This is a genomic window from Sphingopyxis sp. MG, assembly GCF_002953155.1.
Taxonomy (GTDB): domain Bacteria; phylum Pseudomonadota; class Alphaproteobacteria; order Sphingomonadales; family Sphingomonadaceae; genus Sphingopyxis; species Sphingopyxis granuli.
The window spans coordinates 1,472,952-1,530,622 of sequence record NZ_CP026381.1 but is presented as its reverse complement, the minus strand read 5'-3'; the positions used below and the strand labels follow the sequence as shown (position 1 = coordinate 1,530,622).

The following is a 57,671-nucleotide window of genomic DNA, read 5'->3' as shown; positions in this document are numbered from 1 at the left end:
ACAAGCAAAAAAAGATTCCGCCGGAAGAAATAGAGTGCGACATAGAAGAATGGCGTAATCAGAATCTCGAAATAGCGAATGATCTTTTCGAACACTGTTTCGTCGATTTCGAAGCGGGCGTTGAACCAGTTCGTGATATCCGGCGCCGGCGGTCGGACGAATTGGTCGAGCTTGAATTCGGGATAGACCAGATTGATAAGCTTGATCACGATGATCGCGGCAATGAAGCTGTACGCAAAGACCCTCGTGCCGATGCGATCGAACAGGCTGACGCTCTTGGTACCGACGATCTCACCCATCCGAGCGAAAACTGTCTTTCCGAGTGCGAATCCCGCCATCATCGCGAGCGAGCCGACGAAATAGGAAACCATCAGATAGGGCGGAACATCGGTATAGGTCGTACCGATACCACTATAGACCAGAAAACCACCGAGCAGTCCGAGTAGGATCAGACGCTGTTCGGTACCAACAGCAATACGAAAAGCAAAAATCGCCAGCAGGATTGTCGCGAAAGCGAGTTCGACCGCCCGGACCAGGTCGATTTCCATATCAGGCCTTCACTCGGCAAAAGGGGGCTGCGATATGGTCCATGCGGGGGGAAGCCATCCTGTCCTTATCCATGTCCAACAAACCGGGTCTGCTGCAGATAACGGCTTTTCGCGTCGTCGTGCAATCGCCGGGCAAGCGCGCTGGAAGCGGTCCAATAGCCGCCGGTTCGCCGTTTTTCTAGTTCAGCCATTGCCCCAGCGAGTTCGCTGCTGTCGCGCAGCACGACCGCCGCCCCCGAAACTGGCGCGAGCACGTCGGCCATTTCCTCGAAATTTTCGGATAGAATCAACGAAACGCTATAGCCGAGGCTCTGAAATAGCTTGTTTGGAAGGGAGTAGCGGAAATTGAGCCTCCGATCCGAAGGTCTAAAGAGCAGCAGATATGGATAACCGCAGACGAAATCGAGATCGTCTGGCGAATATTCGCCAAAGACCTGCACATGACCGGGGAGCAAACGACCGAGTTGCGCCTCGACGCCTTCGCGTCCCTGAAACCGGCCATAGAGGTGAAGTTCCAGCCCGGCAGCACCGATCGCGTCGATCAGGTCCACCGGCAACCGCTCGGGCGTGCCGAAAAAGAGCAGCGCGTTCGCACGTCGGGGTATAGCCTGTAACTCGGCTGCGTTGCGGCGCGGATACATTGCGCTGTGTACAACCGTAGGCGCCGGACAACCATACCAGTCGACGATCGTGCGGCTGAGTCCCGCCGACACGGTCAGCGTCCGAATCCCGCGTATACCGAGAATAATTCGCTCGAGGAGCGCGAGGAAATAATGACGAACTAGACCGTATCGAACCTTCTCAATGGTAGTGAGATAGGGCTCGCCTCCCTCGTGGAGATCGTGGATGTCATACACGAAGATCGCATCACGTCCGCCGAAGAAACGGCGCAGCAAATAGGCGAGGAGCAGCAACGGCAGCGACGATTGGGCGTGAAAGACAAAACAGGCTGGATCATCCGGCCTCGTGGCCTTCATCGCACTCAGGATGCTGCCAAGTGCAAAGGGCATTTCTGGCACGGCGGTTGGGCTGCTGCGGCCGGCTTTGGCCCGGTGAATGAACACCGATTGCCCGTTTTCCCATCCAGACTGAAGCATAACGCGCGACGCACCGGTGCAATCCGTGTTGTAAACATGATAGGTGATCATCGTTCGTCGCTTCACACCGCCGTCAACGCGCTTACGATCTGCCGTCCCGCATCGCCGCCGCCGAACAAGCTGTCGTCGCGGACGATTGGTTCGCCAGTCCGCGCGATCGCTGCAGCGATGCGCTGCGCATCGGCACCGACCAGTTCGTTGACTCCAAGGTCAACGAGTTCGATCCATTCGGTTTCATCGCGCATCGTCACGCAGCGCTTGCCGTGAAAATAGGCTTCCTTCTGCACCCCACCCGAGTCGGTGATGATCGCCGCGCAATGCTCTTCGAGCCAAAGCATTTCGAGATAGCCGACAGGATCGATGATCCGCAGCTTTCCGGGAAGCAGGATACCCAGCGTTTCAAGCTTGCTCCGGGTGCGCGGATGCAGCGGCACGACGATCGGCCGGTCGACGAGCGCCAGCCCTTCAAGTATGCCGCGCATCCGCGCCGGATCGTCGGTATTTTCGGCGCGGTGGATCGTTGCGAGCAAGAAATCTCCCGGCTCCGCCAGCCCTGCTTCCAGTTCCGGCGGGCGTTTAGCGCGCGGCTTGTAGAACAATGTCGCGTCAAACATCACATCGCCGACATTGATGATCCTGTCCGCAGGTATCCCTTCGTTGGCGAGGTTCCGGTCCGATGCCGCCGAGGGAGTCAGAAGCAGCGAGGCGACATGATCGGTCAGAATGCGATTGATTTCTTCCGGCATCCGGCGGTTGAACGAGCGCAGGCCCGCTTCGACATGCGCGACCGGAATATGCAGCTTGGCAGCGGCGAGCGCGCCGGCAAGCGTCGAATTGGTGTCGCCATAGACCAACACCCAGTCGGGCTTTTCATCGATGAGCACCGCCTCGATCGCTTCGAGTTGGCGCCCCGTCATCGCGCCGTGCGGGCCGCTGCCGATGCCCAGATGGTGCTGCGGGCTCGGGATGCTCAATTCCTCGAAGAAGATTGCGGACATGTTGGGATCATAATGCTGGCCAGTGTGGACGATGACCTCGTTGATCCCTCCGGCGTCCGCCAGCGCACGCGACACCACCGCGGCCTTCACGAACTGTGGGCGAGCGCCAACGACCGTTACAATCTTCATCTCGTTCAATTCCTCTGAATTTCGATCTGGACAAAGAGCGTTCAACCCATCGGCGAAACGCGGATCAGGCGCTTCATCCAGCGAAGCGACGCCAACAAAGGGTTCCATGAGGGATAATCCAAATGGACGTCCGGCTTACGCGCGACAACATCCTCGAACTCCGCCTGGTCGACGCCGATCTTCTTGCAGAAATATTCAATGTCGCGATGGACGCTGTCCTCGTCATAATTGGGCTGCTGCAACTGCGCGAGCGCCTGATCGCGGGTGATGGCACCCGACAGTACGATGCTTGACAGATGGGTGCGTCGCTTGTCGATGCCGAATTTGACCGGAAGATAATAGTCTTGGAAGAACTTCGTGAATTCGGATTCGCCATGTTTGCGCGCGTACCGTTTCCAGCCGACCGTCTCGAGCGCAGCGATTGCCTCGTCCTTGTTATAGGGGATGAGATTCAAGGGGCGATAGAATTTGATCCGGTGCAGCAGGGGAATGAGTAGATAAAAATCGAGGAATGATACCGTGCGATATCCCTTCAGCGGGCGATGCCCATAGGCTCTGTGGATAGCGCGCAGGTTGATCCGGTCCATAGCATTATGCTGCCATGGTATCGGTACCGATTCCGTTGCGAAATTATGTCCACTGATAATCGACTTGATCCCGAATTTCTTTGCATAATGGAACAGCGTCGCCATGAAGACATGATCCTGCGGTACGTCTTGATTGGTGACCCCGCTGCGGAAATAAGCGGCCTGCAAATCCTTCATCATCTTCCAGTCGACGACTTCGGTGCAGAGATCGAAGCCGGTATAGTCGAGCACCGCTTGGATGTTCTGCACCGCAAGTTCGGTATTCCATCCCGCATCGACATGGACGACGAGCGGGTTGAGCGCCCACTCTTTTAGCTTCAGTGCTAGATAAGAACTGTCAACTCCACCCGACAGGCCGAAGATACAGTCATATTCATGGCCCTTGCCGCGCGTCTTAATCGTCTCCACCATCTGAGCAAGTCGGCGTCCACCCTCAGCGTTCGGAAACCAAGTGACCGGCGCCTGTTCGTCAAAGGTATGACAATTACTGCAAATACCTTCGTCGTCGAAGATTGTACCAGGCATCGACGAATCCATTACGCATCGGCGACAAATCTGATAGGAAACCACTCAAACTTCTCCGAAAACATGGTCGGCGCTGGTATATTGGATCAGCACCGCACGATGCTTGCCGCGAAAGACGAACATCGCGCCCGCCGCCATCGCCTGCGCGCCGGCAACGCGTGCCGCCCGAAAATCCTCGACGGATCGTGCCCCGCCGCAGGCGATGACCGGGATCGACACGCTGGCGCAAACCCGTTCAATCAGGTCGATATCATAGCCGCAAAGCTCGCCGTCGCGGTCGATCGCGTTGACCATGATCTCGCCGACACCCATATCTTCCATGCGGCGGCACCATTCGATCGGATCGGCGTCAATGCGCCGCTGTCCCCCTGCAACGAAAACGGCGCGCTCGCCCCGGTGCAGGCCGATATCGACCGACCCGATCACCGATGACGCGCCATATTCACGCGTCAACCCTGCAACGAACTCGGGATTATCGTGCGCGCCGGTATTGATGATCACGCGCTCGATGCCCGTCGATAACAGCTTGCCTGCAGTCCCGGCATCGCGAATGCCGCCCCCGTAACTCAGCGGCATGAAGCATTCCGACGCGATCTCGCCCAGATATCCCAAGTCGATGGCCTTAGGCTGTCGCGCGGCGCCGATGTCGAGCAGGATCAGCTCGTCGACTTCCTTTTGGTTGAAGATACGGATCGTGTTCACCGGATCGCCGACATAAGTGCCGTCGCGAAACTTGCGCGTCTTGTAGAGTCCCTCGTCCCGCATCAGCAGCGTCGGGATGATCCGTGGCTGCGCCTCAAACATTGGCGAATCTCCGCATCAGGTGAAGGCCGAATTTGTGGCTCTTTTCGGGGTGGAACTGCGCGCTGTAGATATTGTCGCGCTGCAGCCCGGCAACGAATTCGTGGCCGTAGCTCGAGGTAAAGGCGATGTCCGTTCGGCTGGTCTGGCGCATGTGATAGGAATGGACGAAATAGAATTTCGCCGGGCCATCCCATCCCTGCATCAGGTTCGCCTCGCCGTGCGGAACGACGTGACGCCAGCCGATGTTCGGCACTGGCAGTTTCTGCTCGGTCTCGTCGAAGCGGAAGCGCACGGTTTCGGCATCGAACCAGCCGAGCCCCGGCCGGTCGCCTTCCTCGCTGCCACGCGTCATCAATTGTGCCCCGAGACAGATGCCGAGTATCGGAACCTTGTCTTCGATCGCACGGCGATGCAGCACGTCGGTGAGGCCGCGTCGTTCGAGTTCGCGCACTGCGCTGTCGAAAGCGCCGACGCCGGGCAGGATCAACTTTCCGGCGACCTGCACATCGTCCGGGTTCGACGTGATATGCGAATCATAGCCAAGGAAATGCAGCATGTTGCGGATCGAGCCGAGATTGCCCTGTCCATAATCCACGATGTAGATGGCACTCTTCATGATCTTCTCATTATACCATTGATTTCTTTTGCTTCACGCCGAGGCTGCAACGATAGGATAGATAGAGGTAAGCAAGGTAAAGCAGACTGTAGCCATAGGCGTAGGTCTTGAGGGCCATATCGGCGCTTGCCGCCATGTTCAGCGTGGCGACCGTCATCGCCAGCAAGACGATTTGCCATATCAGGTCGAAATGCTGTTTCCCGACGATATAGAAGGTATAGCTGAGCGGACTGGCGACGAAACGCAGGCTGAACAGCGGCAGCAGCCAGATTGCCATCTCGCCGGCCATCGCCCATTTCGAGCCGAGCAGCAGTACGAAGGCGGTCTTTCCGAACAACAACATCCCGATGCAAAAGGCGAGCGCGCCGAGCGCCAGCGTCCGCAGCGTCTGCAGATATTCCTCGCGGCAATGTCCCTTTTCGCGGAAGCTGACCGAGGCATAGCGCTTGAACACGTCGAGTACCGACCGCCCAAGCAGCGTCACCGGCGCACCGAGCAGCCGGATCGTCATCGCCAGATAGCCCGCATAATCTGCGCCGAACCGGCTCGCGACGATGAGTACGGGCAGCTGCGCCGAGAAGGTGTTGATCGTATCGGCGGGCAGCGCGAACATCGGAAAGCTGCGCTGTTCGCGCCAGAAGGCTCGCAGCTCTGCCCAGCGCGTACCAGCAGGTGGCAACCTCGCTGGAAAAACCCGGCTCGATACCAGCAGCGTCAGCCCTACGCCGAGGGTGAAAGCGCACGCCAAAGCCTCTGCAGACGGGTGAGCGATCCCGGTCCCCACCTGGATTGCAAGGACCAGCGCCGCCTGTACGATCCGCAAGATCGACAGCCAGCGGTATGATCCCTCAGCCGCCGCATAGGATTCCCAGCTTTGCGACAGGGCATAGGCAATCGCTGCCGGGACCAGCGTCGCCATGAGCAGCGGGGGCATCCCGAGGAGCGCCGGTGCCGCCGCAGCCAGCACCGCGACGATCAGCATCGCGGCCATGCCGAAGAGGCCGACCGTCGCAAGCGTCACGAAGAAGGCGGTTTCGCGCGCTTCCCCGTCGTCGACGACGGCAAGGCTCGACTCGAAACGCCCCGTCAGCGCGACCGCGAGCACGGTCACGATCGCGAGCCAGGCCGCGAAGGTTCCGAAATGCGCCGGCGCATAAAGCCGCGCCATGATCAGCGTCCCGACAAGCGGGATCGCCTGCGCAACGACGGTGCCGCTCAGGACCGAGGCGGTATTTCTCCAGAAAGTCGCGGCATCGCTGCGCATGGGGTGATCCGACGAGGTTCGCGTCAGACGACGGCGTTTTCGGCGGCGTGCATTGCACCCGCGAGCACTTCGACCACACGCGCCTGCTGCCCGGCTTCGAGATAGGGGTGCATGGGCAGGCTGAGCACTTCCTCGGCCGCACGATCGCCCACGGGCAGGACCGCTTCCGGATCGGCGACCGCCGGTTGGCGGTTGAGCGGGGCGGGATAGTGGACGACGCTCGGAATCCCCGCGTCGGCGAACGCCTTCTGCACCGCTGCGCGGTTGGGCAGGCGCACCGTATATTGCGCCCACGCGCTGCGGTTGCCCTGCACGACCATCGGACCGCAATCGAGCCCTGCTTCGGCAAGCAGCGCGTCATAACGATCGGCAACCGCCTGGCGCAGTTCCAGTTCCTCGGGAAAGATCGTCATCTTGGCGAGCAACACCGCCGCCTGAATGCTGTCGAGCCGGCTGTTCATGCCGATGCAGACGTGGTTGTAGCGTCCTTCCTGTCCGTGGCGCGCGATCCGGCGGAGACTCTTTGCGAGTTCATCATCGGTCGTGAACATCGCGCCGCCGTCCCCATAGCAACCGAGCGGCTTCGACGGAAAAAAGCTCGTGCAGGCGATCGTCGTCAGACTGGCCGACTTGCGCCCTTTGTAGGTGCCGCCATAGCTTTGCGCGGCATCCTCGATCACCGTGATACCGTGCCGGGCGGCCACGGCGTTGATCGCGTCGAAATCGGCGCATTGGCCATAGAGCGACACCGCGATGATCGCCCGCGTGCGCGGCGTGATCGCCGCTTCGATCAGTGCGGGATCAAGGTTGTAGGTGACTGGATCGATATCGACATAGACGGGCCGCGCTCCGAGTACTGCTGCGGCCTCGGCGGTCGCAATATATGTGAAGCCCGGCGTGATGACCTCGTCACCGGGACCGGCGCCGAGCGCCATCAGCGCGATCTGCAGCGCATCGGTGCCGTTCGCGCACGAAATGCAATGCGGCGCGCCCGCGAATTCGGCAAGTTGCGCCTCGAGTTCCTCGACCTCGGGGCCAAGGATATATTTGCCATGCTCGAGAACGCGGGCGATCCCCGAATCCACCAGCGGACGAATGCGCGCCAGTTGCGCGCCCAGATCGACAAACTGCATCGTCATTCCTCTCCGCGGCGCACGGCGCCGTCCTTCAAGCGATAGGTTGCTCCGCTGCGCGGACAAACGGCTTTGCCCTCGCCCGTCAACGGCAGCGGTAAACGCTCGCCATATTCGCTCATCCACCCGATCTGCCGCGCCGGCACGCCGACCATCAGCGCATAGTCGGGGACATCGTGATTGATCACCGCGCCCGCGCCGACGAAGGCATAGGCACCGATGGTGGCGCCGCAAACGATCGTACAATTGGCGCCCAGCGTCGCCCCCCGGCGGACGAGCGTATCGCGATATTCGCTCTTGCGCTCGACCTCCGCGCGCGGGTTGTAGACATTGGTGAAGACCATGCTCGGCCCGCAGAAGACGCCATCCTCGATCGTGACATTGTCATAGACCGACACATTATTCTGTATCTTGCAGTCGTCCCCGATCGTCACCCTGTTGCCGACGAAGACATTCTGTCCCAGCGACACGCGCGCACCGATGCGGGCGCCGCCGCAGACATGAACGAAATGCCAGACACGGCTGCCGTCGCCGATGACGGCGCCCTCGTCGACGATAGCGCTCGGATGGATCTGCACACTCATGACCGGAGTACTTCAGCGGCGGTCGAGAAACGGGTGGCGTTCGCCGATCGAGGGAGTCGGCTGCGCGCTGCGGATCGTCGCGACCGATTCCATCGCGACGCGGTTTTCCTCGACGCCGAAACCGTTGCCCGCGAGAATTTCCTCATAGCTGCGGGTGTGCAGGTCCGTGAAGCCGCCCGAAAACTCGATTTCCTCGCCGTCGATCGTGATCGAACGATAGGTGCGCTGCCCGTTGGTACGGAGCTCGGCGGGCACGTCGTCGATGTCGATCGACAGGAACCAGCGCACGCGGGCATGCTCATATTCCAGATAGCCCGCCTGCTTCGTCGGCTCCGAATGGTGCACGACATTCTGCTGCAACTCGCCGAACAGGAAGTGCAGCATGTCGAAGAAATGGACGCCGATATTCGTCGCGACGCCGCCCGAACGCTGCTCATCGCCTTTCCAGCTCTGCAAATACCAGTGGCCGCGCGACGTGATGTAGGTCAGGTCGACCTCATGCTTGCGGTCCGAATTTTCGGCGGCGATCTTGTTTTTCAGCGCGATGATCGACGGGTGAAGGCGAAGCTGAAGGATCGTGCTGATCCGGCATCCCGTGTCCTTTTCGATTTCGAGCAGCCCGTCGATATTCCACGGATTCAGCACCACCGGCTTCTCGCAGATCGCATGGCTGCCCGAGCGTAGCGCGAAGCGGATGTGCGAATCATGAAGATAGTTAGGCGAACAGATCGAGGTATAATGAACGACATCGTCAGACTTACGGCGCCGCAGTTTGTCGATGTGCCGGTCGAAGCGTTCGAACTCGGTGAAGAAGTGCGCCTCGGGAAAATAGCTATCGATAATCCCCACCGAGTCATTGACGTCGAGCGCGGCGACCAAGCGGTTGCCCGTGTCGCGAATGGCCTGCATGTGGCGGGGGGCGATATATCCGCCGACACCGATGATCGCAAAATTTTTCATGTTATCTCGTCCATTTGAGTAAATTACAGCCGCATGTCGGACTGATCCGACCGAAATACAGATTTGAGGTCATAGAAGATATGATTGGGCTTGCCGAAAGTGCGCGCCCAGCCACTACCGCGCTCGCGGAAATGCTCGTGCGCGACAGCGAGAATAATTCCGTCATAATTGCCCGCTTCGGGCTCTTCAATCGGGTGGCACCCAAGCTCAGTCATCGCCTCGCCTGCATGGACCCAAGGATCATACACATCGACGACCGCACCGAACTCGCGCAGTTCGTCGATCACGTCAATAACCCGCGTATTGCGAAGATCGGGGCAATTTTCTTTAAAGGTCAACCCGAGCACCAGGATGCGCGCACCGTTCACATGGATGCGTCGCTTTAGCAGCGCCTTCACCATTTGTTCGGCAACATATTTGCCCATCGCGTCGTTAAGGCGCCTACCCGCGAGAATGATCTCGGGCAGATGGCCGACCATCTCCGCCTTGTGCGTCAAATAATAAGGATCGACGCCGATGCAATGGCCTCCGACAAGACCGGGGCGAAATGGCAGAAAGTTCCATTTGGTTCCCGCCGCAGCGAGCACATCCTCGGTATCGATCCCCATGCGGTTGAAGATGATCGCCAGTTCGTTGACTAGCCCGATATTCAAATCGCGCTGTGTATTCTCAATCACCTTCGCAGCTTCGGCCACACGGATCGATGCGGCCCTATGCGTCCCGGCACGGATGATCCGCCGATAAACTGCATCGACCAATTCGGACGCCTCCAGCGTCGATCCCGAGGTGATCTTGTGGATGTCGGGAAGCCGATGAACCTTGTCACCCGGATTGATCCGCTCCGGGCTGTAGCCGACGAAGAAATCATGATTGAATATCAGGCCCGACGTCCTTTCAAGCACCGGAACGCAATCCTCCTCGGTCGCACCCGGATAGACAGTCGATTCATAAACGACGATATCGCCGACCTTCAGCACTTTGCCCACCGTTTCGGACGCACGGACAAGCGCAGTCAGATCAGGGCGCTTCGACCTGTCGATCGGTGTCGGGACCGTGATGATATAGAAATTTGCGGCGCGCAGCACTTCCAGATCGTCGGTAAAGCTCAGTGCGGTCGCGGCGGCAAGTTCCCCGGGCTCGACCTCCAGCGTCTCGTCCCGGCCTTCGCGCAGCGCGGCGATACGCGTGGCGCTTATGTCAAAGCCAGTTACCTCGCCTAGCTTGGCAAATTCCACCGCCAGCGGCAGACCGACATAGCCCAGCCCAATCACAGCGATCCGCGCTTCGGAAGCGTCGTACATCATGCCGCACCCATTTGATTTTCCCATATGCCTCGCATGCAAATAGTGATTTTTGCTGGCTTCTGCCGCGACAGGAATTCGCAGTGATCGACCAGCAGGATATGAATGTCCGTGTCAGCGACTGCATCGAACTGCTGCAATTCGCCCTGCCCCATAGCGGAGGGCAGCTTCGTGAAATTGGACTCGACGATCCGCACCAGCCCTGGATGGCTCGCGACAAGGTCGCGCGTGGTTTCGAGCGCGGGACTTTCGCGCAGATCGTCGACGTCGGACTTGAACGCCAAGCCACATATGTAGAGCGCACATACCACGGACGCCATCTCGATGGCTTCAGGCCGCGTTCCGAAGGCGGTTAGAACCCGCAATCGCCTAGCCACGCACCGAGCCGCTCTGCTCATTTGCAGACCGGCTATCCCGAAACTGGCAATGGCCTCGCTCATTGCCCAAGGCCATCTGATCCTTGGGCAATATCCCAAAATTCGCTCTGCAATTGGTCAAGTTCGTCCTTGATCGCATTATACTCGGCGAGCTTTCGCTCGATGAAGCGGACCGCCAAGCTGGCGCGATGCGAGATTCCCTCCGGCGTCAGCACATACACATAACCTAACTTGTTCTTTGACGCGCGAAAATTGGCGACCTTGATATGCCCTTTGTCGATCAGCGCACGCATGCAGAAGTTGACCGCACCGACGCTGACCCCGAGCGCATCGGCGATTTCCCGCTGCGATGCCTCGGGGCGCCTTTCGATAAGGCGAAGCACACGGAAACGGACATCCTCCCTGCGTATCGCAATCCTGTAATCAGTCATCATTAGGGTATCCGCCAACGCCATCCACATCGGGCCGACAGAGTCGGTCGCCGTGTCACAGCCTCGTTCACGCGTGAACGCGTAATCGATCCTCGCCTGTTTGCAAGAACTTATCAGGGCAGAAAACAACGCGGGGATCGATTTGCGATCGATCGCAACCACCGCCAGCACAATGGACGATCTTAGCCCACCCCGGTCGGGATCCTATTTTGCGCCCGAACCGCGAATGACCACGACCCCCGTTTTGAAGAGGATCAGAAGATCGAGCCACATCGAGAAATTCTTGATATAATAGAAGTCGAAGCGCAACTTGTCATGAACCTCGCTAATCCCCGAGACATGCCCTTGGTTCACCTGAGCCCAGCCGGTAATTCCGGGCCGCACAATGTGGCGATAGAGGTAGAAAGGAATTTCGCGCTCATACCATTCGGACAGCGGCTGCGCTTCCGGCCGTGGGCCGATCCAGCTCATCTCGCCGCGCAGAATGTTGAATATCTGCGGCAACTCGTCGATGCGCGTCTTCCGCAGGAAGCGCCCCACCTTGGTGATGCGGACGTCGTCGTCCTGGGTAATCGCTGCGTGGAGTTGGTCCGCCGCGCCATGCATCGGCGTCGCGACGCACATCGTGCGGAATTTCAGTACGCTGAACACTTTGCCGCGATACCCGATGCGGTCCTGGCGAAAGAAAACAGGCCCGGGAGAATCGAGGCGGATGATCATCGCCGTGATGACAAACGGCACGATTAGTACCGGAATCATGATCAGGCTGAACAGGATATCGACTGCCCGTTTTGCCTTTGCATAGGAATTGCTAGGTAGCAGCGAGCCGAGACTGTTTTCCGCAAGATGCTCGATGCGAACCTTGCCCGTCTGCGCTTCCCACACCTGTTTGTAATGATACACACCGAGCCCGTTCAGCGCCGCCGTCGCAAAGACGCGTTCCCACTCGGGCGCATGATCATAATGCAGGTCGGCAACGATGACCGCGTCGGGCTCAATCGGTAGCGCCGGGACATGAAGCGTCATTGATGCCAGCCCGACGTCGGACCGCAGCCGGTCGATATCGCCACCCGGCACCAGATAGTATCGACTGGGATCACTACGCTCGAGCGCGCTGATTGCAAAACGGACGCCAAGCGCGGTCAGGAAAGTGAGCGTCAGCAACGTACCGCTATAGGGCTCTCGCGCGAGTAGGATCGCGGCGGCAGCAATACTGTAACAGGCAGCAAAAGCCGGAAAAACATAGCTGGCGGCAATCGTGCCGGGGAATGCCCCGAACTTGCGGACCGCCACCACACCACTGAGCGTCGCGACGGCCGCAACCATAATAGAGTTGAGCGCAGAAGGATTTCTGAAAACGAAATCGACGTTACCCTGAAAATAGGTGAAGATCGGAATCGCTACCCCGAACAAAAGGCAAAGGACCGCCTGGACGCGAAGCGAGCCGAAGAACAGCGGTACTCGACTGGTACGGTTAGCTTTCTCTAATTGCGTCATCTGCATCGTACAACCCGTTTCGGCTGGGAAGCGCTTCCGATCAGGCTGAAGTCCCGTCATTCCAAGGCCTTCGCGACATTTCACTAACGTAGCAAAAGATACCGAGCCACATATGTCATACCCTGCGATAATCCTTATACCAAGCGACAAAGCTTGCGACGCCATCGCGCACATCTGTCCTGGGACGATAGCCAGTAAGCCGATGCAGCAGATCGGCATTCGCCCAAGTAGCGACGACATCCCCTTTCTGCATCGACATCAGGTTACGCCGCGCCGGCATTCCGGTTGCCGCCTCTATCGCTGCAACAAAATCGAGCAACCGCACTCTGCCGTTGTTGCCGATGTTGACGACGCGAAATGGCGCGACGTTCGACAGACTGTCTCCGGGCTCAATGTCAGCAGCACTTGCCGGCCGCTCGGGCACCGCGTCGATCAGGAGTCTGATCGCCTCGACCAGGTCGTCGATGTAAGTGAAATCGCGGTAGAGGTGGCCGTTGTTATAGAGATCGATCGGTCGGCCATCGAGAACGGCGTCGACAAATTTGTAGATCGCCATATCAGGGCGTCCCCATGGACCATAAACCGTGAAGAAGCGGAACATGGTCGTGGGCAAATCCCATAGATGAGCATAGGCGTGGCCCATCGCCTCGGTTGCCTTCTTAGTCGCAGCATAAATGGTGAGCGGAGTATCAGCTTTGTCGGTTTCGGCAAAGGGCATCTCTTCATTGCCGCCATAGACTGACGAGGTCGATGCCATCAACAGATGCTGGACTGCATGCCGCTTCGCCGCCTCCATGACGTGAAATGTTCCGACGACATTGGCTTCCAGATAGGCCTTGGGTTGCTCGAGCGAATAACGCACCCCCGCCTGAGCCGCAAGGTGGACGATTACGTCGGGCTCGAAAGCATCTACCACCGCGTCGAGCGCCCGCTGGTCCTCCAGCATCGCCTCAACCGCGCGAAAATGCGAATTCTGCAATAACATCTGATGCCGCTGCCGTTTCAGCACGACATCATAATAATCGGTTATGCCGTCATAGCCGAGCACCGCGAAACCCTCCTCAAGTAGTCGCCGTGCGAGATGAAAACCGATAAAACCCGCGGTTCCGGTCACGAAAATCTTGCGTTGCACTGGAAAGCTCCTGGACTGCTTGCCGAACGCCATCAAGGCCTCCGAGACGAATCCTGCACGGCGCCCCCCCCCGCCGACACTAGCGACAGGTTACGCAGAATGGCGTCGATACCGGCAGAATCATCGGCCACGGCCACCTGAATCGATATCCAGCGCCACATACAGTCATCGGCCGGAATCTGAACCTGGGCGACGCGCTTGCCAGCCACGAGCGGAATCGTCGTTCCGGTAAGCGGGGCGCTCTTAGGCTCGGCGCACTGTATCCGCGTGATCAACGCGCCGGGCGCAAACGGCGCGGTGCTCGACTGGGTCCAGCCAAAACTATAATGTCCGCTCGGCAGGCGAATGAGTTGCCGCGCTGCTATGCCCCGCGCACCACCGATCGCTGATATCGCAAGTGTCTTTTCCTTGGGAGAGATCGACGCACCAAGATTTCCAAGCGCCGTGAGTTCCCAGTCGAGCGGCGGAAGCTGCGGAAGGCGAGAGAAATTTCCGTTGATGAGAAGGCTACCGCCCGCGCGCCCCTCTGCGACACTCTGCCCCAGCGCAACACCGAGCCGACGCGCTGTATCGAACTCACCGATCTCGGCAAGCTTCAACGCCAAATCGCGATCCGTCGTCTTAATCGCAGTCTGCTCCCAAGGTTTCCCTGCGATTCCGATCCGCACCCGAGCCGCATTGACGAGGCTCGCGGGACGCCGAACCACCTGCAACCAATACGTTTCTTCCCAGGGCGGCGTCTGACCGATGACAGGCACCAATGCTTCGACCGAGTCCTCACGGGCTGTGGCATCGGCCATGGCACCGACATAGAGCGTGCGCCGCTCGTCGTTGGTCGTTATCAACCGTGACAGCCAGGTAAAGAATTTGCGGCTGTCGTCGTTGAGCGACGCGACTTCAAGTATCTGCATTGCGACCAGCGAGTTGCGGCGCGATAGGCGACCTGCAAGGTCGAGGAGGGCTTCGCGCTGCCTCGCTTCAGCCGGTCGCCGCATCGAGGCGGCGATGATTCCGACGGCCGTCGGCGACAACGGCTCATTGCGATAAGCATCGCGTGCCATCCCCCGCTCCGCGGCCGTAACCGCCGCCTTCGGATTCCTGGTAACGCGAGCCGAATAAGCGGCGACTGCCAGATTGGCCTTCGCACTGCCCTGCGGTCCGAAACCCAACGCGATCGAGATCGCTGGATTTTTCGACTGATTGGCGATGACCAGACTGGATAGCCCGACGGCTACTGCCAGAACCGTCGTCGCCAGCCAGCCCGTTATGCGAACAATATTCATCTGCGCTTCCCGAACTCACGCTCTCCGAAAGCTATCAATTCTTGTCTTTGCCGGTATCGCCATAACTGAAGCCATAGCCATAGCCATAGCCATAACCGTAGGCTTGGTTCTTCGCGCCAACCTTGGTAACGATCGCTCCGAACAGCTTGGCGCCCGACATGCGAAGCCGCGCCAGCGAGGTCGCGATCGTACGCTTCTTGGTCGAATTCGCCTCTATAGTGAACAGAACGCCCTCCACCCTGCGTGCGATCAGCGGCGCGTCTGCGAGACCAAGGAGCGGCGGTGAGTCGATAAGGACATGGTCGAACCTGCCCAGCAAAGTTTCAAGAAGCAGATCGAACCGATCGCCGCCCAGGAGTTCCGCCGCGTTCGGCGGCGTCTTTCCCGCGGTGAGGATCGAGAAGCCATAGGTCGGAAGTTTTGAGATCATGCTGTCGATATCATCATCGCCTGACAGATAATGACTAAGGCCACGGTCGTTAGGGATGTCCAGATAGCGGTTCAACGACGGGTTGCGAACGTCGGCATCCACCATGACAACCGACTTGCCGGTCGCAGCGAGCACGGTTGCCAAACACAGCGAGGAGTTGCTCTTGCCTTCCTTCGGCCGCGACGAGGTCAGCATGATCGTCCGCGGCGCCCCGTGGGTCGTCAAAAACGTCAGATTCGTCATAAGCGAGAGATAAGCTTCATAAATCATCGACTTCTTGTCTGTGATCGCTTCGGCCAACGGCTGATCGAAGATTTCCGGAATGGTTCCGAGCAGTGGCAGGCCGAACTGTGTCGTGACGTCCTGTGGATCGCGGATCGAACTATCCAGCTTCTCGAGAATGAAGACGGTCGCCGCAGCGAGACCAAACCCTGCAAGGAGGGCCAGCGCGACGTTGAAGATCAGGCTGGGACTCGATGGCTTGTCGGGCACCTTGGCACGATCAACAACCGATATGTTATTGGTGCCGACACCTGCAACGCCGATTTCCTTATAGCGTTGCAACAGTCCTTCATAGAGCTGGCGGTTCGAATCGACCTCGCGCTGCAGAATTGCCATCTGGATCGATTCCCGCTGCTGCGCATTATATTTGTCGGTTAGGGTCTGAAGTGCCGCCTGTAGGTCACGCTCGCGCTTGACTGCGGCATTATATGCTTGACGATTACCCTGCGACGAACGTGACGTCTCCGCTGCGATGCTCCGATCGAGCGTGGCGACAAGCGCACGAGCGGAAACCACAGCAGGATAGTCATTTTCAAAGGTCGTGCGAAGACGCGCCAATTCGGCCTCGGCTTCGGCGCGCTTTTGACGAAGATTGCCGATAGTCAGGGCATTGAGCTGCGCGGCGCCGGTCAGCGTATTCGAGAGGTCGGCTTCGGCCGCGATCCGCAGCTGCCGCGCCTCGGTCAGGGCTTTTCCGATCTGCGCAATGTCCGACGCAATCAACGTCTGCGATTGTGTCTTGCCGTTAACGTCGGTCTGCGACGTGATTGTCACAATGCCCTTTTCGGTGGCGTAGCTGATCAACGCGCGTTCCGACGCTTCCAAATTTTGACGCAGAGTATCAAGACGCGTCTCAAGATACCGGCGCGCGTCCGAAGTCGCAGCAAAGCGGCGATCGATCGTAGCCTGCAGAAACTGTGATACCCACAGGTCGGCGATTTTAGCCGAGAGCTTTGGGGAAGGAGTCGAAATGCTGATATCGACCAAGCTGGACGTACGCAACGGCGTCACCGTCAACTGATCGAGCAAAGCCTCTACGGCCTCGTTGGTCAGATTGCCTCGCTCGGCGCTCGACATCCCCACTTCGGGATTGTCAAGATTGAAGGCCGCGATAAAGTCCTTGTCAGCAGTCAGATTGCCGGCACGAACGACGCGTTCGGCCAGCGAACGCGATTTCAGCAACGAATATTGCGTATTATAAAACGAAAGCTCATTGATTAGCGCCCTGTCGCGCTGTCCTTCAACCGAGGTGGCGACTGGTGAATCCGGGAGGATTTCGATGCGTGCGGTCGATGTATATTTTGGTGTGGCAAGAAAAGTCACAAGCAGACCGAGCAAAAGACAGCCGGCAATCGCTCCGATCACCCAGTTGCGGTGATTCAGGATGGCGGTCAGGACTTGCTCGACCATGGGCAGTGACGACCGCTTGCCTTCGTCGTCGATATAATAGCCCGGAGGGGGATCGACGGGAACCAGCATCGTACCGCTGTTGGAAATATCGCTCATCGGAAGGTCGGTCTCATTTACAATTGATAGAACAGCGGAGCAAGGAGCGTCGGGACGACCTGCATCACATCCTTGATCCGGCGCCGCGCCACCGAATCGCCAACGATAATTATATCGCCCGGATAGACTTCGGGGTCGCCATAGTTGCCGCGACGGATCGCCTCCAGATTATAGAGGCCGACATATCGCTTACCCTCGACTTCACGAAAAATGACCACATCCTGCAGCTTGGCGAATTCGTCAGCGCCGCCGGCCATCGCCACGGCCCTCATTAACGTGACGTGACCAACGATCGGATAGGAGCCCGAGCGCTTGACCTCGCCGTCGACGAAGGCCGACATTGCCTGCTGCACCAGCGGGTTTAACGACGATTTGAAATTCACCGTCACTTTGGGGTCGCGCACGAACCGACCGACCAACCGCCCACGGATTTCCTCGGCCACTTCGCTCGGCGCCTTGCCGGCCGCCTCAACGGTTCCGATCAGTGGAAAGGCGAAATTGCCCTTGCCGTCGGTTAGGATGTCCTGCTGCATCTCTGGAACGTTGAAAACCTCAACCCGCAGCTCGCTAAAGGGGCCGATGAGCGCTGTCCGCGTTGAATTGACGACATCGGCCGCGACGGGCACAGGCAGTTCGTCGATTTTAGTCACGGGGGCGTTAGGCACACTGGCGACCGGCGCAGGAGCTCCGCCGCATCCGGCGAGCGCGATCGCCACCAGGGCGAGGGGAAGGATACGAGATGGAACGGTCATGATTTGATTACTTAAAAATCCACGGCTGGAAGAGTTGACACGCTATAGACGTCACATGATCCCCCGCAAGCCTAATCGGGTCTGGATCGGGCTGGTGCCGCGGCGCAAAGAAAGGCTATCAGCATGATAGCCACCGCCTGCAGCGAAGGAATACGGAGCGGATAGTCGACAGCACTTGCGATCGCGAGGATGATCACGATCGTGATCACTGGCAGACGAATGTCACCGCGATATCCTTTAACGAGATTGCGCGTGCCAAGCGCCATGACCCTGCGGCCGAACCATATTAGCGCAGCGGCCACAACCAACGCGAATGGCAGCCCGCCTGTGACGAGCAATTCAGCCCAGTCATTATGTGCATGGTTGAAATAGCTCGGATTGAGGAGATTGTCGGGCTCAAACATCTTGAAGACATCAGGGAAGGATCCAAAGCCGGCGCCGAACAGCCCGTGGGTTTCAATCATCTGTTGCACCGTTGGCCAAGCTCGAACCCTGAGGTCGCCGGCGACATCCTCCCCAACGAAACGCCTCAGGCCGGTCGCGCGGTCGGAGGTCAGATAGGCCGTGGCAAGTAGCGCCGTCAGCAACAACGGTGCCAGATAGACAAACCAGTTTCCGTATAGCGAAGGAGTCGTCGCGCGCGGTCGACGGCGGGCATCCCGGACGCCGATCTCACGTGCGCGCCACGCGGGGACGACAATCGCGTAGCCGACAATGAAAGCGACGGCACCCGCCGCAAGGCCAGCGCGCGAGCCAATCAGTGCAGTAAAGGCGGTAAGCGTCACAGCAGCGAAAGCCAGCCCCCCGCGCACGAGGCCCCGCTGCTGCCGGCGCATCAATTCGTCACGCAGCAACATCGCGGCAACAATAACGGCGCACGCAAGGAAAACCGCGTGATGATTGCGGTTGGCGAACAGCCCCACCATCGAATCGGAGTTGGTGATACGATAGAAGTAGGCGGCGCTGCCAACGCCTGATGCAACCTGCCAAAAACCAAGAACACCGCTCAAGCAGGCGATGACCACGATCGCCATCAATAGCCGCGGATAATCTTCCGCCGCCGTTCGTGCCGCGACAAGCAATGCTGCGAACGGCACAGTCATCGCTAATAGGGCATTCCAAGTCTGCGACGGAGTAAGCGATATCGGTCGGGCAATATCCGCCTGACCGAGCAGTTGGTCGATCGACGCGATCGTATCGCGGCCGGCAAGACCGTGCCAGACATCGGCGGGAAGCGGGATCAGTTGTGTCGCGATCCACGCCGTCAGCAGCGACAACAGCACAAGCGGAACACGGATGCGGCGCCAACCCTCAGCTTTAATGCCCGAAGCCGCCCAAAAAGCGAATAACAGGACTCCTCCGCGTAGCAGCGGAAGCGAGGCGATATCGCTTCGCGAGCTACCGCCCAAGAGAAAGACGAACAACAGGAAAAAAACGGGAATCCAAGCAGGAAGCTCTTGCCTGAGGTTATGTCGGGACACGGAGGCTGTTTTTGGAGATGCGCTCATGAAAGCTTGGATAATATCCCGGCCGACGGAATGCCGGCCCCTTTTGTCGGCACGCGGCTTAGACGGTCGCATGGAGCCTGACAAGCGATAGAAACAGCTATTCGCGCAGACACGGGATCAGGTCGCATCCAGCATGAACATCCGCTCCGCTACCGCGATCAAGCGATGCGTTCGGACAGTTCTTCCCGCGCGAAGATAAACCAGCGATCACGCGCCTCGAGTCCGATCGCCGCCAGAACCCCGCTACGAAATGCGCCGATATCGATGCCTATGCGGTTCATTTGTTCATCCGGCGCGGCTGTGATGCTGTGGCCGTGGACGATCATCTTTCCATGATCGCCGACATCATCGAGAAAATCGTCGCGAATCCACCGGAGGTCGGACATCGCCTGCTTTTCGAGCGGAACGCCGGGACGCACACCGGCATGGACGAAAGCATAATCACCAACCTCGACCATGTCCTCACCGCCACCAAGGAAATCGACATGACTCAGCGGCACTAGGGTAGGCAGCCGCTCGGCAACCTCCTCGAAACTCACCTTCGCGAAATCCTGATCGTCGCGCCAATAGCTGCGGATCGTGGCGTCGCCGCCAATCCGCATGAAATAGCGAAGGCGCCGCACGTCGCCCGTCAGCGCCGCTAGAAAACATTCCTCGTGATTGCCAATCAGCAGTCGGACGTCGGGAAACTCGTCATGAAGCCGCATCGCACGTTCGACGACCTCAGCCGACGCTGGGCCGCGGTCCACCAGATCGCCCAGCAGGATCAAGGTCATCTCAGCCGGCCCGCGCGCGGCGTGATCGGCGCGGATCAGGTCGATCATCTCGGCGAACAGATCGTCGCGTCCGTGGATGTCGCCGATGGCGTAGACACGTCTGCCCGCCGGTATTTCATGTCCCCGGGGCGCGGACGGGGCCGGGCTTTTGCTGCGCTTCCAGAACATGACTAGCGAACCAATCCAACCTCAAAATCTCGAATAACGGGGCTCAGGCGGCGCGATCGCCGCACTATTTCCCCCTAGCCCTCTGCCCCGTGGATGACAACATACACCGCCAGGCGCGAAAAGTTGCGCCCCATCTCTCAATTTTTCGAGCAGGCGGATTTCGTGCTTAAGAGAGCCGAAAGCATTTGCAAGCTAAACCAAAGCTAAATCGATGAAGAATCATGATATCCTGGCGCGAAACATCGAGCCGCGCGATTCAGGGAACGACAAATGAAGATAGTAGCAGTTTTCGGCACGCGGCCGGAAGCGATCAAGATGTTTCCCGTCGTGCACGCTCTTCGCGGCCAGCCGGGGATCGAAGCGCGCGTCTGCGTCACCGCGCAGCATCGCGACTTGCTCGATCAGGTTCTGCATATTGCGCGGATCAACCCCGACATCGACCTCGACGTCATGCAGGCGAACCAGACGCTCGACGGGCTGCTCGCGCGGCTGGTCACCGGTCTCGGCGAAGCGTTCGACGCTGAAAAGCCCGACCGCATCCTCGTCCACGGCGACACGCTGACGACGATGGCCGCGACGCTTGCCGCTTATTTCCGCAAGATTCCGGTGGGTCATGTCGAGGCGGGGCTGCGCAGCGGCAATATCTATCATCCCTGGCCCGAAGAGGTGAACCGCAAGGTCGCAGGCGCTGTCGCCGACCTGCATTTCGCACCGACCGAAGCCGCCGCCGCCGCGCTCCGCGCCGAGAATGTGCCCGCCGGCCGCATTCACATAACCGGCAATACGGTGATCGATGCCTTGCTCGCAACCCAGGCGCGGCTCGGTGAGGAGCCTTCGCTGGCCGCCGGTCTCGACCCGCTCGCCGCGCGCTTCGCGGGCAAGCGCATCATCGCCGTTACCTCGCACCGCCGCGAGAATTTTGGCGACGGCATGAAGGCGATCGCCGAGGCCATCGCCGGCATCACGGCGCGCGAGGACGTCGCGGTGATTTTCCCGGTCCATCCGAACCCGCATGTGCGCAGCGCGATGGAACCGATCCTCGGCAATCTCGCCAACGTCGCGCTGATCAATCCGCTCGACTATCCGCACTTCGTCCGCCTGCTCGGCCTCAGCCATCTCGTCCTCACCGACAGCGGCGGGGTGCAGGAGGAAGCGCCCTCTCTCGGCAAGCCGGTGCTCGTGATGCGCGAGACGACCGAACGCCCCGAGGGGATCGAAGCGGGCACCGCGCGGCTCGTCGGCACCGACAAAAATCGCATCGTTTCGGAAATTTTCAGCCTTTTGGACGATGAAGGCGCCTATAATGCCATGGCGCGCGCACATAACCCTTTCGGGGACGGCCGCGCCGCCACACGAATAGCGGAGATTATTGCGCGTGCCCATCGATAACGACCAGCAGGTTACCGTCCTCGGCCTCGGCTATATCGGCTTGCCGACCGCTGCGCTGATCGCGCGCTCGGGCAGCAAGGTCACCGGCGTCGATGTCAACCGGCACGTCGTCGACACCATCAACAACGGCAAGGTGCACATCGAGGAAGTCGATCTCGATGGCCTCGTCAAGGGCGTCGTGTCGCGCGGCGCGCTCGTTGCTTCAACCGAAGTCGCGCCCGCCGGTGTTTTCGTCGTCGCGGTTTCGATGCCGCACGACGAGGAGGATCGCCCCGACATCCACCATGTCCCCTCGGCCGCACGCGCGATCGCGCCGAAGCTGGAGGCCGGCAACCTCGTCATTCTCTAATCGACCTCACCGGTCGGCACCACCGAGAGAATCGCCGCGCTGCTCGCTGAGCTTCGCCCCGATCTCAAGGTGCCGGGCGCCTGCGCCGGCGCCGCCGATATCTTCGTCGCTTATTGTCCCGAACGCGTGCTGCCGGGGCGCATCCTTGTCGAGCTCGTCGATAACGATCGTTGCATCGGCGGCATCGCGCCGCGCGATGACTTTCTACCGCCAGTTCGTGCGCGGCGCCTGCGTCACCACTTCGGCGCGCGCCGCCGAAATGGTGAAGCTGGTCGAGAACAGCTACCGCGACGTCAACATCACCGCCGGACCAATGTCCCCACTGCGGATGTAGCCTGACCGGACAATCGAATGAGATTCTGCCAAAGTAGTGCTAAGTAAATGGTCGGAAATGACCCGGACAAAATCGACCGTTCTCGCGCGACGGCACAGACCCCAAGGCCCCTGCCTTGATACGACTGCGGAGTGCGGCTACGCCGCAAGCGCGGGCGCCGTAAGACAGGTGCGTGCCAGCGACCGGGGGCAATCGGTGACCGGCACGGACCGAAGTAGCGGGCCTTTGCATAAAGGTTCCAACGCCCGCCCCTTCGCTCTCAGCAGAGTCTAAGCATTTCGCGCTCGTCGCCGGTAGCTGCTAGCCCTTGCGTCGTCGGAGGCCGCGCACGCTCAGCGAACCAAGGCTGATCGAAGCCCCTTTCCGTCCATCGAACCAGTGACGCAGGAAAGCCTCATTGTCGTCGAGCTTAGTACCCAGTTCCTTGAACACGCGCTCGAAGCCGCCGATGATATTGGGCGGATCGAGATAGGCGATGTCCACCCCACGGTCCTCATGGAAGCCTTGCAGATGCATCATCATGATGAGCGCCAGCTTGGTATCGGCACAAGCGACCGCGAATTCGGGAGATTCGAATGGCACCGACAATATAATCGCGAACGGATCGCTGTCGGTTGCTTCGGCGAAGGCAAAGAGCCGCTGCATGTCGAATCGCCCACCCCCAGCCTCAAAGAGTTCGTAGCTGCGCAACGGCATCCCCATTCGCTCCGCTACGACGTTCGCGCGTAGATCGCGTAGCCGTCGGATGTCACGGACGGCGCGGGCTAGAATCTGTCGTCCCTCGGAAAACTGGACGGAGGATACGTCCATGCCTGCAAGCCTCCGCTATTGATCGGCTTGCATTCCGTTATTCGGTTCGCCCGCCAGTGATAGAGCCTATGGTATTCCTTTTCATCGCGAAACGGGTTTTTTGGGGCAGATCTGGATCTATTCTGGACGCCCACAAAATGCTCGGCGTGCCGCTGACCAGCATCGCATCAAACTTGCGGATCATCCGCAATGTTGCAGCGGGCCGCACCACCGACGGTTCCCATCGTCCGCATATTCTGTCCCGTAGAGGCCGCATGGAATGGCGGACACTCGACCCTCGGACCGATCGCATCCTAATTATTCGGGATGATGACGACGGTGAGATGGTGAGCGGCAAGCGTCGCCTGGCTGGCCCGAAGATCATTCGGGCAGTCATGAGACGGATCGAAGGAGGCAAGCTCGATCCCGGCGAGCGGATCATGCCGCGCGAAATCGCCAACAGTCTTGGCACAAGCGATATTCCGGTGCGCGAGGCCTTCTACCAGCTTGTCGGCCAAGGCGTCTTGACCGAGCGGCCGGGCGAAGGATTCTATGCCGCGACGGTCAGCAGCACCGCACTCCGTACTTATTATGCGGCCCACGACCGCATCGCCGATGCCTTGCTGTGCCTTTGGAATGGTGCCGAAATGCTCAGCGGCCGCCCCGCAAGCGCGTGGAAGTTGTTCGACATGCTCGCGGACCGATCGAGCGACGATGCGCTCGCGGCCATGCAGCATCATATATCGGGCCGCCTCGCCCTTGCGCGCAGTCACGAGGTGGTCCTCGCTGGATATGTCGGAATAACCGGGACTCTGAAGCTCGCGCTGACCCGCGGAGACGTCGCCGCTGCGCGAAAGGCCTCGCGCGATTTCCATCATGCCTGCACGAATCAGGCTGCTGAAATCTGGAAATCCATGACCGACAAATAGGAACAACCATTCTATATTAGAAATATATTCCAAATATGATTTGAATTGATTTCAAAAAAATATCCTAATTGATCACGGCTTGTGAATGCAGGCCGGTTCTCAAAACAGGAAGAGGAAGAGATCATGAAGAAGACTGTGAATCACTCAACGGCCAAAGGCACGATCAAACTCGGGAAGGCGAAACGCCTCACCCGGTCGAGCTTCGATGGCGACAAGAACGAAATCGGCGACGACAGGCTCTATTTCATCGGGGGCTGAATAAAAATGCGGGGTTTCGTCCGCCGAGTGCGTATGGAACCCCGTACGCCCGCGCCGATCACCGATGATGAGATCGCTCCCACCATCTTCGACACTCGAACGGGCGATGGCGTTGTCTTTCTCGATCTTTACGAAGACGAATATGCCTGCCGCTACGAGCGCGAGCATCCAATCGAAGCCTATCGCACACTGAGCGCATCGGCATGCGCAGTCGATATCGGTTCGAAGCAGTCACTTCGCAGTGCGGTTTGGCACAAGCCGAATATATCAGCCCATCGGCGTCCTGCCGTGTGCGACTGGATACAGTTTGGCCGCGCTCTGGCCGGCGCGACCTTTCATTATAGAGGACGTACGCTGCGTCAACTCGCCACTGTGGCACGATCACTCCCGATAAGGCCACGTTGCGACGACCTTACGCCCGGCGAGATCGCGGATTTGTTCGAGCATATGCTGATCTGCACTCCACTGAAGCTTGAATGCCTGTTTTCCTCCTTTTGCCTTCTTCACTTTCTATCGCTCTATGGCTTTCGCGCCGATTGGATTTTTGCCGTCCAACTGTTTCCGTTCCGCGCGCACTGCTGGCTGGCTATCGACGATGAACTCCTCAATGAAGCACCACATCGGATCGAGGATTACCGCGTCATCTGGACCGTAAGCGCTGCCGCGACATGACCGCATTTGTCGCTCTTTCTGGTCCTCAAAATAGCGATCGATCCGCAAGGATTGCGGACAACGTCCAAGCATATCTTAACGCGTCGAACGGCCGATGGCGAACACTTCTCGCCGACCCAGGCAGGTTGATCGCTGTTGCAAAGGACGGCCGCGTCAAAATGGGGATGACAGAGGGCTGCTCGATCTTTGTTATCGGCGACATTTTCCCGCGCACCGGGCAAAATCTCGAGCGGCTCATTTCGGAGGCGACCGGTTTCGGTATGTTCTGCGCCAAGTTGGCGGCAGATTTCTGGGGCTCCTACACCGCCATCCAGCTTGCCCCTGATGGAATATCGGTCTTTCGCGATCCGATCGGAATGCGCGATGTCATCAGTTGGGCGCAGACCTCCGTTCGCGTGGTTGCCTCCGATCCGATGCCTTGGCTTCCCCTATCAGCGCCAAATGACCTCGCAATCGATTGGCAGCGGATCGGCGAACTGCTTCGTTCCTCGTCAACGGTTGCTGAAGCGCCCCCTCTAGTCGGCGTCGAAACGGTCGCGCCTGGTGTCATGACGGAATATCGTGGCGCCATCCGCGAAACCCATCGCCTCTGGTTGCCGCGTCAATTCTATCTTGGTTCCGGCGCCAAAACGACCTCCGCCGAATTGAACCGAACCGTTAGGGAGTGCATCAATGCCTGGAATACTGCCTATCCGGTCAGCATGCTCGAAATCTCAGGCGGCTTCGATTCCGCCGTCGTCGCAGCGGTCATCGGGAATGGCGGGCACAGGATAGAATTCGGGATCAACTTCTTCGCCGACGATATCGCAGGAGACGAACGCCGCTATGCCCGCGATGTCGCAGCCCACACCGGGGTCACGCTTCGTGAAATGCTCATGCCGGTGGGGAGACTTGATGACGCCGATCTCGAGGATATGCCCATCGGCGTGCGCCCAGGCCTCGGTAGCACCACGCTTTTTCACGATCGACTGTCGGCAGAGCTGGCGACATCGGCGAGGGTCGGCGCGTTGTTCACCGGGAATGGAGGAGACGCCGTCTTCTTCCAGCACCCGACCGCGGCGATTGCAGCCGATCCCTCCTTTCCTCGAACGCATTTCGGCGCCTATGTCGATCTTGCCCGATGGAGCAAAACATCCATCTGGACGGTGGCCCGTCATGCCTTCCTGCAGCGCGCTCCCGCGTGTAAATCATCCGACACCGCAATGTCGAGGCTGCCGATCAATGCACGCTTTCGCGAACCACCTTCTAGTTGGGCAGGCAATGTCGATGGCATCCCGCCAGCGAAGAAGGCGCAAATCCTAGCCATCGCCGGCGACCGTGGCGCCTTTGGCCCATCGTGGCGGCGTCGATCGCTGACTGTCATCCATCCGCTTCTCTCGCAGCCCCTCGTCGAACTTGCGATTGCGACCGACACCTTTCACCTGACGCAAGGTCGGCGCGATCGGGCGCTCGCACGCGAAGCCTTCGCTGACGACGTGCCGATATCGACCATCCAACGCCGAGGCAAAGGTTCGCTGAGCTCCTTCTTCGGCCGGTCGCTCGCCGCAAGCGTTCCCTTCCTACGCTCCTATTTGCTCGACGGCCTGCTCGTCAGACACGGCATTCTCGACCCAGTTCGGCTAGGGGCCATGCTCGATCGCGATTTCCTGATGCGCTTCGATTGTTACGCGAAGATCCTATCGGCCTTGATCATGGAGTATTGGGTGCGGGCGTGGACCGAAAGGCTAGAGGCAATGGCGTAGAATCACAATGGGCTGTCCGCCGAGGCATATGTTCGAGCCAACTGAACACACGGTGATAGAGGTCCCTTACATTTGCCGGGCTTCCGACCACATGTCCCTCCCCCCAATAGGTAACGAGCTCGGTATCCTTGCCTTGCCGGAACAGCGCCGAGAAGAGTTGCTCCGCGCCCTGCAAGGGAGCGGGATCGCGATCTGCCGCAACGATGAGCAACGGCAAGCGAATTCGGTCGGCGAGATAGACCGGACTCGCAGCGGCATAGAGGGCCGGGTCGTTCCAGGGAGGCACACCAAGCCCACCCTGCCCGCTTTCGGCCCATGCGAAATTATAGCCGATAGCGAGATTCCGTTCAGGCGCCAATCGGGTCGTGGGGCCGAAGGTCCCGGGAATGGCCCCGAGATCATAGACGCCCGCCGATGCAATCGCAGCGGTATAGCGGCAGCCCCCCGCGGCCATCATCGCCACCGCATATCCCCCGAAACTGTGCCCCCAGAGCGCGATCCGCGTGGGATCGACCAATCCCGTCGCAATAGCGGCGTCAACCGCACGATCGACATCGCCAACGAAACCGGGAGGCCCTCCCTTGACCAGCGGACGCGAAGGCAGGCTTGGCAGCAAGACGGCATATCCGTGCCCGGCGAGAAGCTGCGCGCTCGTATGGAAGCGACCGAAGCCCGGCCCTTGTCCGGCGGGCGCGTCGTTGCCATAGGTTGCACCCGGATATGGAATGACGACGAGCGGCCAGGTCCCGGTTTCCTTCTCGAATGGTGGAAGGTAAAGCCATCCCGTCGCCTCGCGCCCATCGGGCAGCCTATAGGTCAAATGCTTCGGGCGCGCCGGCTGAACGTCGCGCAAATGGAGATTGGCGGTCGCGATCATCGCGGTATCACTCTTTGTCATCAGGGTCAGCGCTTTGACACCTCGGATGGTCTGTCGGCGTACGAGGAGCGCGCTCCCAGTCGAGGATGCGTCAACAGCTTCTATATGCTCGCCAGCGTCAATCGTGATCTGGCGACCTGACCATCGGCCTCCGATGAGCGAAATCCCGTCCGAATCCTTCCGCCAACCGGGCCCCCCTCCCTTCGCACGCTGAATCCCGGCCTCGAACAGGCTCCTCGGGGGCCATTCGTCGAGGCACCAGACGCCATCGGATGCCGTCATCGCAGCGACGCATCCTTCCATCGACATTATATCGGGACTGACGTGCGCAAGCGTCGACGTCAGCGAGACCGCATGACGATCGTCCACGTGATACCAGTCGCCGCGCTGACTCGATGAGGAAGCGAACCGACCGAAGAGCAACAAGGCATTTCCCTGCCATTGGAATGCCGCCCGCGCGGTGCCGTCGGCAAATTCGGTAATGACGGGCCTTACCGCCGAGGCCACCGCTTGCGGCTCTCCGTGCGAGTCGACGGCGAGTTTCCACAGATTCGCGGACAGCCAATCTTGCCGTCCACGCCGCGCGACGAACGCGATACGTTTCCCATCAGGCGACCAGTTCGGCACGCCGAGCAGGTCGCAGTCGGCACAGGGCCGAGCGATTTTTCGGCGATGAAGATCATAAAGCAAAGGGACCTGACGGAATGGTCCGTCCATCTGACTAACGGGCCGATCCTGTGGCAATGCTGCGGGTTCCCCCCGTTCGATCAGCAGCAGATTCCTGTGATCGGGCGCAATGTCCATCGAAAGGAAAGGCCCCGCGAAGAGCGTTTCCAGATGCCCCGACGCGGCATTCACCAGTACCAGCGACATCTGGGGCGGCGGCGATCCGCTCTTTCGGAAATGACCGCTTCCAACCACGGTCACTGCCGGTTCTTGCCCCCGGCGCGTCGCCTCCCAGCGCTTCGGAAAGATCTCCGCCGGATAGCCCTCGGAACGCAGCCACCATGGCTGTTCGCGGCCGGGGACGGCGAGCACCACCAATTCGTCGGCAGACACCCATTGCAGCGTCGTGTTGAACGGGGTGTAATCGGGCGAAATATCAAACCAGCGAACCGCACCGTCCGCCATGGCAACCACACCGAGTCGCCACTGATCGCCGGATAATCTCCCTATCGCCAGCCGGCTGCCGTCGGTTGAGAAGCCATAGGCAATGGTACCGGGTTCCGTATCGGGAAGTAGCGGCACTGCTCGCCCGGGCGACCGAAGATCGACGCGGTAGAGAAGTGACCGCAAAACGCTGGCCCGCGATAATTTGTCGAAGCGGTTCATTTCGGAGAACGGCGCGAACCGCTGAAAGACCAGCCATCGATCCTGTGGATCGAACAGCGCGTCGCCGAATCCTTCGGTTCGCAAAAGATCGTCGACCGTATAGCTTCGCGCTGCCGACGCTTCGCTCGGCCCGAGAAGAAGCGCGGCGACGGCGATCGGAATCACCCGCCAAAACACGACGCCTACCAGCGCTTGGTGATCTGGAGCGAGACGAGGCGACCGATCGCATCGCTGTTCGTGGCATCATATCCAAGGCCAGCGGGCGAGTCGTAGAAGGGCGGATCTCGGTCGAAGAGATTGCGCGCGACAAGAGCGATGCTGGTGTCGCCGAGCCAGCTCTCCGCAGGTGAATTCCAGGCGATCCGCGCATCCACTGTCGTCCATGCGCCGATGCGCGCGCCCGTTATCGCTTCGCGATATCGGTCGACATAGTTGACGCCGAGAAGCGCATCGAAGCCGCCGCGCCGCCAGCCAGCAGTCACCCGTCCGCGAAAACCGACCGGGCGGCCCGCAATATTGCGTTGGTCGACGGCCGGCGACGTCGGTGTGTTCCGCTCCTCGAAAGCCAGAAGCCATGTGGCGTTGCCGTCTATGGAAAACGTGTTGGCGCCACGCTTGGCAGTATAGCCGATCATGAGATCGATACCGCGCACGTCCGTTGACGCCGTGTTGACGTATCGCGTGTCGACAACGGCCGCGATACTGTCGACCGGAAAGGATGTGCCGCCCCCGACCATCGCATCGAGCAGCGTCTGCACATAGTCTCGATCTGCCGCGTTGGTCGCCGGCGCGACGAACCGGACGAAAGGTGCGAGACTGGTGTCGGTCAACGCATTGCGAAATCCGCGCGCGGCGGGTCGATCGATGCGACGATCGAAGATGGTGCGGAAGAGGGTCACATTGACATGGAATCCAGGAAGCGCGGACGGTGCGATTTCGGCACCGATCGTCCAGCTTCGCGCGCGTTCGGGTTCAAGGTCGGGATTGCCGCCCGACAACTGAAGAACGCGAACCGGCACGCCATCAGCGTTGGTCAATATAGTACTGCTTACGCCCGAGGCATCGCGGAGTTGGCCGAGATTCGGCGCGCGGAACGAGGTTCCGTAGGTGCCACGAAACATTACGCCAGCGGCAGGCGACCAGCTCAGCCCGAGCTTCGGATTGGCGGTCATTCCAAAATCTGGATAATGTTCAATGCGTCCCGCGAGCGAGAGTTCGAGCCGCCGCAAACCGGGCCGGGCATTTCCGGACCCGAAAAGCGGGATGCGAAGCTCGCCGAAAGCCGCCGAGATTGTTCGGCCGCGTTCGACGGGATTGCGAACCCGCGGAGTCGCGGTCACGAAGAAGGATGTGTAGCGGCTTTCATAATATTCGCGCCGGATATTGGTGCCCAATGCCATGCGCACGGTGCCGGCGGGAAGATCGAACAAAGGACCGTCGGCCTGTACATTGCCGGTCGTGATGTGATTGGCATTACGGCTTTCGTTGAACCCGCTGGCGATTGCTGCGAGCACGACGGGTGAATTGGCGCCGCCATCCCCATAGGGATTGAAATATCCGTCGCGCGAGGGGCTGTAGGTCGTCGCCGGATCGTCGGGCGCGGTTCCCAGCGCCTCGGCGATAATGGCTTCGTTGGGAAGATTGTCGGTGAGATGCAGTTCCTTGGAGCGCGCATAGGCTCCATAGGCCGATAGCTTCCACCCCGCGGGGAGATCGACATCCACCCCCGCGACCAATCCGATCGTATCCGACCAGCCGCTATCGCGCGTTGGCCCTGCCTCGCGTCCGAACGAATAGCCTATGAGATCGGACGACGCACCCGTCGGCGAGACGAACCAGGGATTAGCGTCGGTAATCGTGAGGATGGTGGGATAGCCGGAGGAACGGCTTTCGAAGTTGCGTCGCGTGTATCGGCCCTCGACAGACAAATGGACCTTGTCCACGATATCCTGCCCGATATGTGCATAAAGGCTGTGCCGCTTTTGCTGCGGCGAAAGATCGACGCCGCGCCGAAAATTTTCGAGGTTGGTGCCTCCCGCGATGAAGTCGCCGGGCTCAAGATCGGTGCCATCCTGTCCGGTGGGAACCGCATGGGTAACGACGAGACCTCCCGTGACCCGGTCGGTTCCGAGAATATTGCCGGGCAGGCTGTAAATATAGCGGTGATCGGTTCCCCCCAGCGACCGCAGGTCTGCGGAACGCGCAAACCGCCGGTCGGCGGCATTGAGCGCCGTCCGGCGATAATATTCGTAGGACAGGAGGACGCTTCCCGAACCCCAATTGGTGCCTGCGGTCTGGGAGATTTGGAATTCGCGCAGTCCCCCTTGGGTGACCGTGCCAAAACGAGCCGCCGTTTCGAAACCCTCGACATGATCCTTCATCACGACGTTGATCACGCCGCCAACTGCGTCCGAGCCATAGATGGCCGATGCCCCATCCATCAGCACTTCGACGCGCTTCACGAGGCTCATCGGGATGTTGGAGACGTCGGCGAAATCGCCAAGCGATCCCGCGCCAGCGATCCGGCGCCCATTGACGAGGACGAGCGTAGCCGCTGCACCGAGACCGCGAAGGTTGACCCCGGTCGATAGCGTCGAATTGGTGCCGGTGCGGTCGGCGAGGGATAATGCGCTCTGTTCGGTCGCGGTGCCGCCAAAGTTGCCGGGCAACCCCTGAAGAAGTTCAGCGACGGTCGAATAGCCGTTGCGATCGATCTCGTCGCGATCGATCGTTCGAACGTGCGAGCCGACGGGGGCCTGACCGCGAATGTGCGATCCCGTGACTATAATATCTTCGTTCGCCCAAAAATCGCTTTGCGATTTCCTCGTCTCCTCTTCCGGGGTGGCTCCGTTCCGAGTGCCGATCGAATTCGACGACGTCCGCGGGACCGACCGCCGAGGCTCGATCATGATGACCTTCGCATTGACCTGCCGGATGACGAGACCGCTATTGGCGAGCAGTTTCCTAAGCGCGGCATTTGGAGAGAGGCGCGCTTTGAGCGCGCCGACGCGTCGCCCGGCAACGGCCTCAGGCGCATAGATGAGCTGCATTCCCGATTGTTTGGCGAAAGCTGCCAACGCCGACTGCAACGATCCCGCCGGAATGTCGAACGCGACGCCAGGGCGCGCGACGGACTGCGCATGGGCGGAAGGGCCCGCCACCAACCCGGTCGTGACGGCCATACAGACCGCCGAACTTCTGAAAATTGCCGCCATTCCCTTCAAGACCATCACCCTATCCCCATTATGGCGCGCGGGTCGAGACATGGATTCCGGTCTCGCCGTGCTTTGGTTGTCGGGGATGAGACGCTCCGCGAATGGGGCGACCCTAATCGGTGACAGGAATTTCTTTTGTCGGCGTTGGATCGACCGTGAGGTGGATTCGTCCCTGGCTGTCCTCGGTGCGCCGCAGCGGCATGAAGGCCGTAACAGCAGTTACAAAACTATCTGCATCGCCGGCTTCAAACGATCCGCTGATGCGCCTGGTCCCAAATTGCACTGCGTCGAGCACAACCGGCTTGCCGCCATGACGATTGACCTCGGCAATCGCATCGACCAGCGGAGATGCGTCGAAGACAATCCGCCCGCGCGTCCAGGCCGCGACATCAGCGGTTCTCACCTTCCTTATGCTGCCGCTGCTAGCGGGCCAGCGCCACTGCTGACCCGTCCGCAGCCGCTGAATCGATCCGTCGGGCGCGCGCACCGTGACGCTACCTTCCAGCAACGTAACCCATATTTGTTCGCCATGCTTCGACACGTCGAACTTCGTGCCGGTCGCTGTGACGAGCGCCCCGCCGGCCTTGACAGTGAAAGGCCGCATCTTGTCTTTTGCCACGCTGAACAGGGCTTCACCCCGCTCGAGCGTCAGCGTCCGTCCATTATCGGTGAAGCGAACGCGCACCGCGGTACCGCTATTGAGATCAAGGCGCGAACCGTCGTCCAGAGCGACGACCCGCCTTTCGCCAGCAACGGTCTCAAAAGCCTGCCCCCGTTGGGCAAGAACAGCGTATCCGCCACCGACGAGAAGCAGGAAAAAGATACTCGCGGCCAGCCACTTCACCGGGCGCACAGCCACACCAAAGTGGCGACGCGCGGGTTTGCGGCGTTCGGCGGCTTCGATTGCGCGCAGGATTTCAGGGCTTTCACCAACACGTTCCGCCGAGGACCAGAAACGTTCGGCCTCCTCGAAAGCCTCTCCGTTGCCGGGCTGACGTCGCCAGGCGAAGAAGTCATTGAGCGTACCGTGCGAAACGGGAAGCGTCTTCAGCCGGGCGAACCACTGCGCTGCCTCGGCACGCCGCCGCTCCGTTTCGCTTTCCTTGTCGTTCATAGGCCGCCGCTAGCTCCGCAACCTGCTGGCGCACAGCTCGATCGCCTTGCCGATGCGCCATTCGACCGTCTTCACCGAGATTCCGAGTTGATCGGCGATGTCCTTGTTCGTCAGCCGCCGAAATCGACTGAGCACGAATACATCACGCAGGCTTTCCGGCAAATCGAGAATCGCGCGTTCGAGTTCGAGCAGGCTTTCCTGTTCCGCCATCGCGGCCGGATCGATGCTTTCCTCAATGCGAACGAGGCGCAGATGCGCGATCCTTCGTTTGTCGCGACGATAGCGATCGCGAAACAGGTTGAGCGCGATGCGCGACAGATACGCGCGCGGATGCTCGACGTCCCCAAGCGAGGTGCGGATGACCCGCAGCCATGTGTCCTGAACGATATCATCGGCATCCGACGGTTGAAGGCGTAGCGTTCGGCACAGGAAGCCGTGCAGCCATGCCGAATGCGAGCCGTGCCATTCGCGTAGCGCTCGCCCCTCCAACTCACTCGGTTCGAGCGTGCCCTCGGCCTTGAGAAAGGTGTCGGCCACCGCGCCACCCTTTCACCTCTCGAGAAAGAGGCGCCGGCCTTTCGGCCGCCCGGAACACCCATGCGGGAGCGCGGCATGCGCGCGGACAGCGGCACGCCACCGTCGACCGGAAACGGTCGATAACCCTTCGCCGCAGCGAGGCGTCGGGGCGGTTCATTGCATAGGGGGTTCCACGCCCCTGCCACTGGCCTTCCAGTGGCGCCTTTAGACTGAGTCATTTCGCCGATCGTGACAAGCCCGAAATAATCCGCAGATTTCGGCCGATTTTCAATTGGGTCGTCAGAAAGAAGGCAAATGATGGGAGGGGTGGGTGTTGGAACCTCCTATGCAGAAGCCCGCGATCTGTCCGAACACGCCTGTGCGTTGCCACACCCCTCCCGGCACGAAGTCCGGTCCATAACGCGGCACCGGAAAATGGCCTATCAGGCGGCGTCTCATTCAGCAATCCGCGTGGACCACCGATTTCCCCCGGATCGTATGATACGCTTGCGCAGAACAGGAGGATCTCATGAAAGCCCGCGCCATCGGAGCAATGCTCATCGGAACGGCGATCTCCGGCTGTGGTCAGGCGGAACCGCGCAGCAAGCAATATTTCGACGTTCATATCGACGAGGCTCGGCAGGTCGTCGAGGGTTGCCGGGATGGGTCGGTTCGCGGAGGCGAATGCGACAACGCCGAATCGGCAGTCAATCGGACAGAAGCCAAGGAGCGGGCCAAAAGATTCCTCGGCGACGGCAAAGCGTACACATCTCGCCACGCTACCAATGCCCCTTAAAGAAGACGAGGGCTGATGACGCTACTGCGCAAGCCGTTCTTCGCAGATAGTCTTGGTCAGCGCCTGGAGGTCGGTGATACGGTCGGTCAGCCAGTCGAGTTCGTCGTCGTCGATCTTGTAATGCTCCGAATAGCGCGCCTTGACGTAGGCAGCGCGCAGCAGTTCGTAGCATCGTTTCCCGAACTTCGTGTCGGCCTTCCAGACCCCTATCAGGCGCTCGTCGAGCTGTTCGGCGCGTTTCGACAAGAAGTTGAGGTTGTGCGATTTTGGCTGGTAAAGAACCAGCACCAACATGATGCAATAATAGGCTCGCTCCATCGCCTGATGGAGATTGAAGGCGGCTTCCTTACGCCACTTCGCCTGTTTGTCCGGATCATTCTGACGCGCACCTTCGGCGCGCTGAAGTTCTGCGGTTCTCAGCGAGCGCTCAATTCCATCAAACTCGCGCGCATAATAGAGTGCCGCCTCTTCGCGGGCTTCCTCCTCGGTCAGTTCGCCCGGCTTTTCCAGCGGGTATCCCGGCTCCTCGAACAGCCCAATCCCTTCCTTGTAGATGTCGACCCAAAAATATCGGCCCCGCCGAAGCTGATAGTTCACATCGTCGAGGCTATGGATGATCAGATTGAGCGGTTGCGGCCAGCCGCGCTCGGTGAGCATGTCGACCATTCGGTCTTCCGCCTCGTACCAATATTTGGATGCGTCGGTCAGATCCTCGTGATCGACGATGACGAGCAGATCGTAATCCGAGAAATAGCGTCCCACCGGATCGACGACATGTTTGCCGCGCGCGTAGGAGCCGAAGAGGATGATCTTCAGGACGCGGCCGTTGCGGCGATGGTCGGCGGTGCTCCCGCCCGTCGCCTTCGCGAATTCCTCGAGCAGAATCTGGACGGCGCTTTCCATGTCGCGCTGCGCGCGACGGGGGAGATTGGCGATACGGGCTTGCAAATCACTCACGGCCTTGGTCATCGCCTCCATCGTGCGCGGCGCCAGCGGCTTCCGCTTGTCCTTGCGGTCGATACCCGCATCCTCAACCGTCACAAAGCGCCGCCGGTGGTGCAGCAGGCGCAGGATGACAACGGCATCCTGCTCGATCCGATAGACGAGTAGAAAGGGAGTGTCGGGCACCCGATATTCGCGGGCGCCAGCAACCCGCCCAACACGCGACAGATCGGGGTTGTCCGCGAGCTTCGCCACCGCTGCCATGATGGCATCGCCGACGGCGATAGCAAGTTTCGGGTTACGCTTTGCGAGATATCCAAGCTGGCGGGCTCGACTGTCGTTCGCCTTGGGCAACCAATAGACAGGCAGGGATTCAGGATTCGTCACGGCGCTCTATCTCGCCCCTCTCCCGTTCCCATTCCCCGGTGATCGCCTCGTTCGAGAAACGCTCCGACCGCGGCTTGCCGGTATCGTGCATCGCATCGTCGATCTCGCGATGCAGCCAACGCTCGTGCGCGACCTCCTCTTCATGGCGTTCGACAGCTTCCCGCATCATTCGGCGAAGAAGCTGGGCTGCGGAAAAATCCTGCTTCTCCGCCATGGCGGAGAAGGCCTCCTTCAAAGGCCGAGCGAGCCGGAATGTGAAGGTGACATCGGTCATATTTCGCCTTCTTCCCGCATTATTATCTCGCTGAATCAGATGTAACACATAACCGAGGGGATGGCCACTCCGATGCCACGGAACGCCTCACCCTAATGGAATGAGCCGTCGCCACTCAGTTGACACGCTGCCGCCCATCCGCCGCGGCATTCACCATCATTGCCCATGATCCGATATAGGCAGCGCGCCATTGAAATTGCTCGCCGGCCTCAGCCGTCATCATCGCCACGCCGCCCAAAGTTTCGGCAAGTTCATAGGTCGAGCAAACTCCGTCGCGCTCCAATATTCCACCAATCGCAGCCAACACGGTTCCGATAGCCTCGCGAGCGTCATCATCCATAGCCAATCTCCCCACGGAGGATGTTAGGCCATTGGAAACGGGGGCGGCAATATCGCAACCTTATACTCGATTACTACCCTATGCGTCCGACCTAAGCGGCTTGGCACAAATGGCACAATAGAGGGTCGGAACAGGTATGACGTCAGATTTCATTATCAAAAATAGCCTGATCACCATCCCGGTCACGGGGTAGCAGACGGAACACGCAGCACCATGGCAGGCAAAGGGCGACGCGCTTGATCCTCAGCTTTCTCGTTCGATACCACCGCATCACACGCCCTTCAACATATGCATGCGAAGCGCCCGCATCATGGCAACAAGAGCCTGCTCCTTACCAGCCAGACCTCGCCCTTCGCGGATCGCGCCAAAGAACCGAACCATCTGCTCGAACAGTTCATATTCCTCCATCGAGAAATACAGCAAGACGACGCGCTGGTTGGCGTTGAGGGTCCCTCCAGATAGCAGGACGGCAAGATCATGGACGGTGTACTCTTCGGCGAACCCAAGAAGTTTCTCGCAATTCTCTTGGTCAATATGCCGGGCGAGAATCACCGCCTTGGCCCAACCAACACCCAAAAGCCGATCTCGATCAAAGTCCAATTTTCGGAAGCTATTGTCGATCTGAATCAACGCATAAGCCCTGCGCCTACCGATGCCGGCGATCTTGATTACTTGCGGGAACATATCGGGGTCGAGATTTTGAACCTCGCGCAATCGACAGGCGAGTATCAGGAAATCCTTGGTCAACGCGTTTGCAACGGCCTTAGAAAGCGAAGAAAGATTTGGCGGCTTTATAGACATAATTACAATCTCCATTTTAGAGATAAATTATAAACATAAATCCATCCATGATCAAGTAAAAATACTTTTTATCAATTATATGAGTTAAAATATTCATTATAATAAAGATAAATATAGCTGTCCATCCCCATTAATTAGATAAAGACAAGCAGAGTATTCAAATTAATACTTAAATCTTCATAAAACGACGCGCGGCGAGCGCCGCGAGAAGGCGATCGTGTGTATTCCTGATTGTCAGGCCGATGACACGCTACGGAATCCATCTTTTGCACGAGCCCCCTCACAGCGCTGGCCAATCAATTCGCTGAGGCGATGAAATATCGTGCCAGCCCTGCTTAAAATGGATTAGGCACCCGCGAATTTGCAATTAATGTCGCGAGCAATCCACCCAGAAGCATCGAACGCGGAACACCCTTTTCCACAGGACCATCAATCATGAAAAAAGCTGACCAAAAGAAAATGAACCGGGTGCTTAAGCGAATGCTGGCGACATCGCCCATTTCCGATAGGGAAGAGCCAGGCCACCCACGAGATCGCAAATCTGTTTCGCGATCGCCGCAGGATTCACATCGCGGCGGATCATAAACGATGCCGGGGCGCGATGAATGCCTCGCGTCGTAGCCGCGCACATTGCAGCAAATGGTGCAGTCGACCGCTACGCCTTTCTCTTGGCAGGCAAGCGTATGATGCCGGAACGAACCTTACGCCCGGCAGTGACGTTTTCGCTCCGTTTAGCTTTGCTTTCGCCGCTCCCCGGGATAGCCCGATGCCCCATCGCCTCCCGGATACGCTGGGTCATGAACCACGCCGTCTTGTAGGTAACACCGATCAGTTGTTGAAGCTGAGATATGCTGACAGCCTTCTTGCTCGACGAGAGAAGGAAGACCGCCAGTAACCACCGGTCCAGCGACACTTTGCTATGCTCGAAGACGGTGCCGACCGTGACGGTGAAATTCTTGAGGCACGCATTGCACTGGATCAATCCGGCGCGATGGGACTTGCCTTGCAAGCGATGAACGCGCTCTTTCTCCCCGCAATGCGGGCAGACAGGACCTTTCGGCCATCTCAGCCGTTCCAGATGCTCGCGAGCCTTTTCGACATCGCTGAAAATGGGATCGTTGAGGTCAAACATCGCCCGATTCACCTATGCAGAAATAGTGGGTACAGAATTCTACGCGACATACATATTTATTTCTACGCAAAATAGATAATTTTTCTACTTAAAATATATAGAAAAATTACCCCTTTTGATTTGAAGATTTTTATTATTTTATTGTTATAAAAAGATTATTTTTGATCATAGATTCGCGTTCAAACTCAGAAAATTGCCTTAAGGGAAAACAAAAAACTCAGAGCATAAATGAAAGAAAACGGAGGTAAAAATATGCAATTAATTGCATATTTTTGGAGGTTATGAATCGACGAGCAATTCCTTTATCCGGGGCCAACTTTTGCAGTTTCCAGTCAAGAGAAAGGAGACGACCGAACGGCCCGAGGGCATCGAGGCTGGCACCGCACGCCTCGTCGGAACCGACCGCAATCGAATCGTTGCGGAAATCTTCAGCCTTTTGGACGATAAGGACGCCTATGACGCCATGGCCCGCGCCCACAACCCCTTCGGCGACGGGCATGCGGCGGAGCGAATAGCGGAGATTGTTGCGCGTGCCCATCGATAGCGAACAGAAAGTCACCGTCCTCGGCCTCGGTTATATCGGCCTGCCCACCGCCGCGCTGATCGCGCGGTCCGGGTGCCGGGTCACGGGCGTCGACGTCAGCCGGCATGTCGTCGACACCGTCAACAGCGGCCACGTCCATATCGAGGAGGTCGACCTCGACGGCCTCGTTCAGGGCGTCGTCGCGCGCGGCACGCTGACCGCCTCGACCGAGGTCGCGCCCGCCGACGTGTTCGTCATCGCGGTGCCGACGCCGCACGACGAGGAGCATCGCCCCGACATCCACCATGTCCTGTCCGCCGCCCGCGCGCTGGCGCCGGTGGTGAAGGCAGGCGATCTCGTCATCCTCGAATCGACCTCGCCCGTCGGCACCACCGAAAAGGTGGCGACGCTGATCGCCGAACTGCGCCCCGATCTGAAAGTACCGGGCGCGTGCAGCGGCGCCGCCGACATCTTCATCGCCCATTGCCCCGAACGCGTCCTGCCCGGCCGCATCCTGATCGAACTGGTCGACAACGACCGCTGCATCGGGGGCATCACCCCGCGCTGCGCACGGCGCGCGATGACCTTCTATCGCCAGTTCGTGCGCGGCGCCTGCATCACCACCTCGGCGCGCGCCGCCGAAATGGTGAAGCTGGTCGAGAACAGCTATCGCGACGTCAACATCGCCTTCGCGAACGAACTGTCGATGATGGCGGAGGAAATGGGGGTCGACGTGTGGGAGGTGATCCGCCTCGCCAACCGGCACCCGCGCGTCAACATCCTCCAGCCCGGGCCGGGCGTCGGCGGGCATTGCATCGCGGTCGATCCGTGGTTCCTCGTCCATGGCGCGCCCGCGCACAGCCGCCTGATTCGCACCGCGCGCGAGGTCAACCTCGCCAAGACCGCGCATGTCGTCGGCGCGGCCGAAATGCTCGTCTCGCAGCATCCGGAGGCGCGCGTCGCCTGCCTCGGCCTCGCCTTCAAGCCCAATATCGACGATTTCCGCGAAAGCCCCGCGGTCGAGGTCGCCGCAGCGCTCGCGCGTCGGTTCGGCCCGCAGATCCATATCGTCGAGCCCTTCGCGCGCACGCTTCCGGCCGCGTTCGCCGATACCGGTGCCGAACTAATCGATCTCGATAGCGCGCTGGCGTCGTGCGACATCCTGATCGTGCTCGTCGATCACGACCTGTTCCGCTCGATCCCGCTCGAGGAGCGTGCCGACAAGATCGTCTACGACACGCGCGGCCTGTGGCCCGACCAGCCTGGAGCGGCGACCAGCCACCGTCTGCACCGGGCGGCCTGACCCTTTTCCGCTTGACGCGGCGGGAGCGCCTCCACATCTGTCGGCCATGCTCGTGCGCCTGCAAACGCTCGTCGTGGAAAAGCCCTGGGGCCGAACCGACATACCCAGGGATTTCGGGGATTTCGGCGGCCGCCGGATCGGCGAAATCTGGTTTGCCCATCCCGATGGCGACGATGCGCCGATCCTGATCAAATTCCTCTTCACCTCCGAACGCCTGTCGATTCAGGTCCATCCCGACGACGCGGCGGCGCAGGCCGCCGGCTTCGCGCGCGGCAAGGACGAGTGCTGGCTGGTGCTCGATGCCGATCCCGGCGCCGAACTCGGAGTCGGGCTGGTCGCCGAAACTTCGCGCGAGGCGCTGCGCGACGCCGCGCTCGACGGATCGATCGTCGACATGATCGACTGGCGGCCTGCACGGGAAGGCGATTTCGTCTATAATCGGGCGGGGACGATCCACGCGATCGGCGCCGGGCTGACGGTGGTCGAGGTGCAGCAGAATGTCGACTGCACCTATCGGCTCTACGATTACGGCCGGCCGCGCGAATTGCACCTCGACGCCGGGCTGGCGGTCGCGGCGCCGGGGCCGCGCCCCGATCCGCGCGACGGCCGCGTCGAGCCGGGCGACAACTGCCTGCTGGTCGACGGCCCGCATTTCCGCCTGCTGCATCTGGCGGGCCCGGACGCCGCGGCAATGCTGCCCCAGACCGACGGCGCATACAGCTTCGTACCGCTCTCGCCGGGGTGCCGCGTCGATGACGAGGCGGTGGCGCTCGGCGAATGCGTCGTCATCGACCGCGCCAGCGGCATCGCGCTGGCCCCGGATGCCCGCGCCCTTCTGTGCTGGTCCTGCTGATGGCGATGCCGGGCGAAGGGTGGTAACAGGAAGTCCATGATCGTCCCCGTCATCCTGTCCGGCGGATCGGGCACCCGCCTGTGGCCCGTGTCGACCAGCGCCGCGCCCAAGCAGTTCCAACCGCTGATCGGCGAAGTCAGCCTGTTTCGCCAGACGCTGGATCGTGTCGCCGATCGCGCGCGCTTCGCCGCGCCGCTGGTCGTGTGCGGCCCCGGGCACGTCGCGCCAGTCGAGGCCGATCTGGCGGCGGCGGGAATCGCCGACGCGCGGGTCATCGTCGAACCCGCGGCGCGCAACACCGCCCCGGCGATCGCGCTGGCCGCGCGCGCCTGCGACCCCGATTCGCTGCTTCTCGTCATGCCCGCCGATCATGTCATGACCGACGTCACCGCATTCCTGCGCGCGATCGACACGGCGCGTCCCGCGGTCGAAGCGGGCGCGATCGCCACCTTCGGGATCGCTCCGTCGCATCCCGAAACCGGCTATGGCTATATCGCGGCGGGCGAAGCGCATCCCGATGCGCCCGGCGTCCACAGCGTGCGGCGCTTCGTCGAGAAACCCCCACGCGAGCGGGCGGAGGCGATGCTCGCCGAAGGCGGCCATTACTGGAACGCCGGCATCTTCCTGATGCGCACCGATCGCTTCCTGACCGAACTCGAACGCCAGCAACCGGCGATGGCCGCGGCCTGCACCGCTGCCATGACGGACGCACGGCAGGATGGCGGACGCGTCCATCCCGACACCGACGCCTTCCTGCGCAGCCCCGCCGATTCGATCGACTATGCGGTGATGGAGGGCGCGGACCGGGTCGTCGTCGCGCCGGTCGATCCCGGCTGGTCCGACGTCGGCGGCTGGGCAGCGCTGCACGCGCTCGGGACCAAGGACGACGCCGGCAACGTCCGCATCGGCGACGTCGTCACGCTCGACGCCGAACGCAACTATCTGCGCGCCGATGGCGGCAAGCGCATCGCCGTGGTCGGTGTGTCCGACCTGATCGTGGTGACGCACGGCGACGACATCTTGGTCATCCCGCGCGAGCGCGCGCAGGAAGTCAAGGCGATCGTCGAATATCTGGCCGCACACCCACCGCGCTGACGCGGGAAGCTCTGTCCGTCCGCAGTAGTGCCCTTGCGCCGCGCGGTGGCGGCGTTAAACCGCTTTCATGCGAAACCATCTCCTGTCCAGCGCGATCGCGCTCGCCGCCGTCCTGTCCACCCCCGCCCTCGCCCGGCCGATGACCGAGGTCGATCTGGCGACAATGAAACGCGTTGCCGCTCCCGCCGCCTCGCCCGACGGACGCTGGGTCGCATTCCAGATCACCGAGACCGAGGCGGAGTCCTACAAGCGCTCGACCGGCCTGTGGCTTCTCGACCGCAAGGCGAAGGGAGCCGTGCCGGTGCGCGTCGCCGACACCCCGGGCAAGAACGAGACGAGCCCGGCGTTCGGCCCCGATGGCGCGCTTTACTTCCTCTCCGACGCGTCGGGCAGCGACCAGCTCTGGCGGATCGCCGTCGGCGACAGCGGCGCCCCGGCAACGCAGGTCACCAGCGAGAAGGCCGACGTCGCGGGCTTCAAGCTGTCGCCCGATGGCCGGCGCCTGCTCGTCTGGGGCGACGTGCCCCGCGAGTGCACGAGCTTCGGCTGCGATGCGAAGGAAAAAGGCGCGCTCGTCGGACCGGGCAGCGGCCGCCACTACAAGGACGGCGTCGGTTTCGTCCGCCACTGGGACCAATGGGAGACGCCGGGCACCCATAGCCGCCCCTTCGTCTTCGATCTCGTCGACGGCAAAGCGACCGCGGGGCGCGCGGTCGACGGCGCGCTGATCGGCGACACGCCGTCGAAGCCCTTCGGCGGCGGCGAGGAACTCGCCTGGGGCGCCGACAGCCGCACGATCTTCTTCACGCTGCGCAAGGCCGACCGCGACGAACCGACCTCGACCAACCTCGATATCTATCAGGCGAAGGTCGATGCGCGCATCGCGCCGATCAACCTGACCGAAGCCAACAAGGCGACCGACACGCTGCCCACCCCTTCCCCCGATGGCAAGTGGCTCGCCTATGCCGCGATGGCGCGACCCGGCTATGAAAGCGACCGGCAGGTGCTGATGCTGCGCAATCTCGAAAACGGCGAGACACGCAAGCTGACCGACGCCTGGGATCGCTCGGTCGCCTCGATTGCTTGGGCGCCCGGCGGCAAGGCGCTCTACGTCACCGCGCAGGAGGTGCTCGACCATCCCGTCTTCCGCGTCGATGTCGCGACAGGCAAGGTCGAGCGCCTGAAGGCGTCGAACGCGGCGACCGAGGGCAATATCGGCGACGTGACCCCGCTCGCCGATGGCGGTCTGCTCTATTCGCGCAATTCGATCCTGCTGCCGACCGACCTCTACCTCCGCGATGCCAAGGGCAAGGTGACCCAGATCACCGACGCCAATGCCGCGATTCTCGCCGAACTCGATCCGGTCAAGGTCGAACGCATGCAATTCGCCGGTGCGAACGGCGACACGGTGTGGGGACAGATCATCAAGCCCGCCGATGCCACCGGCAAGCTGCCCGTCGCCTTCCTCGTCCACGGCGGACCGCAGGGCAGTTTCGGCGACAGCTGGTCGACGCGCTGGAACCCGCGCCTGTTCGCGCAGCAGGGCTATGGCGCGGTGACCGTCGATTTTCACGGCTCGACCGGCTATGGTCAGGCCTTCACCGACAGCATCAACAAGGACTGGGGCGGCAAGCCGCTCGAAGACCTGAAGCTCGGCCTTGCCGCCGCGGGGCAGAAGGATGCGCAGCTCGACATCGGCAACGCCTGTGCGCTCGGGGCCTCCTATGGCGGCTACATGATGAACTGGATCGCCGGGCAATGGACCGACGGCTTCAAATGCCTGGTGCAGCACGACGGCGTCTTCGACGCGCGCGCCATGGCCTATGAGACCGAGGAACTGTGGTTCGACGAATGGGAGCACGGCGGCCCCTATTTCGCGGTTCCCGAAGAATATGAGAAATGGAATCCGGTGCACCATGTCGACAAGTGGAAGACGCCGATGCTGGTGATCACCGGCGAAAAGGATTTCCGCATTCCCTATACGCAGGGCCTCGCCGCCTTCACCGCGCTCCAGCGGCGGGGGGTGCCATCCGAACTGCTCGTCTTCCCCGATGAGAATCACTGGGTGCTGAAGGGCGCGAACAGCGTCCAGTGGCACCGCACGGTGTTCGACTGGATGAAGCGCTATCTGAAGAAATAGCTTCCGTTTCCCGCCTCTCGTCACCCCGGATTTGATCCAGGGTCCCGCTGATCCCACGAAAGCGGGATGCCGGATCAAGTCCGGCATGACGAAAGAGGCAGGGCGGCGAGACGATCACCCCCTTGCCGCATCGCAGCATGGCTGGCAAAGGCCCGGTCATGCCGATGGAAAAAACCTTCGATCCCGCCGCCATAGAAGCGAAATGGGCTCATGAGTGGGAGAGCCGCGGGCTGTTCCGCCCCGCGCGCCCGAATGCGCAGCCCTTCACCATCGTCAACCCGCCGCCCAACGTCACCGGCGCGCTGCATATCGGCCATGCGCTCGACAACACGCTGCAGGACGTGCTCGTCCGCTACGAGCGGCTGCGCGGCAAGGATGCGCTGTGGGTGGTCGGCACCGATCATGCCGGCATCGCGACCCAGATGGTTGTCGAGCGCCAGCTGGAAGCGCGGCAGGACAAGCGCACCAACTACACGCGCGACGAATTCGTCGAGAAGGTCTGGGAATGGAAGGCGACAAGCGGCGGCCAGATCACCCGCCAGCTCCGCCGCCTCGGCTGTTCGATGGACTGGAGCCTAAATTCCAGAGACAATAACGGGCAGTTCACGATGGACCCGCATTTCACGCGTGCCGTGGTCAAGGTGTTCGTCGACCTGCACCGACAGGGCCTGATCTATCGCGACAAGCGCCTCGTGAACTGGGACCCCAAGCTCAAGACCGCGATTTCGGACCTCGAGGTCGATGCCCGCGAAGTGAACGGCCACATGTGGCACTTCAAATATCCGCTCGCGGGCGGCGAAACCTATCGCTACGTCGAGCGCGACGGCGACGGCAACATCCTGTTCGAGGAAGAGCGCGACTATATTGCGATCGCGACGACGCGGCCGGAAACGATGCTGGGCGACGGGGCCGTGGCGGTGCACCCAGACGACGAGCGCTATCGCCCCATCGTCGGGAAGCTGTGCGAAATCCCGGTCGGCCCAAAGGAGCATCGGCGGCTGATCCCGATCATCACCGACGATTATCCCGATCCGAATTTCGGTTCGGGTGCGGTCAAGATCACGGGCGCGCACGACGAAAACGACTATGGCGTCGCCCAGCGCAACGGCATCCCCATGTACCGCCTGATGGACGAAGTGGCGGCGATGCGGACCGATGGCCCCAGCTATGCGGAGGCCGCCGCCCGCGCGAAGGCCATCGCCATGGGCGAGACGGCCACGGCCGCCGAGATCGACAAGCTGAACCTCGTCCCCGAAGCCTATCGCGGGCTCGACCGGTATGAGGCGCGCGAACGGGTCGTCGCCGACATCGACGCCGAAGGGTTGATGATCAAGGTCGAGAACAAGCTGATCATGCAACCGTTCGGCGACCGCGGCGGCGTGGTGATCGAACCGATGCTGACCGATCAATGGTATGTCGATGCCAAGACGCTCGCCCAGCCGCCGATGCAGGCGGTGCGCGACGGGCGCATCCGGATCGTCCCGAAGACGTGGGAAAAGACCTTCTTCAACTGGATGGAGAATATCCAGCCGTGGTGCGTGTCGCGCCAGCTCTGGTGGGGGCATCGGATTCCGGCGTGGTATGCCGCAGACGGCCGCATCTTCGTCGCCGAGACCGAGGAAGAGGCGCAGGCCGAAGCAGGTGCAGGCGTCACCCTTACCCGCGACCCCGATGTCCTCGACACCTGGTTCTCCTCCGCCCTCTGGCCTTTCGCGACGCTCGGCTGGCCCGACGATACCGAGATGCTGCGCCGCCATTATCCCAACGACGTGCTCGTCTCGGGTTTCGACATCCTGTTCTTCTGGGATGCGCGCATGGCGATGCAGGGGATGCACTTCATGAACGAGGTGCCGTGGAAGACGCTTTATCTCCACGGCCTCGTCCGCGCGCCCGACGGGCAGAAGATGTCGAAATCGAAGGGCAACGTCGTCGATCCGCTCGGCCTGATCGACCAATATGGCGCCGACGCGCTGCGCTTTTTCATGGCGGCGATGGAAAGCCAGGGCCGCGACATCAAGATGGATGACGCGCGTCTCGCGGGCTATCGCAACTTCGCGACCAAGCTGTGGAACGCCGCGCGCTTTTGCGAGGCGAACGGCATTTCGGCCTCGACCAGCCTCGCAGCGCCCGCGGCGAGCCTGCCCGTCAACCGCTGGATCATCGGCGAGGTCGTCGACACCGTCGCGGCGATGGAAAAAGCCTTTGCGGCCTTCCGCTTCGACGACGCCGCGAATGCGATCTACAGCTTTGCGTGGGACCGTTTCTGCGACTGGTATCTGGAACTGATCAAGGGTTCGATCGATGAGGAGACGAAAGCCGTCGCCGGCTGGGTTCTCGATCAGATTCTCGTCATGCTCCATCCCTTCATGCCCTTTATCACCGAAGAGCTTTGGACCGGCCTCGGCGACCGCGAAGGTTACCCGCTGATCACCGCGAAATGGCCCGAGCCGCAGGCGCAGCGCGATGCGCAGGCAAGCGCCGACATCGACTGGCTGATCAAGCTGGTCGGCGAATTGCGCGGGGCCAAGGCCGAGCTCGGCCTGCCGCCGGGCGCGCGCCTGACCGCGCATTTCCCGGCATCACTGAAGGGACGCACCGATACGCTCGCGGCGCAACTCGATCGCCTCGCGCGGCTCGACGCGATCCACTTCGATCCCGCGCCGGCGGGCGCCTCGGCGCAGCTTGTCGTAGAGGGAGAGACGATCACCGTTCCGCTCGAAGGCGTGATCGATACCGCCGCCGAGCGCGACCGCCTGTCGAAGGCGCTCGCCGCAGCCGTCAAGGAACGCGACAGCCTCGCCGGGCGCCTCGCCAATCCGAATTTCGTCGAGCGCGCAAAACCCGAAGCGGTCGACAAGGCGCGCGCCGACCATGATGCCAAGGCGGCCGAGGCCGACCGGCTGACCGCCGCACTGGCGCGGCTGGGGTGAAGGAAGAGGCACCCGTCGCGCCCGTCGTCGCCGCGGCCGACCCCGCTTCGGGGCCGGTGCCGCCGCGCCAGACCGCGCGCGGCAACGGGCGGCTCGACCTGACCGACGGGCCGATCACGCGGACACTGGTCCTTTTCGCGCTGCCGACGCTGGCGTCGAATATTCTCCAGACGCTCTCGGGCTCGGTGAATTCGGTGTGGGTGGGGCAATTCCTCGGCGAAAGCGCGCTCGCCGCGACCGCCAATGCGAATATCGTCATGTTCCTGATGTTCGCGACTTTCTTCGGTTTCGGCATGGCGGCGACGGTGCTGATCGGCCAGTCGATCGGCCGCGGCGACATCGATGCCGCGCGCCGCGCATCGGGCGGCGCGATCGGCCTGTCGCTGTTCTTCTCGCTCGTCATCGCGGTCGTCGGCTGGTTCGCCTCGGATGCGATCCTGCGCCTGCTCGAAACCCCGGCGGAAGCCTTTGGGCTCGCGCACGACTATCTGCGCGTCACCTTCATAGCAATCCCCGCCAGCATGCTGATGGTCACTCTGATGATGGCGTCGCGCGGCGCGGGCGACGCAGTCACGCCACTGCGCTTCATGATCCTGTCGGTCGTGCTCGACATCGTGCTCAATCCCGTGCTGATCCTCGGCCTGGGCCCCTTCCCGCGCCTCGGTATCACGGGGAGCGCGCTCGCCACAGCCAGCTCCGGGACGATCAGCCTCGTCGCGATGCTTGTCTGGTTCTACGCCAGGGATCATGTCCTGCGCCTGCGCGGCCGCGAACTCGCTTACTTGGTCCCAAAGATCGACGAACTGCGCTTCATCGTCGCCAAAGGCGTACCGATGGGGGCGCAGATGCTCGTCATCTCGGGCGCCGGGCTGGTCATGGTCGGCCTCGTCAACCGCGAGGGGCTGGTGACGGCGGCGGCTTATGGCGCGACGCTCCAGCTCTGGAATTACGTCCAGATGCCCGCGCTCGCGGTCGGCGCCGCGGTCAGCGCGATGGCGGCGCAGAATATCGGCGCGCACAGGTGGGACCGCGTCACCGCGATCACCAACAGCGGCATGGCGATCAACCTCGCGATGACGGGGGTGCTGATCGCGCTCCTGCTCGCTTTCGACCGCGCCGCGCTCGGCCTGTTCCTCGGCAGCGGCAGCGAGGCGGTCGACGTCGCGCGGCACGCCCAATATATCGCGACCTGGACCTTCCTTCCCTTCGGCACGACGATCGTTCTGATCGGCACGCTGCGCGCCAACGGATCGGTAGTGCCGCCGCTGATCATCCTGTTCCTGTCGATGTTCCCGATCCGTCTCGGCATCTATCATTTCGCCTATCCATGGCTCGGCGGCGACGCGATCTGGTGGAGCTTCCCGCTATCGTCGCTCACCTCGCTGGCGATGGCCTGGTGGGTGTATCAGCGCGGCAACTGGCGCAGAACTATGCCGCAGCCGGGGGTCGGATGAGGGCGCGGCACCCGACGACTTTCGACCAAGGCGCCCGCCGCTTCGACTGGCGGTTCGAAGCCCGCTGGCCTCGTCCCCGCCTTTACGGCTAGACCGGCGCCATGAACCGCGACCGCCACCCCGACCCGATGCGCGAGCAGCGCGCGCGCATGCTTGCGGCGGCGCCCGACTGGCGTGCGTCCGACGCGCGCGTCAACCCGCGCGTCGCCATCGGGTCGATCATCGCGATGTGGCTGCTCTATTTCCTGATCACGACGGGGCTTTCGGCGCTGACCGGCGCGCCGGGGCAATGGTCCTTCATCAACCAACGCGGTATCGTGGTGGTCGCCGGAATCCTCTGCACCTTCCTGCTCTATCAACTTCTCCAGCGTGTCCAGCCGCGCAGCTTCGGCGCGCGGCTCGCCGTCGCGATGGGGGCGGCGGTGCCGCTCGTCGCCCTTTATGCGAGCATCAACATGCTCGTCTTCTTCTATTGGTTTCCGTCGGACGAGACGGCCAAGATCATCGAGGATCTGCACGACAAATATCCGATCGCCTGGGAACTAGTGCTCATCCTCGACAGCTCGATCCGCTGGTATTTCTTCTTCGCGGTGTGGGCCGCGCTCTACGTCGCGCTCGGCTACGCGAACGAGATGCGCGCGGTCGAACGGCGCGCCAACGCCTATCGCCTCGAGGCGAAGAATGCGCAGCTTCGCGCGCTGCACTATCAGGTCAACCCGCATTTCCTGTTCAACACGCTCAATTCCTTGTCGACGCTCGTCATGCGCGGTTCGCAGAGCGAGGCGGAGGCGATGATCATGAACCTCTCCTCCTTCCTGCGGTCGAGCCTCGAGGTCGACCCCGAACAATTGGTCAGCCTCGACGAGGAGATTGCGCTCCAGCGTCTCTATCTCGACATCGAACAGGCGCGTTTCCCCGACCGGCTGCAGGTCGCGGTCGACGTACCCGACGCGCTCGGCAATGCGTGCGTCCCGGTCCTGATCCTGCAGCCCGTCATCGAAAATGCGATCAAATATGGCGTCGCGCCCAGCAAGGGCCGCATCGGCATCCGCGTCACCGTGTCGAGCGACTACGGCCTGCTGATCCTGCGGGTGGAGAATGACGTCGACCCCGCGGCGCCCGCGCCCGATCCGGGGATCGGCCTTGGGCTCGGCAATGTGCGCGAGCGGCTGATCACGCGCTATGGACCCGTCGCGGGGTGCGAGTGGGGGCGGTCCGGAAAGGGCGGCTTCTACGTCTCGCTCTGGCTGCCGCTGGCGCGGGACGGATGCTGATGCCGCCGACGCTGCGCACCCTGATCGTCGACGATGAGCCGCTCGCGATCGAGCGGCTGCAGATTCTCGCCGGGCAGCAGGACGGCATCGCGCTCGTCGGCACCGCGGGCGATGGCGCCTCTGCGCTGCGTATGGTCGAAGCGCTCGCGCCCGATCTCGTGCTGTGCGACATCGCGATGCCGGACCTCAACGGCATCGAGGTCGCGGCGGTGATCGACAAGCTCGACAACCCGCCGGCAGTGGTCTTCGTCACCGCCTTCGACCGTTATGCGGTCGCCGCTTTCGATGTCGCGGCAGTCGATTATCTGCTCAAGCCCGTGTCTCCCGACCGGTTGGCCCGCGCGATCGCGCGCGTGCGCGAATGGCGCCAGACCGACCACAGCCACGACATCAAAAGCCGATGGATCAACGAATTCTGGGTCCAGAATCGCGGCGAGATGCTGCGTATCGACGCCGGGCAGGTCGACCTGATCGAAGCCGAGCGCGATTATATGCGCCTGCATGTCGGCAGCCGGAGCTGGCTGATCCACCAGACGATCAAATCGCTCGAAGAACGGATGAATCCCGATCAGTTCATCCGCATCCACCGATCGAAGATGGTCCGCCGCGGCGGCATCGTCGGGCTCAAGCATCATGGCGACGGCGCGTGGAGCGTCGATCTGGGCGAAGGCGGGCTGCATCGCATCGGTCGCACTTACCTGCACGACGTCAAGGCGATCATGCAGGGGCGGTGATCCCGCCATAGCCACCGGCATGAAGCGGAACACGCAGGCCCGGACCGTGGCAGACCGCCGCCTCCGTGTTCCACATCCGCATCATGCCGCGCGGTGCGGCGATTCTCGGCCCGCTTTCGATCGACTCCTGTGGCCGGTCGACGGACCGACGAAAGTCGCCCGACGATCGACCAACGGCGTCCGTATCAGCGCCTCATGTCAGCGCTGCGGTTCGGGCAATGGATGCGCGCAACGCGTGGTGTCACCGGCCTTGCAGGCCGCGACATCGGCTTCCCACTGCATCCGTTCCTCGGCGCCCATCGCCGCGACGCGGGCCTTCTCCGCCTCGTAGGCCGCGGTTTCGGCGGCGTATTTCTCCTGCTCCGCCTGTTCCTGCGCAGCGGCGGCGGCTACCTCCTGCTCATAGGTGACATTCTCGGCTTTCGCCCGCGCCGCCTGTTCCGCGTTGAGCCGCGCGGTATTCGCACGCTCTTCCGGTGTCGTGCCGTCGGGTTTGGTCTGGACGGCAGCGGCCGTGTCGGCGGCGTCGGGTTCGGTCTGGGCAGCAGCCTGCCCGGCTCCGAACAGCGCCAGCGCGGCGGTGGCGGCCAATAGCATCCTGGTCATCGAAGTTTCTCCTTCACGGCAACGGCGATTGCCTGCCGTGCAAACGCCTTCGCCGCGAAGCCGTTCCCAGACGGTTCCCGGGTGCGGACGGCCGCCACAGGCGCGCCGATCGCGACCTACCAGATCCGTGTCCGCGCCTCTGGCTTCAGATAATATTTCGCATCCGCCGGCACATCGAACGCCTTGTACCAGGCATCGACGTTGCGCAGCGGCCCGATGATGCGCCAGCGTGACGGGCTGTGTTCGTCGCTCGCCACCTGCTGCTTGATCGCATCGTCGCGCGCCTTGTTGCGCCACGCCTGCGCGAAAGCGAGGAAGAAGCGCTGGTCGCCGGTTAGCCCGTCGATCACCGGTGCCTCCTTACCGCCCAACGAGCGGTGGTAGGCGTCATAGGCGATCTCCAGCCCGCCCAGGTCGGCGATATTCTCTCCCATCGTCAGTTCGGGGTTGATGAAGGCGCCCGGTGCCGCCTCATAGGTCGCATATTGCGCGCCGAACCCTTTCGCCTGCGCCTCGAAGCGCGCGGCGTCCTCGGCGGTCCACCAGTCGCGCACCGCGCCTTCGGCGTCGATCTTGCGCCCCTGATCGTCGAAGCCGTGCACGATCTCGTGCCCGATCACCGCCCCGATCGCGCCGTAGTTGACCGCGTCGTCGACGGACTCGCTGAAGAAGGGCGCCTGAAGAATGCCGGCGGGAAAGACGATCTTGTTTTCCAGCCCGCCGTTATAGGCGTTCACTTCCTGCGGGTTCATCGCCCATTTCTTGCGATCGACCGGCTTGCCGAGGTCGGATAGCAGATAGGCATATTCGAAAGCGGCGCTGCGTTCGACATTGCCATAAAGGTCGGCAGGATCGATCTTCAGTCCCGAATAGTCGCGCCACTTGTCGGGGTAGCCGACCATCACGTCCATCCGTGCGAGCTTGGCGAGCGCCGCCTCCTTCGTTGCGGGCGCCATCCAGTCGTTGGCGCGGATGCGGTCGGCCATCGCCAGCTTCAGATTCGCGACGAGCTTCTCCATTTCCGCCTTGGCGCTCGGCGGGAAATAGGCGTGGGCATAGGTTTCGCCGACCAGTTCGCCGAGGCTGCCGTCGACGAGCCGCAGGCCCCGTTTCCAGCGCGGCCGCAACTCCGCGACACCGCTCATCGCCTTGGTGAATTCGAACCGGCTGTCGACCCAGTCCTTCGACAGATAGTTCGCCGCATTGTCGGCGACGTGGAACTGCTGCCACGCCTTGATCGTGTCGAGCGGCGTCTTCGCATAGAGAGCAGCGATGTCGCGAACGGCGGTGTTTTCGTTGACGATGATGCGCTTCTGCGGCGCGATCCCGGCGCCAGCGAACCAGGCCGCCCAGTCGAGTCCGGGCGCATAGGCGGCCAGTTCGTCGGACGACATCGGGTTGTTGATCTTGCCGAGGTCGCGGCGGTCGGCGATCGGCCAGCTCGCCTGGGCGATTCCGGTTTCGAACGCCAGGATCGCATCCGCCGCCTTTTCGGGCGCCGGATCGCCGATCATCGTCATCGTCCGCACGATATAGGCGCGATAGGCATCGCGCTGCGCCTGGAAATCGTCCGACAGATAATATTCGCGGTCGGGCAGTCCCAATCCGCTCTGGCCGAGCCACAGCACGTTCGTCGTCGGATCGGCCGAGTCGGCATAGGGCTCGCCGGAAACGACGCTGAAACCGAAGGCGCCCTGCGACTGCCCCATGAAGCGCGTCATCGCGCTCTTGTCCCCGATCGCCCGCACCCTGGCGATGTCGACCATCAGCGGCTTGCGGCCCAGCGCCTCAATCCGCGCTTCGTCCATGAAACTCTGGTAGAGGCCGCCGAGTTGGCTGGTCGCCGGTGCGCCCGTCACCAGTTGGCGGAGCTGGCGCTGGGTCAGATTATAGACGTCGTAATCGACCCCCGCCGACGGCTGGTCGGCCGGAATCTCGGTGCGCGCGGACCAGCCGCCGTTGGCATATCGGTCGAAATCGTCGCCCGGCTTCACCGACGGATCGCGCGCCGCCAGGTCGACGCCCCACGCCCCGAAGGTCAGCGCCCGAAGCGACGCCGCGTCCGCATCTGCCGCTGCGGCAGACGCCGCCGTATCGCGCGCCGGCGCCGGCATCCCCGCCAGCATCGCGGCCATCGCCAGCATCGCCGCCCCCATGTGGATCGACTTCATCTTCTTCTCCCCGTTTCGCACGCCGTCGCGGTCGGACGGCGGATATGCCATGCTTGTTCGCCCTTGGCGGCAGGGGGTCAAGCGAGCGGGCGAACATTGGTCGAAAGCTTCGGCGGGTTGGTGGAAAGTTCGCGTCGATCGTCGCATTGCGGGCCACCTTCGCGCTTCCTATTTAAGAGGCGACGCTCGCCTCTTGCGCGTCGAGAACAAATCTGGAACACACCCCTCCCATGAGTCTCACCCACATTTCGGTGCGCGGCGCGCGCGAGCATAATCTCAAGGGCGTCGACGTCGACCTGCCGCGCGACAGCCTGATCGTCATCACCGGCCTTTCCGGGTCGGGCAAGTCCAGCCTCGCCTTTGACACCATCTATGCCGAGGGGCAGCGGCGCTATGTCGAGAGCCTGTCCGCCTATGCGCGCCAGTTCCTCGAGATGATGCAGAAACCCGACGTCGAGCATATCGACGGGCTGTCGCCGGCGATCAGCATCGAGCAGAAGACGACGAGCCGCAACCCGCGCTCGACCGTCGCGACGGTCACCGAAATATACGACTATATGCGCCTGTTGTGGGCGCGCGTCGGCATCCCCTATTCGCCCGCCACCGGCGAGCCGATCAGCGCGCAGACGGTCAGCCAGATGGTCGACCGCGTGATGGAATTGCCCGAAGGCACGCGCGCCTATCTGCTCGCCCCCGTCGTGCGGGGCCGCAAGGGCGAATATCGCAAGGAACTGGCGCAGTGGCAGAAGGAAGGCTTTACCCGCGTCCGCATCGACGGCGAATTCCACGCGATCGAGGATGCCCCCGCGCTCGACAAGAAATACAAGCATGACATCGAGGTCGTCGTCGATCGCATCGCGGTGCGCGAGGGCATCGAGACGCGGCTCGCCGACAGCTTCGAGACGGCGCTGAAGCTGGCCGAGGGGCTGGCCTATGTCGATCTGGCGGACACGACGGTGGCGGAGGCCCAGTCGTCTAATGGTAAGACTACGGATTCCAGTTCGTCCGTTCGTGCTGAGCTTGTCGAAGCACCGTCCTTGTCTTCCGAAGAACAGGGCGGCCCTTCGACAAGCTCAGGGCGAACGGGGATGAAGAATGTTGGAATACCGCCCAACCGCATCATCTTTTCCGAAAAATTCGCCTGCCCGGTCTCGGGCTTCACCATCGCCGAGATCGAACCGCGCCTGTTCAGCTTCAACGCGCCGCAGGGCGCCTGCCCCGCATGCGACGGGTTGGGCGAGCGGCTCGAATTCGATCCCGACCTTGTCGTCCCCAACCACGCGCTCAGCCTCAAGAAGGGCGCGGTCGTGCCGTGGGCGAAATCGAACCCGCCCTCCCCTTATTATATGCAGGTGCTCGAAAGCCTCGGCAAAGCCTATGGGTTCAGCCTCGAAACGCCGTGGCAGGACCTGCCCGGCGAGGTGCAGCTCGTCATCCTCTACGGCAGCGGCGGCAAGCCGGTCGAACTGACCTTCCGGGACGGCAAGCGCACCTATACCACGCACAAGCCGTTCGAGGGGGTGATCGGCAACCTCAACCGCCGCATGCTCCAGACCGAAAGCGCGTGGACGCGCGAGGAACTCGGCAAATATCAGACCGCGCAGCCCTGCGAGACCTGCCACGGCGCGCGCCTGCGCCCCGAACCGCTCGCGGTGAAGGTCGCGGGCGAGGACATCAGCCAGTCGGCGCGGCGGTCGGTTGCGGACGCTCTCCACTGGTTCGGCACGCTCGAAGCGAAATTGAACGCGCAGCAGAAGCAGATCGCCAAGGCCATCCTCAAGGAGATCAACGAGCGGCTCGGCTTCCTCAACAACGTCGGGCTCGACTATCTCAACCTCAACCGCACCAGCGGCACGCTGTCGGGCGGCGAAAGCCAGCGCATCCGCCTCGCCAGCCAGATCGGCAGCGGGCTGTCGGGCGTCCTCTACGTCCTCGACGAACCGTCGATCGGCCTCCACCAGCGCGACAACGACCGGTTGCTCGCGACGCTCAAGCGGCTGCGCAACCTCGGCAACACGGTGATCGTCGTCGAGCATGACGAGGATGCGATCCGCACCGCCGACCATATCGTCGACATGGGGCCCGGCGCCGGCGTTCATGGCGGCGAGGTGGTCGCCGAGGGCACGCTGGAACAGGTGCTGGCGAACGAGAAGAGCCTGACCGCCGCCTATCTGACCGGCGCGCGCCGGATCGAGGTGCCGCCGCATCGCCGCCCCGGCAACGGCTTCGACCTGGTGCTGAAGGGCGCGCGCGCGAACAATCTGCGGAACGTCACCGCGAAGATTCCGCTCGGCACCTTCACCTGCGTCACCGGGCTGTCGGGCAGCGGTAAGTCGAGCCTCGTCATCGACACGCTCTATGCCAGCGCGGCGCGCACGCTGAACGGCGCCCGCATGGTCGCCGGACCGCACGACAGCCTGTCGGGGCTCGAACATTGCGACAAGGTGATCGACATCGACCAGTCGCCGATCGGCCGCACCCCGCGCTCGAACCCCGCGACCTATACCGGCGCCTTCACCGTGATCCGCGACTGGTTCGCGGGGCTGCCGGAGGCGCAGGCGCGCGGCTACAAGCCCGGCCGCTTCAGCTTCAACGTCAAGGGCGGGCGCTGCGAGACCTGCACCGGCGACGGGCTGATCAAGATCGAGATGCACTTCCTGCCCGACGTCTATGTGACGTGCGAGACGTGCGGCGGCAAACGCTACAATCGCGAAACGCTGGAGGTGAAGTTCAAGGGCAAGAGCATCGCCGACGTGCTCGACATGACGGTCGAGGATGCGGCGGAATTCTTCAAGGCGGTGCCAGCGATCCGCGACAAGATGGCGATGCTCGTCCGCGTCGGCCTCGGCTATATCAAGGTCGGGCAGCAGGCGACGACGCTGTCGGGCGGCGAGGCGCAGCGGGTGAAGCTGGCGAAGGAATTGTCGCGGCGCTCGACCGGGCAGACGCTCTACATCCTCGACGAACCGACGACGGGACTGCATTTCGAGGATGTCCGCAAGCTGCTCGAGGTGCTGCAGGCGCTGGTCGATCAGGGCAACAGCGTGGTGGTGATCGAGCATAACCTCGACGTCATCAAGACCGCCGACTGGATCGTCGACCTCGGCCCCGAAGGCGGCGTCAAGGGCGGCGAAATCGTCGCCGCGGGCACGCCCGAACAGGTGGTGAAGGAGAAGCGCAGCTTCACCGGGCAGTATCTGGCGCCGCTGCTGGGGAAATGATGACTCCCCTCCCGCTCGCGGGAGGGGCCGGGGGTGGGCAGCGACGTTGCAGTGGCCCACCCCGCTGCGCCTAGCGAGCAAGCTCGCAAGTCTCGCTGCCCCTCCCGCAAGCGGGAGGGGAGGAAATCTCAGCCCATCAGCTTCGCGGTGATATCCTCGGCAGCGTAGATGCGGATCACGGGCGGTTCGGGCGAGAGACTGCGCAGACATGGCAATGATGCGCCAGACACCCAGCCTCCCTCCGCGACCGCGCGCTATGTTCAGCGCCGAGTGCAATCATGCGGTCGCGATGCTCGGGGCTGAGGATGATGTGGCCGGTGATGAGGATCATGCGTCTTCTTCGTCCTCACTCATACTGCCGCCTGCCCGACCCTGAACCAACTGCAGAGCATCGCGATACAAGAAGGGAACCCAATACGTCGGTTCCAAGCGAGTTCCTCTTACCTGAAAAAATCCCAAATCTACTAGAACCTGTGCCTTGGTGATGGCCT

Annotated in this window: 48 protein-coding genes and 2 pseudogenes (2 of these 50 cut by a window edge); 17 read left to right on the top strand and 33 right to left on the bottom strand. The window is 61.5% G+C overall.

Annotated elements, in window-relative coordinates; translation table 11 throughout:
• From C3E99_RS07055 to C3E99_RS06960, 20 genes are all read right to left on the bottom strand, one after another.
• Positions 1-548: the 5' portion of a hypothetical protein gene (locus tag C3E99_RS07055; protein ID WP_104959609.1), read on the bottom strand. It extends 769 nt beyond the left edge of the window; 548 of the gene's 1,317 nt are visible here — the first part of the coding sequence; the start codon lies at positions 546-548; its stop codon lies beyond the left edge, outside the window.
• 65 nt (positions 549-613) lie between these two features.
• On the bottom strand, positions 614-1,696 hold the full coding sequence (locus tag C3E99_RS07050) for a hypothetical protein (protein WP_158682187.1): 1,083 nt from the start codon (positions 1,694-1,696) through the stop codon (positions 614-616).
• An 11-nt stretch (positions 1,697-1,707) separates the two neighbouring features.
• Entirely contained in the window at positions 1,708-2,880 is a 1,173-nt protein-coding gene (gene wecB / locus C3E99_RS07045; protein WP_234002632.1) for a non-hydrolyzing UDP-N-acetylglucosamine 2-epimerase, read from the bottom strand.
• On the bottom strand, positions 2,814-3,929 hold the full coding sequence (locus C3E99_RS07040) for an N-acetyl sugar amidotransferase (protein WP_267894971.1): 1,116 nt from the start codon (positions 3,927-3,929) through the stop codon (positions 2,814-2,816). The genes wecB (C3E99_RS07045) and C3E99_RS07040 overlap by 67 nt, the downstream gene beginning before the upstream one ends.
• A complete protein-coding gene (locus tag C3E99_RS07035) occupies positions 3,930-4,688 on the bottom strand; it encodes a HisA/HisF-related TIM barrel protein (protein WP_104959606.1) in 759 nt (252 codons plus the stop codon).
• Complete coding sequence (gene hisH / locus C3E99_RS07030; protein WP_104959605.1) at positions 4,681-5,304, bottom strand: imidazole glycerol phosphate synthase subunit HisH; 624 nt, start codon at positions 5,302-5,304, stop codon at positions 4,681-4,683. Before hisH ends, C3E99_RS07035 begins: the two co-directional genes overlap by 8 nt.
• 10 nt (positions 5,305-5,314) lie before the next feature.
• Complete coding sequence (locus C3E99_RS07025; protein WP_104959604.1) at positions 5,315-6,568, bottom strand: lipopolysaccharide biosynthesis protein; 1,254 nt, start codon at positions 6,566-6,568, stop codon at positions 5,315-5,317.
• A 23-nt stretch (positions 6,569-6,591) separates the two neighbouring features.
• On the bottom strand, positions 6,592-7,701 hold the full coding sequence (locus C3E99_RS07020; RefSeq protein ID WP_104960336.1) for a DegT/DnrJ/EryC1/StrS family aminotransferase: 1,110 nt from the start codon (positions 7,699-7,701) through the stop codon (positions 6,592-6,594).
• 2 nt (positions 7,702-7,703) lie between these two features.
• The gene (locus C3E99_RS07015; RefSeq protein WP_104959603.1) at positions 7,704-8,285 is read right to left on the bottom strand and encodes an acyltransferase; all 582 of its coding nucleotides are present in this window, start codon (positions 8,283-8,285) and stop codon (positions 7,704-7,706) included.
• A gap of 12 nt (positions 8,286-8,297) precedes the next feature.
• Positions 8,298-9,245, bottom strand: a complete 948-nt coding sequence (locus C3E99_RS07010; protein WP_104959602.1) for a Gfo/Idh/MocA family protein — start codon at positions 9,243-9,245, stop codon at positions 8,298-8,300.
• Between the two features lie 23 nt (positions 9,246-9,268).
• Positions 9,269-10,549: a Vi polysaccharide biosynthesis UDP-N-acetylglucosamine C-6 dehydrogenase TviB gene (gene tviB / locus C3E99_RS07005; protein WP_104959601.1), complete on the bottom strand. Its 1,281-nt coding sequence runs from the start codon at positions 10,547-10,549 to the stop codon at positions 9,269-9,271.
• Positions 10,546-10,986 carry a UDP binding domain-containing protein gene (locus C3E99_RS07000; RefSeq protein WP_104959600.1) on the bottom strand — a complete coding sequence of 147 codons (441 nt, stop codon included), beginning with the start codon at positions 10,984-10,986 and terminating at the stop codon, positions 10,546-10,548. The genes tviB and C3E99_RS07000 overlap by 4 nt, the downstream gene beginning before the upstream one ends.
• Positions 10,983-11,525, bottom strand: a complete 543-nt coding sequence (locus C3E99_RS06995; RefSeq protein ID WP_234002631.1) for a MarR family EPS-associated transcriptional regulator — start codon at positions 11,523-11,525, stop codon at positions 10,983-10,985. The genes C3E99_RS07000 and C3E99_RS06995 overlap by 4 nt, the downstream gene beginning before the upstream one ends.
• Positions 11,526-11,558: 33 nt before the next feature.
• Positions 11,559-12,857: an exopolysaccharide biosynthesis polyprenyl glycosylphosphotransferase gene (locus C3E99_RS06990; protein ID WP_158682185.1), complete on the bottom strand. Its 1,299-nt coding sequence runs from the start codon at positions 12,855-12,857 to the stop codon at positions 11,559-11,561.
• Positions 12,858-12,966: 109 nt separating this feature from the next.
• Entirely contained in the window at positions 12,967-14,016 is a 1,050-nt protein-coding gene (locus C3E99_RS06985) for an SDR family NAD(P)-dependent oxidoreductase (protein WP_104959598.1), read from the bottom strand.
• Positions 14,016-15,266 (bottom strand): hypothetical protein, encoded by a 1,251-nt coding sequence (locus C3E99_RS06980; RefSeq protein ID WP_104959597.1) that lies wholly within the window; start codon positions 15,264-15,266, stop codon positions 14,016-14,018. The genes C3E99_RS06985 and C3E99_RS06980 overlap by 1 nt, the downstream gene beginning before the upstream one ends.
• Positions 15,267-15,300: 34 nt before the next feature.
• Positions 15,301-17,484, bottom strand: coding sequence for a GumC family protein (locus C3E99_RS06975; RefSeq protein WP_104959596.1), 2,184 nt, complete (start codon positions 17,482-17,484; stop codon positions 15,301-15,303).
• 17 nt (positions 17,485-17,501) lie between these two features.
• The gene (locus tag C3E99_RS06970) at positions 17,502-18,236 is read right to left on the bottom strand and encodes a polysaccharide biosynthesis/export family protein (protein WP_104959595.1); all 735 of its coding nucleotides are present in this window, start codon (positions 18,234-18,236) and stop codon (positions 17,502-17,504) included.
• Positions 18,237-18,307: 71 nt separating this feature from the next.
• Positions 18,308-19,717 (bottom strand): O-antigen ligase family protein, encoded by a 1,410-nt coding sequence (locus C3E99_RS06965; RefSeq protein ID WP_158682182.1) that lies wholly within the window; start codon positions 19,715-19,717, stop codon positions 18,308-18,310.
• Between the two features lie 185 nt (positions 19,718-19,902).
• Positions 19,903-20,688, bottom strand: a complete 786-nt coding sequence (locus tag C3E99_RS06960) for a metallophosphoesterase family protein (protein WP_104959593.1) — start codon at positions 20,686-20,688, stop codon at positions 19,903-19,905.
• A gap of 270 nt (positions 20,689-20,958) precedes the next feature.
• Between C3E99_RS06960 and wecB (C3E99_RS06955) the strand changes: the two genes are divergently transcribed.
• Both wecB (C3E99_RS06955) and C3E99_RS06950 read left to right on the top strand, forming a co-directional pair.
• Positions 20,959-22,077, top strand: a complete 1,119-nt coding sequence (gene wecB, locus C3E99_RS06955) for a non-hydrolyzing UDP-N-acetylglucosamine 2-epimerase (protein WP_104959592.1) — start codon at positions 20,959-20,961, stop codon at positions 22,075-22,077.
• Positions 22,064-22,727 (top strand): annotated as a pseudogene (locus tag C3E99_RS06950) (NAD(P)-binding domain-containing protein); the annotation flags it as partial. The gene wecB (C3E99_RS06955) and the pseudogene C3E99_RS06950, both read left to right, overlap by 14 nt.
• Before the next feature lie 333 nt (positions 22,728-23,060).
• On the opposite strand, the gene C3E99_RS06945 reads toward C3E99_RS06950, so the two are convergent.
• Complete coding sequence (locus C3E99_RS06945) at positions 23,061-23,450, bottom strand: XRE family transcriptional regulator (protein WP_234002630.1); 390 nt, start codon at positions 23,448-23,450, stop codon at positions 23,061-23,063.
• Positions 23,451-23,638: 188 nt separating this feature from the next.
• Between C3E99_RS06945 and C3E99_RS06940 the strand changes: the two genes are divergently transcribed.
• The 4 genes from C3E99_RS06940 (at position 23,639) to C3E99_RS06930 (ending at position 27,150) form a co-directional block, all read left to right on the top strand.
• The gene (locus C3E99_RS06940) at positions 23,639-24,478 is read left to right on the top strand and encodes a GntR family transcriptional regulator (RefSeq protein ID WP_104959590.1); all 840 of its coding nucleotides are present in this window, start codon (positions 23,639-23,641) and stop codon (positions 24,476-24,478) included.
• A 123-nt stretch (positions 24,479-24,601) separates the two neighbouring features.
• Positions 24,602-24,736, top strand: a complete 135-nt coding sequence (locus C3E99_RS20225; RefSeq protein WP_267894970.1) for a hypothetical protein — start codon at positions 24,602-24,604, stop codon at positions 24,734-24,736.
• A 33-nt stretch (positions 24,737-24,769) separates the two neighbouring features.
• A complete protein-coding gene (locus C3E99_RS06935) occupies positions 24,770-25,408 on the top strand; it encodes a lasso peptide biosynthesis B2 protein (protein WP_158682180.1) in 639 nt (212 codons plus the stop codon).
• Positions 25,405-27,150 carry an asparagine synthase-related protein gene (locus C3E99_RS06930; protein WP_104959588.1) on the top strand — a complete coding sequence of 582 codons (1,746 nt, stop codon included), beginning with the start codon at positions 25,405-25,407 and terminating at the stop codon, positions 27,148-27,150. Before C3E99_RS06935 ends, C3E99_RS06930 begins: the two co-directional genes overlap by 4 nt.
• Here C3E99_RS06930 and C3E99_RS06925 read toward each other — a convergent pair.
• From C3E99_RS06925 to C3E99_RS06910, 4 genes are all read right to left on the bottom strand, one after another.
• Entirely contained in the window at positions 27,098-29,524 is a 2,427-nt protein-coding gene (locus tag C3E99_RS06925) for a S9 family peptidase (RefSeq protein WP_158682178.1), read from the bottom strand. The genes C3E99_RS06930 and C3E99_RS06925 overlap by 53 nt on opposite strands.
• Before the next feature lie 17 nt (positions 29,525-29,541).
• Positions 29,542-32,589, bottom strand: a complete 3,048-nt coding sequence (locus C3E99_RS06920) for a TonB-dependent receptor (RefSeq protein ID WP_234002666.1) — start codon at positions 32,587-32,589, stop codon at positions 29,542-29,544.
• 97 nt (positions 32,590-32,686) lie between these two features.
• Positions 32,687-33,688 carry a FecR family protein gene (locus C3E99_RS06915; protein ID WP_104959585.1) on the bottom strand — a complete coding sequence of 334 codons (1,002 nt, stop codon included), beginning with the start codon at positions 33,686-33,688 and terminating at the stop codon, positions 32,687-32,689.
• A 9-nt stretch (positions 33,689-33,697) separates the two neighbouring features.
• On the bottom strand, positions 33,698-34,225 hold the full coding sequence (locus C3E99_RS06910; protein ID WP_104959584.1) for an RNA polymerase sigma factor: 528 nt from the start codon (positions 34,223-34,225) through the stop codon (positions 33,698-33,700).
• Positions 34,226-34,733: 508 nt separating this feature from the next.
• On the opposite strand from C3E99_RS06910, the gene C3E99_RS06905 reads away from it, so the two are divergent.
• Positions 34,734-35,000, top strand: coding sequence for an EexN family lipoprotein (locus tag C3E99_RS06905; RefSeq protein WP_158682174.1), 267 nt, complete (start codon positions 34,734-34,736; stop codon positions 34,998-35,000).
• 21 nt (positions 35,001-35,021) lie between these two features.
• Here C3E99_RS06905 and C3E99_RS06900 read toward each other — a convergent pair whose 3' ends face one another.
• From C3E99_RS06900 to C3E99_RS06880, 5 genes are all read right to left on the bottom strand, one after another.
• A complete protein-coding gene (locus C3E99_RS06900; RefSeq protein WP_104959583.1) occupies positions 35,022-36,329 on the bottom strand; it encodes a type II toxin-antitoxin system RelE/ParE family toxin in 1,308 nt (435 codons plus the stop codon).
• Positions 36,316-36,603, bottom strand: a complete 288-nt coding sequence (locus C3E99_RS06895; protein WP_104959582.1) for a hypothetical protein — start codon at positions 36,601-36,603, stop codon at positions 36,316-36,318. Before C3E99_RS06895 ends, C3E99_RS06900 begins: the two co-directional genes overlap by 14 nt.
• Before the next feature lie 115 nt (positions 36,604-36,718).
• Positions 36,719-36,943 carry a hypothetical protein gene (locus C3E99_RS06890; RefSeq protein WP_104959581.1) on the bottom strand — a complete coding sequence of 75 codons (225 nt, stop codon included), beginning with the start codon at positions 36,941-36,943 and terminating at the stop codon, positions 36,719-36,721.
• 270 nt (positions 36,944-37,213) lie between these two features.
• On the bottom strand, positions 37,214-37,759 hold the full coding sequence (locus C3E99_RS06885; protein WP_104959580.1) for a hypothetical protein: 546 nt from the start codon (positions 37,757-37,759) through the stop codon (positions 37,214-37,216).
• A gap of 640 nt (positions 37,760-38,399) precedes the next feature.
• Positions 38,400-38,876 (bottom strand): transposase, encoded by a 477-nt coding sequence (locus C3E99_RS06880; protein ID WP_104959579.1) that lies wholly within the window; start codon positions 38,874-38,876, stop codon positions 38,400-38,402.
• 340 nt (positions 38,877-39,216) lie between these two features.
• Between C3E99_RS06880 and C3E99_RS06875 the strand changes: the two are divergent.
• The 9 genes and pseudogenes from C3E99_RS06875 to C3E99_RS06835 all read left to right on the top strand — a co-directional run.
• Positions 39,217-39,420 (top strand): annotated as a pseudogene (locus C3E99_RS06875) (UDP-N-acetylglucosamine 2-epimerase); the annotation flags it as partial.
• Positions 39,407-40,702 carry a UDP-N-acetyl-D-mannosamine dehydrogenase gene (gene wecC, locus C3E99_RS06870; protein WP_076077867.1) on the top strand — a complete coding sequence of 432 codons (1,296 nt, stop codon included), beginning with the start codon at positions 39,407-39,409 and terminating at the stop codon, positions 40,700-40,702. The pseudogene C3E99_RS06875 and the gene wecC, both read left to right, overlap by 14 nt.
• Before the next feature lie 46 nt (positions 40,703-40,748).
• Positions 40,749-41,555 carry a class I mannose-6-phosphate isomerase gene (locus tag C3E99_RS06865; protein ID WP_076075571.1) on the top strand — a complete coding sequence of 269 codons (807 nt, stop codon included), beginning with the start codon at positions 40,749-40,751 and terminating at the stop codon, positions 41,553-41,555.
• Between the two features lie 36 nt (positions 41,556-41,591).
• The gene (locus C3E99_RS06860; protein WP_076075573.1) at positions 41,592-42,650 is read left to right on the top strand and encodes a mannose-1-phosphate guanylyltransferase/mannose-6-phosphate isomerase; all 1,059 of its coding nucleotides are present in this window, start codon (positions 41,592-41,594) and stop codon (positions 42,648-42,650) included.
• 67 nt (positions 42,651-42,717) lie between these two features.
• Entirely contained in the window at positions 42,718-44,790 is a 2,073-nt protein-coding gene (locus C3E99_RS06855; protein ID WP_076075576.1) for an alpha/beta hydrolase family protein, read from the top strand.
• 158 nt (positions 44,791-44,948) lie between these two features.
• On the top strand, positions 44,949-47,720 hold the full coding sequence (locus tag C3E99_RS06850) for a valine--tRNA ligase (protein WP_104959578.1): 2,772 nt from the start codon (positions 44,949-44,951) through the stop codon (positions 47,718-47,720).
• On the top strand, positions 47,717-49,174 hold the full coding sequence (locus C3E99_RS06845) for an MATE family efflux transporter (protein WP_234002629.1): 1,458 nt from the start codon (positions 47,717-47,719) through the stop codon (positions 49,172-49,174). Before C3E99_RS06850 ends, C3E99_RS06845 begins: the two co-directional genes overlap by 4 nt.
• 101 nt (positions 49,175-49,275) lie before the next feature.
• Complete coding sequence (locus C3E99_RS06840) at positions 49,276-50,448, top strand: sensor histidine kinase (RefSeq protein WP_067110166.1); 1,173 nt, start codon at positions 49,276-49,278, stop codon at positions 50,446-50,448.
• On the top strand, positions 50,448-51,182 hold the full coding sequence (locus C3E99_RS06835) for a LytR/AlgR family response regulator transcription factor (protein ID WP_076077876.1): 735 nt from the start codon (positions 50,448-50,450) through the stop codon (positions 51,180-51,182). The genes C3E99_RS06840 and C3E99_RS06835 overlap by 1 nt, the downstream gene beginning before the upstream one ends.
• 198 nt (positions 51,183-51,380) lie before the next feature.
• Here C3E99_RS06835 and C3E99_RS06830 read toward each other — a convergent pair whose 3' ends face one another.
• The gene (locus tag C3E99_RS06830; protein WP_158682172.1) at positions 51,381-51,788 is read right to left on the bottom strand and encodes a hypothetical protein; all 408 of its coding nucleotides are present in this window, start codon (positions 51,786-51,788) and stop codon (positions 51,381-51,383) included.
• Between the two features lie 116 nt (positions 51,789-51,904).
• Positions 51,905-54,010, bottom strand: a complete 2,106-nt coding sequence (locus C3E99_RS06825) for a M13 family metallopeptidase (protein WP_234002628.1) — start codon at positions 54,008-54,010, stop codon at positions 51,905-51,907.
• A gap of 179 nt (positions 54,011-54,189) precedes the next feature.
• Here C3E99_RS06825 and uvrA point away from each other — a divergent pair, with 179 nt between their 5' ends.
• A complete protein-coding gene (gene uvrA / locus C3E99_RS06820; protein ID WP_104959577.1) occupies positions 54,190-57,180 on the top strand; it encodes an excinuclease ABC subunit UvrA in 2,991 nt (996 codons plus the stop codon).
• Positions 57,181-57,507: 327 nt separating this feature from the next.
• On the opposite strand, the gene C3E99_RS19690 is transcribed toward uvrA, so the two are convergent.
• Positions 57,508-57,671, bottom strand: partial view of a P-loop ATPase, Sll1717 family gene (locus C3E99_RS19690; RefSeq protein ID WP_158682170.1) — the end only. Its footprint extends 928 nt past the window's final position; the window shows 164 of its 1,092 coding nt (coding positions 929-1,092); the start codon falls outside the window, past its right edge; the stop codon is at positions 57,508-57,510.

What these genes read in the sequence shown, in the direction of transcription:
- C3E99_RS06915 (WP_104959585.1), bottom strand. Translation starts at nt 33,688, where the DNA reads ATGAACGACAAGGAAAGCGAAACGGAGCGGCGGCGTGCCGAGGCAGCG.
- wecB (WP_104959592.1), top strand. Translation starts at nt 20,959, where the DNA reads ATGAAGATAGTAGCAGTTTTCGGCACGCGGCCGGAAGCGATCAAGATG.
- C3E99_RS06890 (WP_104959581.1), bottom strand. Translation starts at nt 36,943, where the DNA reads ATGGATGATGACGCTCGCGAGGCTATCGGAACCGTGTTGGCTGCGATT.
- C3E99_RS06960 (WP_104959593.1), bottom strand. Translation starts at nt 20,688, where the DNA reads ATGTTCTGGAAGCGCAGCAAAAGCCCGGCCCCGTCCGCGCCCCGGGGA.
- C3E99_RS06935 (WP_158682180.1), top strand. Translation starts at nt 24,770, where the DNA reads ATGGAACCCCGTACGCCCGCGCCGATCACCGATGATGAGATCGCTCCC.
- C3E99_RS07025 (WP_104959604.1), bottom strand. Translation starts at nt 6,568, where the DNA reads ATGCGCAGCGATGCCGCGACTTTCTGGAGAAATACCGCCTCGGTCCTG.
- C3E99_RS06970 (WP_104959595.1), bottom strand. Translation starts at nt 18,236, where the DNA reads ATGACCGTTCCATCTCGTATCCTTCCCCTCGCCCTGGTGGCGATCGCG.
- C3E99_RS06920 (WP_234002666.1), bottom strand. Translation starts at nt 32,589, where the DNA reads ATGGTCTTGAAGGGAATGGCGGCAATTTTCAGAAGTTCGGCGGTCTGT.
- hisH (WP_104959605.1), bottom strand. Translation starts at nt 5,304, where the DNA reads ATGAAGAGTGCCATCTACATCGTGGATTATGGACAGGGCAATCTCGGC.
- C3E99_RS06980 (WP_104959597.1), bottom strand. Translation starts at nt 15,266, where the DNA reads ATGAATATTGTTCGCATAACGGGCTGGCTGGCGACGACGGTTCTGGCA.
- C3E99_RS06990 (WP_158682185.1), bottom strand. Translation starts at nt 12,857, where the DNA reads ATGCAGATGACGCAATTAGAGAAAGCTAACCGTACCAGTCGAGTACCG.
- C3E99_RS06850 (WP_104959578.1), top strand. Translation starts at nt 44,949, where the DNA reads ATGCCGATGGAAAAAACCTTCGATCCCGCCGCCATAGAAGCGAAATGG.
- wecB (WP_234002632.1), bottom strand. Translation starts at nt 2,880, where the DNA reads ATGGAACCCTTTGTTGGCGTCGCTTCGCTGGATGAAGCGCCTGATCCG.
- C3E99_RS07020 (WP_104960336.1), bottom strand. Translation starts at nt 7,701, where the DNA reads ATGCAGTTTGTCGATCTGGGCGCGCAACTGGCGCGCATTCGTCCGCTG.
- C3E99_RS06860 (WP_076075573.1), top strand. Translation starts at nt 41,592, where the DNA reads ATGATCGTCCCCGTCATCCTGTCCGGCGGATCGGGCACCCGCCTGTGG.
- C3E99_RS06880 (WP_104959579.1), bottom strand. Translation starts at nt 38,876, where the DNA reads ATGTTTGACCTCAACGATCCCATTTTCAGCGATGTCGAAAAGGCTCGC.
- C3E99_RS06865 (WP_076075571.1), top strand. Translation starts at nt 40,749, where the DNA reads ATGCTCGTGCGCCTGCAAACGCTCGTCGTGGAAAAGCCCTGGGGCCGA.
- uvrA (WP_104959577.1), top strand. Translation starts at nt 54,190, where the DNA reads ATGAGTCTCACCCACATTTCGGTGCGCGGCGCGCGCGAGCATAATCTC.
- C3E99_RS06975 (WP_104959596.1), bottom strand. Translation starts at nt 17,484, where the DNA reads ATGAGCGATATTTCCAACAGCGGTACGATGCTGGTTCCCGTCGATCCC.
- C3E99_RS07015 (WP_104959603.1), bottom strand. Translation starts at nt 8,285, where the DNA reads ATGAGTGTGCAGATCCATCCGAGCGCTATCGTCGACGAGGGCGCCGTC.
- C3E99_RS06895 (WP_104959582.1), bottom strand. Translation starts at nt 36,603, where the DNA reads ATGACCGATGTCACCTTCACATTCCGGCTCGCTCGGCCTTTGAAGGAG.
- C3E99_RS06985 (WP_104959598.1), bottom strand. Translation starts at nt 14,016, where the DNA reads ATGGCGTTCGGCAAGCAGTCCAGGAGCTTTCCAGTGCAACGCAAGATT.
- C3E99_RS06940 (WP_104959590.1), top strand. Translation starts at nt 23,639, where the DNA reads ATGGTATTCCTTTTCATCGCGAAACGGGTTTTTTGGGGCAGATCTGGA.
- C3E99_RS07010 (WP_104959602.1), bottom strand. Translation starts at nt 9,245, where the DNA reads ATGAAAAATTTTGCGATCATCGGTGTCGGCGGATATATCGCCCCCCGC.
- C3E99_RS06835 (WP_076077876.1), top strand. Translation starts at nt 50,448, where the DNA reads ATGCCGCCGACGCTGCGCACCCTGATCGTCGACGATGAGCCGCTCGCG.
- C3E99_RS07000 (WP_104959600.1), bottom strand. Translation starts at nt 10,986, where the DNA reads ATGAGCGAGGCCATTGCCAGTTTCGGGATAGCCGGTCTGCAAATGAGC.
- C3E99_RS06840 (WP_067110166.1), top strand. Translation starts at nt 49,276, where the DNA reads ATGAACCGCGACCGCCACCCCGACCCGATGCGCGAGCAGCGCGCGCGC.
- C3E99_RS06885 (WP_104959580.1), bottom strand. Translation starts at nt 37,759, where the DNA reads ATGGAGATTGTAATTATGTCTATAAAGCCGCCAAATCTTTCTTCGCTT.
- tviB (WP_104959601.1), bottom strand. Translation starts at nt 10,549, where the DNA reads ATGATGTACGACGCTTCCGAAGCGCGGATCGCTGTGATTGGGCTGGGC.
- C3E99_RS20225 (WP_267894970.1), top strand. Translation starts at nt 24,602, where the DNA reads ATGAAGAAGACTGTGAATCACTCAACGGCCAAAGGCACGATCAAACTC.
- C3E99_RS06905 (WP_158682174.1), top strand. Translation starts at nt 34,734, where the DNA reads ATGAAAGCCCGCGCCATCGGAGCAATGCTCATCGGAACGGCGATCTCC.
- C3E99_RS06825 (WP_234002628.1), bottom strand. Translation starts at nt 54,010, where the DNA reads ATGGCATATCCGCCGTCCGACCGCGACGGCGTGCGAAACGGGGAGAAG.
- C3E99_RS06830 (WP_158682172.1), bottom strand. Translation starts at nt 51,788, where the DNA reads ATGACCAGGATGCTATTGGCCGCCACCGCCGCGCTGGCGCTGTTCGGA.
- C3E99_RS07035 (WP_104959606.1), bottom strand. Translation starts at nt 4,688, where the DNA reads ATGTTTGAGGCGCAGCCACGGATCATCCCGACGCTGCTGATGCGGGAC.
- C3E99_RS07050 (WP_158682187.1), bottom strand. Translation starts at nt 1,696, where the DNA reads ATGATCACCTATCATGTTTACAACACGGATTGCACCGGTGCGTCGCGC.
- C3E99_RS06930 (WP_104959588.1), top strand. Translation starts at nt 25,405, where the DNA reads ATGACCGCATTTGTCGCTCTTTCTGGTCCTCAAAATAGCGATCGATCC.
- C3E99_RS06855 (WP_076075576.1), top strand. Translation starts at nt 42,718, where the DNA reads ATGCGAAACCATCTCCTGTCCAGCGCGATCGCGCTCGCCGCCGTCCTG.